The sequence below is a fragment of the Bacillus sp. EKM206B genome, assembly GCF_011066015.1.
GTDB classification, from domain to species: domain Bacteria; phylum Bacillota; class Bacilli; order Bacillales; family Bacillaceae; genus Bacillus; species Bacillus velezensis.
The window spans coordinates 173015-230685 of sequence record NZ_JAAMNL010000002.1 but is presented as its reverse complement, the minus strand read 5'-3'; the positions used below and the strand labels follow the sequence as shown (position 1 = coordinate 230685).

Annotated in this window: 57 protein-coding genes, 1 riboswitch and 1 other annotated feature (2 of these 59 running past the window's edge); of the genes, 5 read left to right on the top strand and 52 right to left on the bottom strand. The window is 46.7% G+C overall.

The features are described from left to right. The 30 genes from ileS to G9F50_RS04140 all read right to left on the bottom strand — a co-directional run. Positions 1-32, bottom strand: the beginning of a protein-coding gene (gene ileS / locus G9F50_RS04285) for an isoleucine--tRNA ligase (RefSeq protein ID WP_060561715.1). The gene continues 2734 nt to the left of window position 1, outside the view; 32 of the gene's 2766 nt are visible here — the first part of the coding sequence; it begins with the start codon at positions 30-32; the stop codon falls past the left edge of the window. Between the two features lie 51 nt (positions 33-83). Then, positions 84-312 (bottom strand) — a binding site (T-box leader). 61 nt (positions 313-373) lie between these two features. Next, entirely contained in the window at positions 374-868 is a 495-nt protein-coding gene (divIVA, locus tag G9F50_RS04280) for a septum site-determining protein DivIVA (RefSeq protein WP_003154406.1), read from the bottom strand. 93 nt (positions 869-961) lie between these two features. Continuing rightward, complete coding sequence (locus tag G9F50_RS04275) at positions 962-1732, bottom strand: YlmH family RNA-binding protein (RefSeq protein ID WP_015388260.1); 771 nt, start codon at positions 1730-1732, stop codon at positions 962-964. A 61-nt stretch (positions 1733-1793) separates the two neighbouring features. Then, positions 1794-2072, bottom strand: coding sequence for a YggT family protein (locus G9F50_RS04270; protein ID WP_003154408.1), 279 nt, complete (start codon positions 2070-2072; stop codon positions 1794-1796). A gap of 6 nt (positions 2073-2078) precedes the next feature. Next, positions 2079-2537 carry a cell division protein SepF gene (sepF, locus tag G9F50_RS04265; protein ID WP_007409719.1) on the bottom strand — a complete coding sequence of 153 codons (459 nt, stop codon included), beginning with the start codon at positions 2535-2537 and terminating at the stop codon, positions 2079-2081. A gap of 4 nt (positions 2538-2541) precedes the next feature. Beyond that, positions 2542-3225, bottom strand: coding sequence for a YggS family pyridoxal phosphate-dependent enzyme (locus G9F50_RS04260; RefSeq protein WP_060561717.1), 684 nt, complete (start codon positions 3223-3225; stop codon positions 2542-2544). A gap of 4 nt (positions 3226-3229) precedes the next feature. After that, positions 3230-4066: a peptidoglycan editing factor PgeF gene (pgeF, locus tag G9F50_RS04255; RefSeq protein ID WP_020953996.1), complete on the bottom strand. Its 837-nt coding sequence runs from the start codon at positions 4064-4066 to the stop codon at positions 3230-3232. Positions 4067-4220: 154 nt separating this feature from the next. After that, positions 4221-4472, bottom strand: coding sequence for a YlmC/YmxH family sporulation protein (locus G9F50_RS04250; protein WP_003154415.1), 252 nt, complete (start codon positions 4470-4472; stop codon positions 4221-4223). A gap of 60 nt (positions 4473-4532) precedes the next feature. Beyond that, a complete protein-coding gene (locus G9F50_RS04245; protein ID WP_060561840.1) occupies positions 4533-5813 on the bottom strand; it encodes an acetylornithine deacetylase in 1281 nt (426 codons plus the stop codon). Between the two features lie 76 nt (positions 5814-5889). Next, a riboswitch (TPP riboswitch) is annotated at positions 5890-5995 on the bottom strand. A gap of 4 nt (positions 5996-5999) precedes the next feature. Beyond that, entirely contained in the window at positions 6000-6797 is a 798-nt protein-coding gene (locus G9F50_RS04240) for an ABC transporter ATP-binding protein (protein WP_007611292.1), read from the bottom strand. 127 nt (positions 6798-6924) lie between these two features. Then, a complete protein-coding gene (sigG, locus tag G9F50_RS04235) occupies positions 6925-7707 on the bottom strand; it encodes an RNA polymerase sporulation sigma factor SigG (RefSeq protein ID WP_003154420.1) in 783 nt (260 codons plus the stop codon). A 140-nt stretch (positions 7708-7847) separates the two neighbouring features. After that, positions 7848-8567: an RNA polymerase sporulation sigma factor SigE gene (gene sigE / locus G9F50_RS04230; protein ID WP_007409714.1), complete on the bottom strand. Its 720-nt coding sequence runs from the start codon at positions 8565-8567 to the stop codon at positions 7848-7850. A gap of 57 nt (positions 8568-8624) precedes the next feature. Continuing rightward, positions 8625-9554: a sigma-E processing peptidase SpoIIGA gene (gene spoIIGA, locus G9F50_RS04225; RefSeq protein ID WP_025284698.1), complete on the bottom strand. Its 930-nt coding sequence runs from the start codon at positions 9552-9554 to the stop codon at positions 8625-8627. 216 nt (positions 9555-9770) lie between these two features. After that, positions 9771-14066 carry a S8 family peptidase gene (locus G9F50_RS04220; protein ID WP_060561718.1) on the bottom strand — a complete coding sequence of 1432 codons (4296 nt, stop codon included), beginning with the start codon at positions 14064-14066 and terminating at the stop codon, positions 9771-9773. 274 nt (positions 14067-14340) lie between these two features. Further along, positions 14341-15489: a cell division protein FtsZ gene (gene ftsZ, locus G9F50_RS04215; RefSeq protein WP_003154424.1), complete on the bottom strand. Its 1149-nt coding sequence runs from the start codon at positions 15487-15489 to the stop codon at positions 14341-14343. A gap of 35 nt (positions 15490-15524) precedes the next feature. After that, positions 15525-16838, bottom strand: coding sequence for a cell division protein FtsA (ftsA, locus tag G9F50_RS04210; protein WP_003154425.1), 1314 nt, complete (start codon positions 16836-16838; stop codon positions 15525-15527). A 549-nt stretch (positions 16839-17387) separates the two neighbouring features. Then, the gene (locus tag G9F50_RS04205; protein ID WP_060561719.1) at positions 17388-18176 is read right to left on the bottom strand and encodes a cell division protein FtsQ/DivIB; all 789 of its coding nucleotides are present in this window, start codon (positions 18174-18176) and stop codon (positions 17388-17390) included. Positions 18177-18304: 128 nt separating this feature from the next. Further along, entirely contained in the window at positions 18305-19216 is a 912-nt protein-coding gene (gene murB / locus G9F50_RS04200; RefSeq protein WP_060561720.1) for a UDP-N-acetylmuramate dehydrogenase, read from the bottom strand. A gap of 25 nt (positions 19217-19241) precedes the next feature. Next, positions 19242-20333, bottom strand: a complete 1092-nt coding sequence (gene murG / locus G9F50_RS04195) for an undecaprenyldiphospho-muramoylpentapeptide beta-N-acetylglucosaminyltransferase (RefSeq protein ID WP_060561721.1) — start codon at positions 20331-20333, stop codon at positions 19242-19244. A gap of 116 nt (positions 20334-20449) precedes the next feature. Next, positions 20450-21550: a stage V sporulation protein E gene (spoVE, locus tag G9F50_RS04190; RefSeq protein WP_003154430.1), complete on the bottom strand. Its 1101-nt coding sequence runs from the start codon at positions 21548-21550 to the stop codon at positions 20450-20452. A gap of 58 nt (positions 21551-21608) precedes the next feature. Beyond that, positions 21609-22964, bottom strand: a complete 1356-nt coding sequence (gene murD / locus G9F50_RS04185) for a UDP-N-acetylmuramoyl-L-alanine--D-glutamate ligase (protein WP_015239817.1) — start codon at positions 22962-22964, stop codon at positions 21609-21611. Further along, a complete protein-coding gene (gene mraY, locus G9F50_RS04180) occupies positions 22965-23939 on the bottom strand; it encodes a phospho-N-acetylmuramoyl-pentapeptide-transferase (protein WP_007409707.1) in 975 nt (324 codons plus the stop codon). A gap of 107 nt (positions 23940-24046) precedes the next feature. Then, complete coding sequence (locus G9F50_RS04175; protein WP_003154436.1) at positions 24047-25519, bottom strand: UDP-N-acetylmuramoyl-L-alanyl-D-glutamate--2,6-diaminopimelate ligase; 1473 nt, start codon at positions 25517-25519, stop codon at positions 24047-24049. A gap of 195 nt (positions 25520-25714) precedes the next feature. Beyond that, positions 25715-27634, bottom strand: coding sequence for a stage V sporulation protein D (locus tag G9F50_RS04170; protein ID WP_003154438.1), 1920 nt, complete (start codon positions 27632-27634; stop codon positions 25715-25717). 113 nt (positions 27635-27747) lie between these two features. Further along, positions 27748-29892, bottom strand: a complete 2145-nt coding sequence (pbpB, locus tag G9F50_RS04165) for a penicillin-binding protein 2B (RefSeq protein ID WP_060561722.1) — start codon at positions 29890-29892, stop codon at positions 27748-27750. A gap of 6 nt (positions 29893-29898) precedes the next feature. Beyond that, positions 29899-30252, bottom strand: coding sequence for a cell division protein FtsL (gene ftsL / locus G9F50_RS04160; protein WP_015239815.1), 354 nt, complete (start codon positions 30250-30252; stop codon positions 29899-29901). Between the two features lie 39 nt (positions 30253-30291). Beyond that, positions 30292-31227, bottom strand: a complete 936-nt coding sequence (gene rsmH / locus G9F50_RS04155; RefSeq protein ID WP_060561723.1) for a 16S rRNA (cytosine(1402)-N(4))-methyltransferase RsmH — start codon at positions 31225-31227, stop codon at positions 30292-30294. A gap of 69 nt (positions 31228-31296) precedes the next feature. Next, positions 31297-31728, bottom strand: a complete 432-nt coding sequence (gene mraZ / locus G9F50_RS04150; RefSeq protein WP_007409703.1) for a division/cell wall cluster transcriptional repressor MraZ — start codon at positions 31726-31728, stop codon at positions 31297-31299. A 125-nt stretch (positions 31729-31853) separates the two neighbouring features. Beyond that, the gene (gene bshC, locus G9F50_RS04145; protein ID WP_015239813.1) at positions 31854-33473 is read right to left on the bottom strand and encodes a bacillithiol biosynthesis cysteine-adding enzyme BshC; all 1620 of its coding nucleotides are present in this window, start codon (positions 33471-33473) and stop codon (positions 31854-31856) included. 86 nt (positions 33474-33559) lie between these two features. Then, complete coding sequence (locus G9F50_RS04140; RefSeq protein WP_060561724.1) at positions 33560-34441, bottom strand: 2-dehydropantoate 2-reductase; 882 nt, start codon at positions 34439-34441, stop codon at positions 33560-33562. 162 nt (positions 34442-34603) lie between these two features. Between G9F50_RS04140 and G9F50_RS04135 the strand changes: the two genes are divergently transcribed. Continuing rightward, positions 34604-35086 (top strand): N-acetyltransferase, encoded by a 483-nt coding sequence (locus G9F50_RS04135; RefSeq protein WP_007409700.1) that lies wholly within the window; start codon positions 34604-34606, stop codon positions 35084-35086. A 39-nt stretch (positions 35087-35125) separates the two neighbouring features. Here the strand turns inward: G9F50_RS04135 and gerR are convergent, their stop codons facing one another. The 3 genes from gerR to G9F50_RS04120 form a co-directional block, all read right to left on the bottom strand. Then, positions 35126-35701, bottom strand: coding sequence for a sporulation-specific transcriptional regulator GerR (gerR, locus tag G9F50_RS04130; RefSeq protein WP_015239811.1), 576 nt, complete (start codon positions 35699-35701; stop codon positions 35126-35128). A 157-nt stretch (positions 35702-35858) separates the two neighbouring features. Beyond that, complete coding sequence (gene rpmF, locus G9F50_RS04125) at positions 35859-36038, bottom strand: 50S ribosomal protein L32 (protein ID WP_003154457.1); 180 nt, start codon at positions 36036-36038, stop codon at positions 35859-35861. A 21-nt stretch (positions 36039-36059) separates the two neighbouring features. Then, the gene (locus G9F50_RS04120; RefSeq protein WP_012117495.1) at positions 36060-36578 is read right to left on the bottom strand and encodes a YceD family protein; all 519 of its coding nucleotides are present in this window, start codon (positions 36576-36578) and stop codon (positions 36060-36062) included. Positions 36579-36786: 208 nt separating this feature from the next. Here G9F50_RS04120 and G9F50_RS04115 point away from each other — a divergent pair, with 208 nt between their 5' ends. Continuing rightward, positions 36787-38034 carry a nucleotidyltransferase gene (locus tag G9F50_RS04115; RefSeq protein WP_060561725.1) on the top strand — a complete coding sequence of 416 codons (1248 nt, stop codon included), beginning with the start codon at positions 36787-36789 and terminating at the stop codon, positions 38032-38034. 18 nt (positions 38035-38052) lie between these two features. Here G9F50_RS04115 and G9F50_RS04110 read toward each other — a convergent pair whose 3' ends face one another. Both G9F50_RS04110 and G9F50_RS04105 read right to left on the bottom strand, forming a co-directional pair. Next, positions 38053-39075 (bottom strand): SepM family pheromone-processing serine protease, encoded by a 1023-nt coding sequence (locus G9F50_RS04110; RefSeq protein WP_007409697.1) that lies wholly within the window; start codon positions 39073-39075, stop codon positions 38053-38055. A gap of 5 nt (positions 39076-39080) precedes the next feature. Further along, positions 39081-39860, bottom strand: coding sequence for a patatin family protein (locus tag G9F50_RS04105; protein ID WP_007409696.1), 780 nt, complete (start codon positions 39858-39860; stop codon positions 39081-39083). Between the two features lie 179 nt (positions 39861-40039). On the opposite strand from G9F50_RS04105, the gene ylbJ reads away from it, so the two are divergent. Beyond that, positions 40040-41266, top strand: coding sequence for a sporulation integral membrane protein YlbJ (gene ylbJ, locus G9F50_RS04100; protein WP_039063039.1), 1227 nt, complete (start codon positions 40040-40042; stop codon positions 41264-41266). A gap of 17 nt (positions 41267-41283) precedes the next feature. Here ylbJ and coaD read toward each other — a convergent pair whose 3' ends face one another. The 9 genes from coaD to G9F50_RS04055 all read right to left on the bottom strand — a co-directional run bounded on the left by coaD (position 41284) and on the right by G9F50_RS04055 (position 45885). After that, positions 41284-41766, bottom strand: a complete 483-nt coding sequence (gene coaD, locus G9F50_RS04095; protein WP_060561726.1) for a pantetheine-phosphate adenylyltransferase — start codon at positions 41764-41766, stop codon at positions 41284-41286. Between the two features lie 4 nt (positions 41767-41770). After that, complete coding sequence (gene rsmD, locus G9F50_RS04090) at positions 41771-42325, bottom strand: 16S rRNA (guanine(966)-N(2))-methyltransferase RsmD (protein WP_007409693.1); 555 nt, start codon at positions 42323-42325, stop codon at positions 41771-41773. Continuing rightward, entirely contained in the window at positions 42325-42534 is a 210-nt protein-coding gene (locus G9F50_RS04085; protein WP_007409692.1) for a hypothetical protein, read from the bottom strand. The genes rsmD and G9F50_RS04085 overlap by 1 nt, the downstream gene beginning before the upstream one ends. A 90-nt stretch (positions 42535-42624) precedes the next feature. Beyond that, complete coding sequence (locus G9F50_RS04080) at positions 42625-42897, bottom strand: YlbG family protein (RefSeq protein ID WP_003154470.1); 273 nt, start codon at positions 42895-42897, stop codon at positions 42625-42627. A 58-nt stretch (positions 42898-42955) separates the two neighbouring features. Beyond that, positions 42956-43405 (bottom strand): regulatory iron-sulfur-containing complex subunit RicF, encoded by a 450-nt coding sequence (ricF, locus tag G9F50_RS04075; RefSeq protein ID WP_003154472.1) that lies wholly within the window; start codon positions 43403-43405, stop codon positions 42956-42958. A 70-nt stretch (positions 43406-43475) separates the two neighbouring features. Continuing rightward, positions 43476-43715 carry a YlbE-like family protein gene (locus G9F50_RS04070; protein ID WP_003154475.1) on the bottom strand — a complete coding sequence of 80 codons (240 nt, stop codon included), beginning with the start codon at positions 43713-43715 and terminating at the stop codon, positions 43476-43478. Between the two features lie 15 nt (positions 43716-43730). Next, positions 43731-44141, bottom strand: coding sequence for a YlbD family protein (locus G9F50_RS04065; protein ID WP_025284691.1), 411 nt, complete (start codon positions 44139-44141; stop codon positions 43731-43733). Between the two features lie 175 nt (positions 44142-44316). Further along, entirely contained in the window at positions 44317-45357 is a 1041-nt protein-coding gene (locus tag G9F50_RS04060; RefSeq protein WP_007409690.1) for a CAP domain-containing protein, read from the bottom strand. 84 nt (positions 45358-45441) lie between these two features. Beyond that, entirely contained in the window at positions 45442-45885 is a 444-nt protein-coding gene (locus G9F50_RS04055) for a CBS domain-containing protein (protein WP_003154478.1), read from the bottom strand. Between the two features lie 140 nt (positions 45886-46025). Here G9F50_RS04055 and G9F50_RS04050 point away from each other — a divergent pair, with 140 nt between their 5' ends. After that, complete coding sequence (locus G9F50_RS04050) at positions 46026-46385, top strand: YugN family protein (RefSeq protein ID WP_003154479.1); 360 nt, start codon at positions 46026-46028, stop codon at positions 46383-46385. Positions 46386-46419: 34 nt separating this feature from the next. On the opposite strand, the gene ctaG is transcribed toward G9F50_RS04050, so the two are convergent. The 6 genes from ctaG to cyoE form a co-directional block, all read right to left on the bottom strand. Further along, on the bottom strand, positions 46420-47304 hold the full coding sequence (ctaG, locus tag G9F50_RS04045) for a cytochrome c oxidase assembly factor CtaG (RefSeq protein WP_101536278.1): 885 nt from the start codon (positions 47302-47304) through the stop codon (positions 46420-46422). A gap of 24 nt (positions 47305-47328) precedes the next feature. Then, entirely contained in the window at positions 47329-47661 is a 333-nt protein-coding gene (gene ctaF / locus G9F50_RS04040; RefSeq protein ID WP_015388278.1) for a cytochrome c oxidase subunit IVB, read from the bottom strand. A gap of 2 nt (positions 47662-47663) precedes the next feature. After that, complete coding sequence (gene ctaE, locus G9F50_RS04035) at positions 47664-48287, bottom strand: cytochrome c oxidase subunit III (RefSeq protein ID WP_003154482.1); 624 nt, start codon at positions 48285-48287, stop codon at positions 47664-47666. Next, on the bottom strand, positions 48287-50155 hold the full coding sequence (gene ctaD / locus G9F50_RS04030) for a cytochrome c oxidase subunit I (protein ID WP_060561727.1): 1869 nt from the start codon (positions 50153-50155) through the stop codon (positions 48287-48289). Before ctaD ends, ctaE begins: the two co-directional genes overlap by 1 nt. Positions 50156-50186: 31 nt before the next feature. Further along, positions 50187-51257 (bottom strand): cytochrome c oxidase subunit II, encoded by a 1071-nt coding sequence (coxB, locus tag G9F50_RS04025; RefSeq protein WP_003154484.1) that lies wholly within the window; start codon positions 51255-51257, stop codon positions 50187-50189. A 217-nt stretch (positions 51258-51474) separates the two neighbouring features. Then, on the bottom strand, positions 51475-52392 hold the full coding sequence (gene cyoE, locus G9F50_RS04020) for a heme o synthase (protein WP_003154486.1): 918 nt from the start codon (positions 52390-52392) through the stop codon (positions 51475-51477). Between the two features lie 343 nt (positions 52393-52735). On the opposite strand from cyoE, the gene ctaA reads away from it, so the two are divergent. Then, positions 52736-53662 carry a heme A synthase CtaA gene (gene ctaA, locus G9F50_RS04015; RefSeq protein ID WP_007611205.1) on the top strand — a complete coding sequence of 309 codons (927 nt, stop codon included), beginning with the start codon at positions 52736-52738 and terminating at the stop codon, positions 53660-53662. Between the two features lie 98 nt (positions 53663-53760). Here ctaA and pyc read toward each other — a convergent pair whose 3' ends face one another. Both pyc and G9F50_RS04005 read right to left on the bottom strand, forming a co-directional pair. Next, positions 53761-57207 (bottom strand): pyruvate carboxylase, encoded by a 3447-nt coding sequence (gene pyc, locus G9F50_RS04010; protein WP_060561728.1) that lies wholly within the window; start codon positions 57205-57207, stop codon positions 53761-53763. A 75-nt stretch (positions 57208-57282) separates the two neighbouring features. After that, positions 57283-57671 carry the 3' portion of an FtsW/RodA/SpoVE family cell cycle protein gene (locus G9F50_RS04005; protein ID WP_053104324.1) on the bottom strand. Its footprint extends 823 nt past the window's final position, so the window shows 389 of its 1212 coding nt (coding positions 824-1212); the start codon falls outside the window, past its right edge; it ends in the stop codon at positions 57283-57285.

Genomic DNA, 57671 nt, shown 5'->3' with positions numbered 1-57671 from the left:
TTCGGCATTAACAGCGTATCTTTGTAATCCATTTTCATTCCTCCACAACATTTTTCAGAAAATAAAAAAAGCCCTCTCATCCCATAAGGGACGAGAAAGCTTATCTCGCGGTACCACCCTTTTAGAAAAAACGGATCATCCGTCTTTTCCTCTCGAACATCGTAACGTGATGGAACGTCCTTTCCTACTCTCGGTTCAGAAAGGAAACTAAAGGGCTGATCTGCATGATTCCGGCCATCCCGGGCTTTCACCTTCCCCGGGTCGCTTTATAGCCTGTTTTGATTCATGCCGGTCCCTTTCAATCGTCTTTTCATCTGAATTTATGAACGTATTATATTCGAACGGGCCGGAGAATGTCAAGAAAATCAGAAAATTATTCTTTTTCCTCAAAAACCGCGTCGACTTCGTATTCCAGCAGATGATCCCAATCATCGTTCTTCAGCAGGTCGAGCTGCGCTTCAATCAGCATTTGGAAACGTGTTCTGAAGACTTTAGACTGTTTTTTCAGCTCTTCAATTTCCATTGCGATTTTTCTTGATTTGGAAAGCGACTCATTGATGATGCGATCAGCATTTTTTTCTGCTTCACGGACGATCAGCTTCGCTTCTTTCTGCGAGTTGCGCTTTACGTCTTCTGCGGCTTCCTGAGCTACGAGAATTGATTTATTCAGCGTTTCTTCGATATTGGCAAAGTGGCCGATTTTTTCGTCCAGCTCGTTCACTTTCGCCTCAAGCTCCGTTTTTTTACGGAGTGCGATTTCATAATCTTTTCTGACCTGCATTAAAAATTCATTTACTTCATCTTCATCATATCCGCGAAAACCTTTTGTAAACGTTTTGTTATGGATATCATTCGGCGTTAATGGCATATTGCCACCTCCATTTTACATTTCAGTACGGTTATCTAGTTCACATTATAAAACAAATACGGCACAGATGGAGAAAAAAACTGAAAAAACGACTCATTTTTGCCGTTCAAATGTAACTTTCCATTTGTCTTTTTTCGTTTTTCCGTCAACTTTTGCCAAACTGCATCGTCCGAAGCCGCGAATCGAGAGCATGTCCCCTTCAGCAACCTGATAAGACGGATCTTCAATGGCTTTCCAATTCACCTTAACGAGCCCGTTTTTCACAAGCGCCTGCGCTTTCTGCCTGGATTGCCTGCTCATTGAAGCGCAGACGGCGTCGAGACGCAATGAAGAAACCGTGTCATCCCTTATTTCGACATCTGAAGCGGGAATGTGAAGAGCGGAAAGCTCGATTTTCTCAAGCTTTACCGGCGCTTTGCCCGCCTTGGTCAGCTGAGTGCTGACAAAATCGGCGATTTCACCGGAGACGATCAGCTGCACGGCTTCCTCAGAGAAAATCAGATCGCCGTATTTCTGCCGCTTTAAGCCGATCCCCATTAATGATCCGAGAAGAGAGCGGTGGTCAATGCTGACGAATTTTTCAGCGTATTGAACGTCAAAAGCCCGAAGCTCAAAATCATCCTGTTCAGGTTCCATATATTCAGGGTATAAAATCGCGCGTTTGCGCTCAGCTCTGTCATATCCTCCGAAAAACGCAAGACCGCAGGCATCGCCGATAACGGCTTTTACAATGACCTGTTCTCTGGGATCTAAGAAATCAGTCAGCTTCATCCGATACTGGTCCAGGACAATCTGTTTCCATTCAAGCACCTGATCAATAAAAGGCCGCTCGTCTTGTCTGAAGTGCTGGTAAATATCGCTCATGTTCTTTCCTTTCTATGTAAAGAGGCTTGGCTGGTGCCAAGCCCGTATCAAACTGTCGCATTCAAGTATACATTGCGATCATGCGGTATAGGCCCCAAAGTCCCGTCGTGGCAAACCGAAGCACGATAATCGCTACAATCGGGGATATATCCAGCATGGCAATGGGCGGAATGATCCTTCTGAACGGCTCTAAATACGGTTCGCAAATCGCTGCGAGAAACCGTCCGACCGCCGTTTCTCTCGTACTCGGCACCCATGACATAAAGATATAGATGATCAGGGCAAACGAGTAGATGTAAATTAAATAACTCAGAACGGAAAAAATTTGATAAAGAATCATCCTGCTTTACCACCTCTGATGTTCGTCTTCATTTATAAGCTCCGAAATCGTGCCGGAAACGTCGACATTATCAGGCGTGCACAGAAAAATATCTGAACCGATTCTCTGAATGTCGCCGCCGATGGCGTAGACGGTACCGCTTAAAAAGTCGACGATTCTTTTCGCCTGATCATGCTGGATGCGCTGCAGATTGACGACAACCGCCCGCCTGTTCTTTAAATGATCGGCGATTTCCTGCGCTTCCGCATAAACACGCGGTTCACTCAACACCACTTTAGAGGATTTCTGAACACTTTGCAAGCTTACTACGTTCTGCTTGCCCTGCGGCTTCTGAGCGTAAGCAGGCTGTTTATCTTTCTGCTGTTCATGCTCTTCCGGATGATCCTGCTCCGTTTCAATGTATTCGTACTCGTACTCCTCCTCATCCATTGAGAAAAAGTTTTTCAGTTTATTTTTCATGCTCATTTGTTTACACCCCCGGTTCATTTCCGACTAATGAAGAGCCGATTCTGATAAAAGTTGCGCCCTCTTCAACAGCGATTTCATAATCATTTGACATGCCCATTGACAGTTCCCGGCACGGTGCGTTTGTCTGATTCAGTTTTTGCACCTGATCCCTCAGATCACGCAATTGCCGGAAGCAGGCTCTGATCGTTTCTGTATCGTCTGTCAGGGGAGCCATCGTCATCAGGCCCTCTACAGAAATGTTTCTAAACTCAGAAAGCTCTCTGATAAAGGGGATGACCTCCTCTGTTTTCAAACCGTGCTTAGACGGCTCAAGCGAAGTATTCACCTGCACAAAACAGCGAACTGCATGCTGCGCCCGTTTTTCAATCTCTTTTGCCAATGACAGTCTGTCTAAGGAATGAATATAAGATACACGGTCAACGACGGCCTTCACCTTTCTGGACTGAAGACTGCCGATAAAGTGCCACTCCGGGCTGCCTTTGATGACTTCCTGCTTATGGATAAGCTCGGCATCCCGGTTTTCTCCCAGACTTGTAATACCGGCATCAACGGCCTCTTGAGCCCTTTCAGCTGATACGTATTTTGTAACCGCGATGACGGTAACATCTTCGGGGCTTCGGCCCGATCTGTTACATGCTTCGTTTATTCTTTCGTTTATATGTCGTAATTGATCAGCAACACGCAAGATCTTACGCCTCCTTCATTCCGATAAAGGACATCATGCGTCCCGTTTTCCCTTTGTCGCGGCGGTGTGAAAAGAATAGTTCACGCTCTCGTTCGGTGCATAAACCGCTGACTGAAATGTTTTCTTCCGGAATGCCGCAATGTATCAGAAGAAGACGGTTGACCTCTTTTAAATCAAGCTGATACTGGCCTTTTTCCGTTTCGCATATGGCGGATTCAGCCGTAAAAGGCAGCGCCCGCACTTCATTGATGACGCGGTCGTCGACTGTATAGCTTCCCGCGCTGATGGACGGACCGATGACAGCCTGAATATCTGTTAAACGGGAGCCTTCTTCGTTTACCCAGCGTTCCGTCATGATGCGTCCGATTTGTTTGACCGTCCCCTTCCATCCGGCATGGGCAGCGCCGATAATGGATTTCACCGGGTCATAAAAATACAAGGGCACACAGTCCGCAAAACAAAGGGCCAAAAAAAGATTCGCATCTTTCGTGTAGAGCCCATCCGTCCCGCGGAATGCGGAAGAATAGTCTCTCGCCCCTTTTCCTTTATCCCCGGCTGTCACGCGGCGGACGCGGTTTTCATGTGTCTGGTCGGCGAATACCCAGGAATCCAGATCAGTACCGCATAAGGACGCTATGACTTCACGGTTTGTCACAACATCATGAGCTTTGTCCCGGACGTGCAATCCGGTATTTAATGACTCATACGGAGGATTGCTGACACCGCCGTTTTTCGTTGTGAATCCGGCGATGACCTTTGTGTTAAGCTGATTCACACAGTTCCAGTCTTCTATCATGAGTGCCGAGGGGGTGGTAAGACTAAACGGGTGATATGTATTCATGGAGATCCAACCTTTCGACAAACATTAAAAAAGCGTAATTTCCCACTCATTTTAACACAATTTTAAGCATACGTTTAGCGGCTGATTGAAAAATGAGATAAATAAATGTGCCGGAAACATTGAGATTTCCGGCTTTTTACAAGTAAAGGGAGGATTACGCTCCCCCCTTTGGTTCGTTTACACGCACTAAGATGACATCTTCCCCAATTTTAACTATATTTCGCCAAGGAATGATCATTTCCTCTTCTTTTCCGAAAAAACCGAGAACTTTTCCGCTGCCGCCTAAAATAATCGCCTGAATTTTTCCCGTTGTCACGTTAATATCAATATCACCGATGCTTCCGAGTTTTTTTCCGTTCGACACGTTTACCACATCTTTTATTTGAAATTCAGATATGCTGATCATCCGTATCACGCCCTTTGCCCGTTCTTTTTCCTATTATATGAACGGCCGGGCTGAACCTTGTCACATCGGGCAATCTTTTTTGCGGCTGCACCAGCCGAGGATAAATCTCAACATGATTTTCGTATAGTCCATAAGCTCATCAACGGACACTTCCTCGTTTACGGAGTGGGCGTTTTTTAAATCGCCGGGACCGTATATGACGCTCGGAATCCCGGCATGATAAAGCCACCCTCCGTCAGTTACGGTTTGTGAAACATCAATGACGGGCTCCTGTTTTTTGACGGCTGAGTGTGATGCAGCCAAGACAGAAACTGCCGGATGATCCGGGTCGATTTCCAGCGCCGGGAACACCTCTCCTCTGTCTTCAATCATCGAAGATCCGCCCCATTTGAACACCGGCCTGTTTTCTTTGAGCCACAGATCACTGTCAGCGACACGATTAATATAGTCTTCGATTTCTGCGGCTGCTTGTTCGTGCGTTTCGTTCGGATAAAAGTGGACGGTGATCCATAACCGGCATTCATCGGCGACAAACGCTGCATGTCTTCCGCCTTCAATGACGGCGGGGTTGATCGTATTGGTGCCGGGCGCAAAGCCGGGATAGCTTTTCGTTACCGCCCAGTGGCGCTCCAGCTCTCCCAAGGCAGCGATGATTTTCGCCATTTTTTCGATGGCGCTCGCTCCGAATGTGCCTCCGCCCGCATGAATCATATTGCGCCTCATGCCGTCATGAAATGTTTGTTTGCTTTTCAATTCTATCCAGCCGGTGATGACTCCGCCCTGCCCTTGAATATGCAGGCTGCTCGTATCCGCGACAACGGCAAAATCCGCGTGATAGCCGCGTTTACAGCATTCCAGCGTCCCCGCCTCACCGACTTCTTCTCCGATTACAGACTGTACAATGAGGTCGCCCGGAAGCTCAATGCCGGCATCATGGATCAGCTTCAGAGAGAAAAGTACACACGCCAACCCCCCTTTCATATCAGCGGCGCCCCTTCCGATCAGCATGCCGTCTTTTACGATCGGCTGAAACGGGTCAGAGTGCCAGTCTTCGCCCCCGGCTTCTGCCACATCAATGTGTCCGTTTAAAATCAGGCTTTGATGCCTGCTTGAATCTGTCCCTTTTAAAACACCGACTACATTCGGGTCTTCCGGATACACATCCCACATATCGACCGAGCAGCCCGTTTCTTTTAAAAAGCCGGCCACCCACTTTTGGGCTTCTGCCGTATTTCTTGCTGGCGGGGCCGGAGTCGGAAAGGCTATCAATCTTTCAGCAATATGTATGAAGTCGTGCCGCCGTTTCTCCGCCTGGTGTAACAGCATATCAATCTGATGCATTGGAAATCTCCCCTTTGGCTGTATCAAAAAACCCATTTCATTCATGAAATGAAACGGGTAAAAAACGGATCTTCCTCCGCTTTTTTCACCGCTTCCCTCCGCCGGCATGATCCGGATCAGGTCCGTTAAGGGTTGAGACAAACGTCTCTCTCAGCCGCATGGCAGCACCCCCAGGGTGAATTTATGTTATTTTACGGATGATGCCTCTTTTGCACGTGTTAAAAACGGGCGGCCATTGTTCCATAAGACATTGACAGGCATATCGAAAAACGCAGTAAGGCGCTCGTCAGAAAGCATGTCCCTGATTTTCCCGGAGGCGAACACCTCGCCTTGTTTTAAAAGAAGCGCCTGATCAAATACCGGCAGAATTTCTTCAGCGTGATGGGTGACATAAAGGATGGACGGCGCATTTTCTTTTTCGGCGATCGACGTAATCGTGTCCAGCAGCTGCTCCCTTGCCATAAAATCAAGACCCGTCACGGGTTCGTCCAAAATCAGCAGTTCCGGATCAGCCATAAGCGCCCGCGCAATCAGCGCTCTTTGTCTTTCCCCTTGTGATAATGTTTCATACCGTCTGTCGGCGTAACCGATGGCGCCCAAATCCTTCAGAAGACCGATCGCTTTTTCCCTTACCTGCTCACTCGGAGTTTCGTACAGCCCGATTGAGGCGTACGCGCCGCTGAGGGCGATTTCAAAAGCGGAGTCCGCGGCATATAATTTGTGCTGAAGACCGGCCGAAACAAGGCCGATTTTCCTTCTGAGCCTGTCACCGAGCTCTGTTTTGCCGAATTGATGGCCGAGCACCTGCATCTCTCCTGAAGTGGGGAAGTAATAAGAGCATAACATGTTCAGCAAAGCCGTTTTTCCGGCTCCGTTTAATCCGTACAGCACCCAATTTTCGTTTTTCTCGACGCGCCAGTTAATATCTTTCAAAATCCATTTCCCGTTTCTTTTTAATGACACACTGTCCAGCTGTAAAATCATTGCGTTTCCCCCGTTTACTTTGTTTAAATTTTCTAAAAACTTTTACACATTAGAATACATCACTTTTTTGCAAACGTAAACCATCGCATGAAAAAAGCCTTTAAACAAGGTTTAAAGGCTTTTTCCGTTATTGATGGATATTCTTATTCATTTGTTTAATGGCTGCTTTTTCAAGCCTTGAGACCTGAGCTTGGGATATGCCGATTTCTTCAGCGACCTCCATTTGGGTTTTCCCTTGGAAAAAGCGCTTTCGCAAAATCATTTTTTCCCGTTCGTTCAGTCTTCTCATGCCTTCTTTCAGAGCGAGCTCCTCAATCCATTGTGTATCCTTATTGCGCTCATCGCTGATCTGGTCCATCACGTAAATCGGATCGCCGCCGTCATTATAAATCGGCTCAAACAGTGAAACCGGATCCTGGATGGCGTCAAGGGCAAACACAATTTCTTCATGGGGCACTTCAAGAACTTTGGCGATTTCCTCTGCTGTCGGCTCCCTGCTTGTCTCACTGATTAACCGCTCTCTTACTTGAAGCGCTTTATATGCGATATCGCGAAGCGACCTCGAGACGCGGATCGGATTATTATCCCGCAAATATCTGCGGATTTCTCCGATGATCATCGGTACAGCGTATGTTGAAAACTTAACATTATGGCTTAGGTCAAAATTATCAATGGATTTCATTAGTCCGATGCAGCCGACCTGAAATAAGTCATCAACATACTCTCCTCTGTTGTTAAACCTCTGAATGACGCTTAAGACAAGGCGCAGATTGCCGTTTACAAGCTTTTCCCTCGCTGAATCATCGCCCTCATCCTGTAATTGCCTAAACAGCTTTCTCATCTCTTCATTCTTGAGCACCGGTAATTTGGAGGTATCCACCCCGCAAATTTCGACTTTATTTCTTGACACGTTTTTCCCTCCCACTAGGAGCTGCTGTACAACGTTAAGTATCTCCTCGGGTGGGAAAAATATGCACCGCCATTTTACAGAAATAAACATCCGGCTGCGGCAATCCTTGCAGCAGTAAGGGCTGTCAGATGGAAAAAAATTTACACCATTTTGTTAAACTCTTTTCTCAGTCTTTTGATAATCCGCTTTTCGAGCCGGGAGATATAAGATTGTGAAATCCCCATCATGTCGGCTACATCTTTTTGTGTTTTTTCTTCTTCTCCGACAAGCCCGAAACGCAGTTCCATAATCTGCTTTTCTCTTTCGTTTAATTGCTCAAGCGCTTTTTTCAAAAGTTTTTTATCCACATTGGCTTCAATGTCTTTTGTAATAATATCATCATCTGTGCCGAGCACATCCGAAAGCAGCAGTTCGTTTCCGTCCCAATCAATGTTCAGCGGTTCATCAAAGGACACCTCTGAACGGATTTTATTGTTTCGGCGCAAGTACATTAAAATTTCGTTTTCGATACATCGCGACGCGTAGGTGGCGAGTTTGATTTTCTTTTCCGGATTAAAAGTGTTTACCGCTTTGATCAAACCGATGGTGCCGATGCTGATTAAGTCCTCGATGTTGATGCCGGTATTTTCGAATTTGCGGGCAATGTAAACGACAAGACGTAAGTTTCTCTCAATCAGGATGGCCCGCGCCGCCTGATCCCCGCTCGGCAGCTTTAATAAGAGCACCTGCTCCTCTTCTTTAGACAAAGGCGGCGGCAGCGCCTCGCTTCCTCCTATGTAATACACTTCATCGCTTTTCAGTCCGAGTTTCATCAGCCATTTATACCACAAATATGTCAGACGCAGCTTAAGTTTTTTCATCTTCCTCCCCCTTCTAAATACAACGCGTTTTGAGTATGATGAATAACAGACTTTTCGTCAGGAAACATGTTTTACAGCCTTCCCTGTCAGCATCTTCGGATGAACGATTCCGTCAAATTCACCGTCCGCGGATAATGGTTTCGTGCTGATGCCGATCAGGCATTTTTCACAAGCGATCATTTCGTCTTTTGTTAAAATCGTGACGTAATCCGGCTTTAAACAGAGTAAAAATTGATTGTCCTGGCCGACGCCCCTGTACGGAATCAGCCTCAGCTTATCCGCATGGCGGAACGAATCATCAAGCTGCTCTATCACTTCAAGCGGACTGGCGGATTTGATGAGGGCCGTTTCCTTTTCGCTGAGAATCGGAGCGAATTTGTCAATGTGAAGGATCATGACCGGCGTTTTCGTCAGCGGATCATACAGCTGATTCCCGGAATCCACCAATCCTTTCGCGCGGATTGTCTGTCCGCTGAATTCCGCCTGCACCATGACAAGTTCATCGTACTGAATGGACTTCGTCTCGATGTCTTCAATTCTCTTTTTCGAAAAAAACCATATGGCCGGAAATCCGATAACTACAAACATCCAGCTGATCGGGTCGCCGAATCCGGTCTGGCTTGTGACCATTACGCCTTGCTGCACAATTGATTCTGTCTGCAGCAGGGAATGTACGCCGATCATTCCCCCGCCGACGAGAAAAGTCGCGAAATAAAAGGCGAACAAATTTTGAAAAAAGTATCGGAACCGTTTAAAGCCAAAAGCCGCAAGCACGATGACTACTGAAAACGCCATTTTTCCCGCCGGATGCTCCACAAAGGGAGAAACAGGCGTAAACATCAGAAGCACAATGGCTGACCCGATGAAACCGCCGGCGGCCACTCTTCTTTTTTTTACCTGGCGTTTTAAAATAAAGGCGGTCAATAAAAGCAAAAGAGAATCAAAACAAAAGTTCAACAGCCAAATGACATCCAGATAGATTTTCACATCTGACCCCTTTCCTCTTTTGTCTTACTTATCTGTTTCTCTCTCTTGTTTCATAAGTATAAAGCAAGCTCTGTGGGAAAGTCTGTCAATTAATGTTGAGGGTAAAGTACAATTTTTAAGGGATAACCGTTTTATTTGTCGAGGGCCGAAAGGGTTGATTTCCTATTGTCCGCTTCAACTAAAAAAGCGCTGCCGTGATCTGGCAGCGCTCTGTTTTTACTCATTGATATAAAGTTTTCCTTTAGCCGTCTGTCTCGTTTCATTTCCGTAGTCATCTCTTGCGATAACGTCAATTTTTGCTCCGCTTGCTTTGATGGAAGAGGTCGCCGTCCAGTAACCCTCATATCGTCCCGGAGAAATTTCTCTCAGCGGAAGCTCTGTTGCGTTTTGGCTCCCTGCCCGGGCGTTTGTCAGAGGCAGACGGATAACGAAGGAAGCGTCTAATTTCTTTCCGCTTGAAAAAGCGATTTTCACTGATTCTCCGGCTTTTAATTCCTTATCCGCTCCGGGAACCAATCCGGAAATGACGGGAGCATTGTAATTGACATCGATCACCGTCTTTTTCGTTGTTTTGTTACCCGCTTCATCTGAGGCCGTGACCTTGATCTCATTGCTGCCGTTTTCCAGAAGGGTTCTCGCTTGATAAGAACCGTTATTTACCTCAGCTTTTTTTCCGTTCACCTTTACCCATTTTAAATGGGCGTCGTGCACTTTTCCTTTTACGGTCACTGCTTCTTTATTTGTTTTATCACCGTTTGCCGGACTGTCAATCGTCACATCCGGCTTATCCTCATCCAGTATGACCGTGACAGGGCGTGACTCATCGGTTGACCCGCTGTCTGTCACAGATGCCGCCGTCAGCCGATTGGCATCTTCAGTGAGTGTGACGCCGGCCTGGAAATTGCCGTCTGCATCTGCTTTCGTTTCTGCGGCGGTTTTACCGTTATTGGTAAGACGGACAGCGGTTTTTGGTGAAGCTGTTCCTTTCACCGTGATTGACTTCTTGTTTGTAAATGACCGGTCTTCAGGCGACATTATGTCAGGCACAGAAGCTTCGTAGTCGACCAAAGCCCTGATCATAAAGTTTCCGTCTGATTTATCGGCTTTTGACCAGCGGCCGTCAAGGTATTGCCAGTTTCTGTTCGAGTACGGACTGCCGTCATCAGATGACAGGGCAGGTGTATAAGGATCGGGTTTCGTCTGGCGGAACACAAGATAAAAATCCTTTCCGACCGCGATTCCTTTTGAGCTGAGATCCACTTTGGTCCATTCGCCGTTTCGAAGCGCTTCAGCTTGGAACGGGCCGGCAATTTTGCTGCCCGGAGCTCCATCAGGGCCAGATGCATCATATACTTCTGCTTGAAATTCGGTACCGCCCGGATCAGGCCAGTCGGCGCCCCAAAATTTAAAAAGGCCTCCTGTCAGCATACCGTGTTCTTTTCCGTCTTTAAGCGTCATCTTAACGGCAGATTTGCTGCCGGCTTTAAAATATGACAGCGCGGCTTCTTCCGTTCCGTTATCATAGGCAATTTCCCCTTCATAACCAATATACGGCTTAAGCTTGACGTTTTTTTCAGCATCTCCTTTGATGTCAACGGAAAATTCGCTATTGTAAAAGCCTTTTGCCGCTACTTTGATTGTGTAGGAGCCTTCGTACGCCTTAAGCGAATATTCCCCTTTATCGTTTGTCACCGCCGGTTCAATTGCGGCATCCTCAGCCACATAAAGCGCAGCCCCTTTTACCGGTTCGCCTGTTGACTGATTGGTGATGGTTCCTTTTAGCGTGCCGGACGGCATTTGCTCCAGTGTAAAGTCTGCCTGTGCGGTTTTGTCTGATTGAATAGAAACTTGTTTCGAAGCGGACTTAAATCCGTAAGCCTCGGCTTTCAGCGTATAGCTTCCCGCCTTATGCGACAGGCTGTAGCTTCCGCTTGCAGGGTCGGAATATACGGATTTCCCCGTCTCGGCGACACTGATTTGCGCTCTGAGAGGGAGGAGGTTTGTTTCACGTTTTACTCTTTTTCCGGGTGATTTCACTGCCGGTTTAGCCTGTTTCGGACTGACGGCTTTTTTCTTCAGGTGGCCGGGAGGTGTTTGCCTATTGTGTTTACTTTTTTTAGCCGCCTTGCCGAGAGGGCTGCTTGAAAGCCGGACATCATCGATATACCATCCGTCTTCATTGAGTACTTCGTCTGACTGCATATTAAACATGAGCTTTATGTTTTGGCCTTTATACGCAGATAAATCTGCCTCTTCATCGTTCCATCCTGCGGAGTCACCATTGTAAACGGCCGCCTGCTCCCAATTTGATTTTCCTTCCGGAAGAACGAACACATACCCGTAATCAAAAAATTCTTCGAGCTTGTGCCAGCTTTTAAATTGCAAAAACAGCCGTCCTGTTTCCGGAACTTGAATCGGAGGCATCACCAAATTCATGTTGGCTGAATCGGCATAAGGGCCGGACAGATTCGTCGCATACACTTTATCTCCGGAAAATGCGGTGCCGGGCCCTGAACCCGGGATACCCCATTCCCATTGGTCATGTGTCCCGTAACTGGACCAGCCCGCCGGCTGTGATTCAAAATCCTCTTTGTATCCCGCCGTAATGCTCGGTTTCACGTCAGCCCGGTACGTATCAGATTCTACAGAATGACCTCCGAAATCTTTTATGGTCCATTTATAACTTACCTTGCTTCCCGTTACATCCGGAATTTCCGCCTGGTATGTTCCCTTTTTTTCATCACCGCTTTTTTGAACGGCGGCTGTCGTTTTCCACTCTCCTTCATCAAACTGATAGGAAAGGCTGACTTCAGTTACGCTTACATCGTCTTCTGCTGTAACCGTCAACGGAAGGTTTGCCCCTTTGTAAGCCGCTGAGACCGGTTCATGGTGAAAGCTGGGCGGATTGTGATCTTCGCCCGCAGAAGAGACCTTGCCTTCTACGCTTCCGATTCCGTCCGTTACGGCAGAAACGGCATCAAAAGCGTTAACGAGACCGTGGCCGTAACCGTTATTCGGTGATTCCGGAAAAACGGAATCTGTCAGCTTTTCGGCGGTGCGCGTCAAAACGTCTTCCATTTCATCGACCGTAATAGAGGCGTTCGCCTGCCTTAACAAAGCCGCTGTCGCCGCCACATGCGGCCCGGCCATTGAAGTTCCGTCCCAGCCGCCTTCGTATGTTCCTCCAGGAATCGAAGAACGGATATTCACTCCCGGAGCCGAAATGTCCGGTTTTGTTTCATGATACGGTGAGGGGCCTTGAAGTGAGAAATCAGCGAGTTTCTTGTCGATGTCAGTCGCACCTGTCGCAAATGCTTCAGGATAATTGGCCGGGTTTGCGATTGAACCCGGTCCTCCCGGTGTAAATAAGTCTTCATTTCCCGCAGAGAATTCCGGAAAAATCCCTGCCGCTCTCCACGCATTCACCATATCGCGGTACCACTCGTCCATTCCCGAACCGCCTGCCCAGGAATTATTGACAACATCCGGCGCCATCTCGGGATGGGGCGTGCCGTTTTTATCTTTAGGCGCGAGCACCCATTCACCGGCATCCAAAATATCGGCATCAGTTCCTCCGTCATCTGAAAATGCTTTTACTGCGATCCATTTCGCCCCCGGAGCCACACCGATTTGATTTGAGCCGTCAGGTTCTGAACCCGTCATGGTCCCTGTTACATGAGTGCCGTGTTCAAGGTCATCGTAGGGAGCGTCTTTATGGGACACGGCATCATACCAGTTCATTTCATGATTCGGCGCTGCGGGATTTTCAGGATCGTAACCCCGGTATTTTTCTTTAAGCGCCGGATGATCCCACTGAACTCCCGTATCAATGGAGGCGACAACCGTGCCGGTTCCGTCGTATCCTGAGGCCCAGGCCTGCGGCGCACCAATTTGGCTGATATTCCATTCGATGCCTTCCTTTGCTTTGATCTCTTTTTGTTTTTTCTTCATTTGAAAAGGAGCTTTTGATTGTCGTTGAGTAAGCTGACGTTTTTCATTCGGAAGAACTTTTTCTACTTCAGGAAATGAGGCGGCTTTTTCCATTACCTCTTTCGAAGCAGTGACTGCCATTCCGTTGACAATATAATAGGAATGGATGTGATCAGCCTTGCCTTTCTTTTTTTGTTTTTCCAAATATGTTTTCAGATTCTGCTGCGCATCATGAGCCGCCAGTTTTAAAGAAGAAACGACGGCTGACCGCTTTTGATATTCGGTTTTTGCTGCGGAAAGCGATTGAGACTTGGCGTTTTTTTCTGCTTCTTTGACCGCTTTTTTCGTATTGGCTTTCTCTTTAAATTTGATAAGAAACGTGACTTTATCATTTTTTTCAAAACGCTTCTTGACTGAATCGGAAATCTTATGCTGAATGCTCTTAGAGGAAGAAAGATCTTTGGTGAAAGAAACTGCCCCCGGTGTGCTGTTCGCTCCGGCTGCACCCGGAAACAACAGGGAACTGACGACAATCGCGCTTAAAACGGAGCCTGTCCATCTGTTTCTCGTTTTTTTCTTCAATCGTATCCCCCCTTATTTGGTAACGCCCTATAAAATGTGTATCCCTCCTTCATAATTGGAATCGTTTGTCATTTTCGATGCTGTACGTTAAATGTAGACAATCTTCCATCCAGATATTGTCACATTCTGTAGAAAGCCGTATGAAACTAAAAAACAATCAATTCGTCATAGGTATAAAGTTGCTTTTTTCGCTGTATAGATCATGGGGATAGGAAGGAAGACTGTACACAAAAAAGAAAAAGGACAAAACCATGTGGTCTTGTCCTTTTTTACATCAGCCGCGTTTGTTGCGGTTTCTTAAAAATGTAGGAATGTCGAGGGCATCATCCGCCGGCTGTGATGTATGGCGGTTCACCGTGTTTTGATGCTGTGTTTCTTCTCGTTTCGGCTCACGTTTCGCAGCGTTTTGGCTTTGAGACTTCAATCCTTGGTTTAAAGTCGGACGCTGCGGTTTTGAGTCATCTTTTTCCTGTTCGATAAAACCGGTCGCAATAACGGTGACGACGATTTCATCTTTCAGATTTTCATTGATAACTGAACCGAAAATCATGTTGACATCAGGGTCAGATGCAGAAGCGACGATGTCGGCTGCTTCCTGCACTTCGTAGAGGCTCAGGTTTGTACCTCCCGTAATGTTCATCAAAACACCTTGCGCTCCGTCGATTGCCGCTTCCAGTAACGGACTGGAGATCGCCTTTTTGGCGGCTTCAGCAGCACGGCTTTCGCCCGTAGCGATCCCGATACCCATCAATGCTGAACCTTTGTTGGACATGATGGTTTTGACATCGGCAAAGTCCAAGTTGATTAAACCAGGCGTCGCGATGAGGTCAGAGATACCTTGCACCCCTTGGCGAAGCACGTTATCAGCTTCACGGAATGCTTCAAGCATCGGTGTGTTTTTATCGACAATTTCAAGAATGCGGTCATTCGGAATAACGATCAGTGTGTCAACGGCTTCTTTCATTGCCGTGATACCGCCTGCAGCCTGCAGCTGGCGTTTTCTTCCTTCAAATGTAAACGGTCTTGTTACGACACCGACAGTCAAAGCGCCTAAGTCCTTTGCGATTTGCGCGATAACCGGTGCGGCTCCCGTTCCGGTACCGCCTCCCATTCCGGCTGTAACGAACACCATGTCAGCGCCTTTTAGCGCTTCTTCGATTTGTTCCTTACTTTCTTCAGCGGCTTTTTTGCCGACTTCCGGATTCGCTCCCGCTCCGAGACCGCGGGTCAGCTTTTCCCCGATCTGCATTTTCACTTCCGCTTTTGACAGGTTAAGAGCTTGCGCGTCCGTGTTTACCGCAATGTACTCTACACCCTGCACTTCATTTTCAATCATTCGGTTGACCGCGTTATTACCGCCGCCTCCTACTCCGATTACTTTAATTGATGCTAAGCCGTCTATGTTTGTTTCGAAATCCAACATGCTAAATCCTCCTAATCTGCCGAATGACTATCAATCTATTCCCAAAACATGCTTAATAGTTTTTTCATTTTGCTCGGTTTGTTGTGTTCGGCTTGTGTTTTTTGTTTTGCTTTTGGACGCTGCTGCGCCTCTGGCCGCTGATGATGTTCTTCTTCGTGAGAGACCGCGATTTCCTGCACGGCTTCTTCCGGCATATGAAAGCCTATTTTTCTTCCCTGAATTCTGGCATTTCGGCAGGCAAATTGTATCAAGCCGACACCCGTCATATACTGAGGGTCTCTTACACCGATATAATTCGGGCTTGCGACCCTTACATTGTGCCTCAGCACTTCCTGTGCCAATGAAAGCACTCCGGGCATTGCGGCCTGTCCGCCGGTCAGCACAAAGCCGCCGGGCAGATCTGTAATTCCCATATGCTCAATTTCGGCTGCGGCAATCTCAAGAATCTCTTCCACTCTTGCTTCAATAATATTGGCAATTTCCTGCTGTGTAAAAGATTGCTTTTGATTCGTTCCTATGACGGTGACTTCAAATACTTCATCTTCTGAAGCCTCATCGTAGAATGCATGTCCGAATTGTTTTTTTACTCTTTCAGCCTCTTCGGTGGAAGTGCGCAATCCGATCGATACATCTTTCGTGATGTTTTCGCCTCCGAGCGGAATGACGGCTGTCTCCTTCAGGTGCCCCTGTTCAAATACCGCCACCGTCGTCGAGCCGCCGCCGATATCAATCATGGCGACTCCGAGGTTTTTTTCGTCTTTTGACAAAGCCGCCGAACCGGCCGCAAGCGGCTGCAGGCAGATATCAGTAATTTCAACGCCCGCTCTCTCCACACAGCGAAGTAAATTATGTAAGATCGTTTTGGAGCCGGTAATCAGCGTGCCTTCTACTTCCAGGCGCACGCCGAGCATTTTTTTCGGATCGGTAATTTCGTCTCTTCCGTCAACAATAAACTGTTTCGGAACGACGTCTACGATCAGCTGCTCATGCGGAACTGACACGACCTGTGCCGCTTCCATTACCCTGCGGACGTCTTCAACGTGAATTTCTTTGTTTTCACTGGAAACAGCGACAACGCCGTTCGTATCTTGAATATGAATATAATTTCCATTAACGCCGACAATGGCTTTTTTCAGCGGAAAACCTACCATTCTTTCAGCTTGGTCAAACGCTTTTCTTATAGAATGAACGGTTTCATCTATATCAACGATTGAGCCTTTTTTCAACCCTTCAGACGGTACATTTCCCACTCCGATAATGTTAAGGGAATCATCTGTCATTTCTCCGACGATCACTTTTGTATTGGACGTACCGATGTCAAGACTGACGTAAAGTTCATTGTTGTTCATTCTATGGCACCTCCTCACATTTCGATCAAATTCTATTCTATTATTTGCGGAACAACAATACAATGAATGTGGCTTTACAAGTGTGTAACAAAAACAACAGCATCAACAAATTCTTATCTGATTTCTCACAATTTATGTTTAATGAAACTATTCGTTATATTCTATGTATATCCTCTTTTATATCGTATTTTTTTTATTTTTTTTAGAGACGGCCCACCTTACCGTAAGATTTCCTGTCACGGTGCCATACTGTGCAAACCAGATGCAAATATACCCGCTTTCCATTAGTCTACACTAAGATGAACCTCCAGAAAAGCTATAGATATTGCCAGAAACATCCGAAAAAAGAAGAAACAGGAGGAAAATTCCAAATGCAATGCTCATTGCAGAAGACACGCCCATTGCATTGAGAATTTTCCGCTTGTCCGGCAGCCATATCCCGGGCAAAAACAAACATAGTCATAATGATTCCGCTATCGGTTATATCGGCTGCCCCGCTGATTGTAATAGATTCTTTTGAACCACCTTGAAATTAGTTCTTTAGAACTATTAATCATTTTCTTTTTTCTTGCCGGATTTACCTTTGTTAAATTCTTCAAAATACGTAGCGACTTCTAAGTGGATAATCCCCTTTTTCCCGCCGTCCAGCTGGGAAACGATAGAAGGATAGGTCTTCATCCGGCCGGCAAACGTTTTAATAGAAGCGGTAACTACATACCCGTCGTTCATATACAGCTTGATCCGATCCTGATCCATTTTTACCGGTGTATAATAGATTTCAGAAATCGACTGCTTTAGCGAACCGGAAAGCTTATCAAGCTGCTCCGCCATTTTGACCCGCTTTTTCGCGTTTGTCCAGTCAACCAAAATCGGGCCCGCGTCATCCGGCGTGACTTCGTTCGGCAGCACAGAGCCGTTTTCGAGCACTTCATAATATACATCATGTCGCTGCAGATACGCGATCGTCTTGTATTCTTCAATGTGAATGCTGACTTTGTTAGGAAATACTTTTGAAAGTTCCGCCTTTTTCACCAGCTTATTCTGCTCAATCTTTTCTTCTGTTTTTTTCTTGTTCAGACTCCAGAACTCGGTTTGTCCGTTATGTATATCAGAAAGCGCGTTGATCTCTTTTACAGACACGTTTTCGTTTCCGGAAACGGTGACAGAAGACACTTTGCTGATCGGCATCTGCAAGTACACGATGATCAGCACCATCATAAAAAAGAGCACAATGAATGAAATCAGCCGGCGGTTTGCTTTTTGCTTCCGCTGCTCTTTGATTTTCGGAATCCGCTCTTCAATATTTACAATTTTTTCTCTTTCATGATTTGGGTTCACTGCCTGTCCACCTCACTAAGAATGAAACAGCTTGACATTCGTCTGATTGAAAAACAAACGGCATGCTGTGATGCCGTTTGACATTTGTTAAAAGTATATCACATGAGCTCATGTAATCAGAGAACCTTTTAACGATTCCCTCCGATGATTTCAACTTCTGTATGCATGTCAACATCATACTGCTCACGGATTGTCTTTTTCACATATTCAATCAGGTCGAGAACGTCCTTGGCAGTCGCTCCGCCGGCATTGACGATAAAATTCCCGTGCATTTCGGACACTTTTGCTCCGCCGATCTGATGTCCTTTTAATCCCGCTTTTTCAACGAGGTTTCCGGCATGATCCGGCAGCGGATTTCTGAATATGCTTCCGGCGCATGGGCTTGAATACGGCTGAGTGTTTTTTCTGTAATCTTTGTTCTGCTGCATTTGCGACGTAATGGCTTCCCGTTCCTTTTGCTCAAGCTGAAGAACTGCCTCGAGACAGACGCCGGGGCGTTTTTTCTGCAAAACAGACGTTCTGTAGCTGAAATCCATCTCTTCGTTTGTCAGCCATTCGATTGTGCCGTCTTCAAATAAGATACGGGCTTTCACAAGAATCTCACTCATATCAGATCCGTGCGCCCCGGCATTCATATAGACGGCTCCGCCGATTGATCCGGGAATGCCCGCTGCAAATTCAAGACCGGACATTCCTTTTTTACTCATGGAAGTCGCAAGCCGGACGACCGAATAGCCGCCTCCGACCGTCACCTGATCACCGTCAATCTCCAAATGATCCAGACCCGCTCCCAGCTTGATGACAACTCCTCTTATGCCTTCATCAAGCACGAGCAGATTTGAACCGCGGCCGATAACCGTCCATGGCAGATCATGTTTCTTCACAATATCCATAATATCTTTGACTGCTTCCACACGGTTGGGGATGATTAAAATGTCCGCCGGACCGCCGATTTTCATCGTTGTATGGTTCGCGAGCGGTTCTTGTTCCAGCACTTTGCCGACTTCGCGGTCTCTTAATTCCTGAATTACGTTCTCCATCATAAACCTCCGCATTCCATTTGCTCTATTTTTTTATGTCTTCCATGATACTGTACAGTCTGGCTGCCGCATCCGGAACACCGAGTGATTTTGTCCGCTCACTCATGTCTTTTAAGGTTTCTTCATTCAAGACGATTTTGTCCAGCGCAGCGATCAGTTTTTCTCCGCTGAGCTCGGTTTCCTTCAGTACAATTGCAGCGTCATGCTGGCTGAGCGCCTTCGCATTGACTTCCTGGTGATTGGCTGTCACATACGGGCTCGGAATAAGCACGCTCGGAATGCCGAGAGCGGTGATTTCCGCAATCGTCGTCGCTCCGGCTCTGGCCACAATGACATCAATTGATTGTAAGTACTCCGGCATTTGGTGCAAAAACGGTTTTGTCACCATATTATCAGCGGCTTTTCCGCCTTTCAGCTCAGCCGTTACCTTCTCGTAATGTACTTCCCCGGTAATATAAAGCACTTGGTAAGGTCTCGTTTTCAATTCTTCCTGCATATCTATAACGGCACGGTTAATGGGAGCCGCGCCTCTGCTTCCGCCGAAAATGAGCACCGTTTTTTGATTGTCTTTCAGCCCGAACTCAGTTAATGAGCGGCCTGTCTTAATTGAGACGACTTCAGAGGCTCTCGGGTTTCCCGTAAACACAACTTTTTCAGCAGGAAAATGCGATTTTGCCTCTTCAAAGCAAATTGCCACCTTATTAACATATTTCGAGAGAAACTTATTTGTGATGCCGGGCAGGCTGTTTTGCTCATGAATGATCGTCGGAATTCCCATTTTTGCCGCCGCGTATACGACCGGACCGCATACATAGCCGCCTGTACCGATAACGGCATCCGGTTTAAACTCTTTTAAATATGATTTGCTTTTCTTCACGCCTTTTAAGAAACGCATGACGGTTTTTACATTTTCAAAAGAAAGTTTTCGTTTGAAACCTGTAATTTCAATGGCGCGGAACGGGATATTTTCCCGTTCAACAATTTTTTTCTCAAGACCGTTCTCTGTTCCGATATACAAAAATTCCACATCCGGATGCCGGCGCTGAACTTCTTTAATAAAGGCCAGGGCCGGATAAATATGTCCTCCGGTTCCGCCTCCGCTTACTGCAATACGCATTCGTATGTCCCCCTTAATCACATAGCGATAACCCTGTTTTTTAGGACAGGGTTATTGATGTTGTCTGTTTTTTTATAGATAACGAATAAATCATGAGTGATGAGGCAAGATACAGATCAATACCTCGAGTACCGGCTGACATTTAAAAGTACGCCGACCGCTGCGAGCATCAGCGTCAGTGATGAGCCTCCGTAGCTTAAAAACGGCAGCGTAATTCCTGTTACCGGGATCAGCCCCGTCACAACGCCGATATTAATCATGACTTGAATAGCTATCATAGAAATAATACCGATGGCGACAAAGCTTCCGTATAAATCCGGCGCGCCGAGGGCAATTCTGACGCCCCGCCATAATAAAATACTGAACAGCAGCAATATGAGCGAACCGCCGATAAAGCCGAGTTCCTCAGATAAAATAGCAAAAATGAAATCGGTTTGCGGCTCCGGCAGGTAAAAAAACTTTTGCCGGCTTTGACCGAGCCCCATCCCGAACAGACCGCCCGGACCTACGGCATAGAGCGACTGAATGATCTGAAATCCGCTTCCAAGCGGATCCTCCCACGGGTTTAAGTAAGAGGTAATCCGTTTAATCCGATAAGGAGCGGACAGAACTAGTGCCGCAAATCCGCTTAAACCGATGAGTCCGAGGAACGCAAAATGAGCGATTCGCGCACCGGAAACAAAAATCATCACGATGCACGTGCCCACCATTACCGTCCCCGTTCCCAGGTCTGGCTGGCACATAATAATAATAAATGCAGAAAACACGATTCCGAGCGCGGGAACGAATCCGCGTCTGAATGACGTAATATTCTTCTGTTTTTCAGAAAGAAATTTAGCCAGAAACGCAATCATCGCGAGTTTCATAAACTCCGAAGGCTGAATGCTGAACGCTCCCACTCCGATCCAGCTTCTTGAACCGTTCCGCACCATTCCGACTCCCGGAATCAGCACAAGCACAAGCAGAAAAAAACAAATGATCAGAAGCAGCTTCGACCATGTGCGCCATGTCCAATAATCCACATTCATAATGAAAAACATGGCAATGACGCCGATCCCCGCAAACAGCAGCTGCCGTTTCGCGAAGAAAAACGAGTCGTCAAATTTATAATCCGCCCATACCGCACTTGCACTGTAGACCATAATTAATCCTATTGTTAAAAGCAATAACGTAATGATAACTAATAACAAATCAGGCGCTGTTTTTTTAGTAGTCAAAGCAATCGACACCCCAAGCATAAGTCATTTAGGGCTGCCGATGAACAGAGACAAGCCCTTACTTAAGCATATGCACGGCATCTATAAACATGTCACCGCGTTCTTCAAATGTTTTGAACTGATCCCAGCTTGCACACGCGGGTGACAAGAGGATGACGTCTCCTTCATTTGAGAGCGCAAACGCCGCAGATACTGCTTGTTCAACATTATCGACACGTTTGACATGTTGTATTCCCAGCTCATTGCCCAGTTTTTCTATCTTCGGCGCTGTCTGTCCGAACGTCAGGACCGCTTTGACATTGTCCATATACGGTTTCAGGTCGTCAAAACCGTTGCCGCGGTCCAGTCCGCCTGCAAGCAGAATAACCGGTGCTTTGAACGCCGAGAGCGCTTTGCTTGTGGCCAAAATATTCGTCGCTTTGCTGTCATTATAAAATCTACGATTCTGGATCGCAGTTACATACTGCAGACGGTGTTTGACACCGGTAAAGCTTGTCAGCACCTTCTGAATCGCTTTATTAGACGCGCCCGCCGTTTTTGCCGCGGCTACAGCGGCTAAAATATTTTCTAAATTGTGCGCGCCCGGCAGTACGATGTCATCAACAGGCAGAATCGCTTCATCGCCGAACATCAGCATTCCGTCTTTAATGAATGCGCCGCTTGACAGTTCCTGGTGAACTGAAAACGGAACGGTGCCGGCTTTTCCGCTTTCGGCAAGCCGCACGACTGTTTCATCGCTCTGATTCACGATGGCCGTATCACTCTCAAGCTGATGAAGATACACGTTCTGCTTGGCTTTTTCATAGTTTTCACGGCTGTGATGGTAATCCAAATGAGCGTCGAACACATTTAAAATCAGGCCGATTTCAGGTCTGAACGCATGAGTCCCCATCAGCTGGAACGAAGAAAGCTCTGTGACGATCCATTCATCACCGTCAGCATGATAAGCCACTTCACTGGCGACAGTGCCGATATTCCCTGCGATCAGCGTCTTTATCGAATCAGCTTTCAGCATTTCATAAATTAGGGTCGTCGTTGTTGTTTTCCCGTTTGAACCTGTAATGCCGATGAATTTTGCATTGGTGATATAATACGCAAGCTCGATTTCCGTCCAGACCGGGATGCCTCTTCTTTGCGCTTCCTCCACCATGATATTTTCATACGGGATTCCGGGATTTTTGATCAGAATGGTGATGTGATGCTGATCAAAAAGTGACGTCGGATGCTCACCGCAGATGACTTCAATTCCTCTTTCTGCAAGCCTTTGGGCAGGTTCGTTCTCTTCAAAGGCTTTTTGATCATTCACGACGACGTTAATGCCTTTTTCATGAAGAATCGACGCAGCCGCATATCCGCTTTTCGCCAGTCCGAGGACCAGAAAGTTTTGTTTTTGCAAAAAAAGTTCGTTTTCCACTTATAACCACACCTCGATGTAAATTCCTAAAACGGCAAGCAGCAGTCCCGCAGTCCAGAATGTGACGACAACTCTCCATTCAGACCATCCGACCAATTCGTAATGGTGGTGAAGCGGACTCATCTTAAAGATTCGTTTTCCTGTCGTTTTAAAGCTGATGACTTGTAAGATAACAGATAAGGTCTCAATAACAAATACTCCGCCGATAATGACGAGCAGAATTTCAAGCTTCGTCAGAATGGCAACGGTCACGATCGCTCCTCCGAGCGCAAGCGAACCGGTATCCCCCATAAATACCTTGGCGGGATGGGCGTTGAATACAAGAAAACCGAGAACGGCGCCGACAACGGCAACCGAGAAAATCGCAACGTCATATTGTGACTGGTTCCACGCAAGGATGGCGAAAGCGCCGAATGCGATAGCCGCGGTACCGGACAAGAGACCGTCCAGACCGTCTGTCAGGTTGACGGCATTTGAACCTCCGACAAGCATAAAGAGAACGAGGATAAAGTATCCCCAGCCGAGATCGATTGACAGATGTGTGCCTGGCACCCTGATGCCGGTTGAAAAATGGCAATAATGATATACTCCGTAAAATACAATGGCAATAATGATCTGGCCGATCAATTTCTGCTTCGACGTCAATCCGAGATTCCGTTTCATTACTACTTTAATATAGTCATCCAGAAAGCCGAGCAGGCCGTATCCGATCGTGACAAACAGCAGAAGAAACATTTCCGCGCTCAGATGCGAAAATTTCTGCGTCATGACAATCGCCGTAATGGCGATGGATACAATAATCATGACCCCGCCCATCGTCGGCGTCCCTGATTTTTTCATATGTGATTTCGGCCCCTCTTCCCTGATACTTTGGCCGAATTTTAAACGTCTTAAAAACGGGATAAGAATCGGAGATATCAGAACACTGATTAAAAATCCCATTATTATTGTAAATAAAATCACTTGCTCAAGCATTGCTCTTTTCTCCTCCCGTTTCGTTCAAACGACATACGTATTTATCATATTCACATTGTGTCCCCGTAATTCTTTTCATTTCCCTCATTCTAACACTCTTTCCTGTTTTACTTTTTATTCAGCTCAACAATAGCTCTTCCCGCTACTTCGGCGTCATCAAAGTCGAATGTTTCATTGCCGATCTGCTGATAGGTTTCATGCCCTTTCCCGGCAATCAGAACCACATCTCCCTTTTTCGCGTTGGCAATGGCAAAAAAGATAGCCTGCTCGCGGTTTGCGATACTGTGATAGTAAGTGCCTTCTACCCCTCTTTCCATATCTCTTAATATGGCCAGCGGGTCCTCGCTTCTCGGGTTATCTGAAGTGAAAATCGGTTCGTCGGCAATCCGCACCGCAATTTCCGCCATTTTCGGGCGTTTCGTTTTGTCCCGGTCTCCGCCGCAGCCGACGACGACGAAAAGCTTGCCCTCTGTCATGTCTTTACATGTATTCAGGACGTTTTCCAGACTGTCAGGCGTGTGCGCGTAATCGACGACCACAGGAAACGGCTGATTGTGATTCACCAGTTCAAACCGGCCTCTGACACCTTGCAGCTCTTCAAGAGCGCTTGTGATCGTATCAAACGGCAGACCCGCTGCGATCGCTGTCGCCGCTGCAGCCAGTACGTTATACACGTTGAAGCGGCCGACGAGTGAAACCGTGATCTGCTTTGTTCCTTTTGGCGTAACGAGTTCAAAGCTTGTGCCTTGCGCAGAGATCTCGATTTGTTTCGCCATGACATCGGCATCATTCTCGATTCCGTATGTAAGGATGTGCGCCGCCGTCACTTTTTCAAAATAAGCACTGGCTTTGTCATCTGCGTTTAAAACGGCCCGCTTCGGCTTTTCGTGATTAAAGGAGCCGCCCAGCTGGGAAAACAGGAGGCTTTTAGCCTGTCTGTAGTCTTCCATCGTCTTGTGATAATCTAAATGGTCCTGCGTCAGGTTCGTGAATACGGCGATATCATAATCGCAGCCGTGAACCCTGCCGAGTGACAGAGCGTGAGAAGACACTTCCATAATAGCTGTGTCAACATGCTCATCATTCATTTTCTTGAACGTTTTTTGCAGTGTGACGCTTTCGGGCGTTGTATTTTTGACCGGGAATGTCTCATCCCCGATTTTAATGTACATCGTTCCGATTAAACCGGTCTGTCTTCCCGCTTTTTTGAAAATCTCATCAACCATGTGCGTCGTTGATGTTTTGCCGTTTGTGCCGGTGATGCCGATAAGCTGAAGCTGCTTTGTCGGCTGCCCGTAAAACGCGTCAGAAAGAACGCTGAGCGCCCGCTGTGACCGGCGGACAATAATGACAGGAACATCGACGTCAAGCTCTTTCTCGGCAACGATGGCCGCTGCGCCGTTTTCTGCGGCTTTTTGGGCAAAATCATGTCCGTCTACCGTATACCCTTTTATACACACAAAAAGACTCCCTTTTCTCACTTCCCTGGAGTCCATCTCAATTGAAGTTATGTCAGGGTCATGAAAGTCATTTTGAACAGGTTCGGCCATTAAATATGTAAGCAGCTTTGTAAGTTTCATTGTATCAAACCTCTCAGAAATTCTATTCATTCTTTTATCATGATAACCGTTTATAAAAGTCAGAATGGCTTTTAAACATACAGTTCATATTTTAGCGTAAATAAAAGGATACATCCAGTTAATCTTAAAAGTTATCTTCTTTTTTTCTCTTTATGATAAGAGGCAGCCGAAAACAATCGGCTGCCTCAAAAAGACTCATTCTTCACTCAAGTAAACACGGATCTTTGAGCCTTCTTTTACTTTCGTTCCGGCTGCAGGTGATTGTTTCACAATTTTGCTTCCTTTTCCTGAGGAGTCAATATTCAAATTGACAAGCAGCGACTCAAGATCAGAGACAGACATCCCTACAACATTCGGAACCTCTATTGTTTTTGTGTCGTTCCATTGATATTTTTTCTCGATTTGATTTTTTCGCGGTTTCACGCCGAGCTCAGGCAGACTGTCTCTCATCATATTTCCGACAATCGGCGCGGCGACGGTTCCCCCGAATTGAATCGTGCCTTTCGGATTATCAACCGCGACATACACGACAAGGCTCGGGTCATCGGCCGGCGCAAAACCGATAAAAGAGACGATATGGTTGTTTTCGAGATATTTGCCGTCTTTGACCTTTTGTGCGGTACCTGTTTTTCCGCCGACGCGATATCCTTCCACGAAGGCATTCCGCCCCGTTCCCTGAGCGACGACGCTTTCTAAAGCATATCTGATCTGCTTTGACGTTTCCTGGGAAATAACTTGCCTTTTCGCAATCGGCGATTGTTTCTTAACGGTTTTTTTCGTAACGGGATCAACCCACTCTTTGGCGATAAATGGAGTATAAAGCGTTCCGCCGTTTATTGCTGCGGAAACGGCTGCCACCTGCTGAATCGGCGTGACGGAAACCCCTTGTCCGAAAGCGGTTGTCGCCTGTTCGACCGGGCCGACTCTGTCAAGCGGGAATAAGATCCCCGTTCCTTCCCCTTGCAGATCAATGCCTGTTTTCTTTCCAAAGCCGAAGTCCTTAATATATTGAAACAGCTTTTGTTTTCCGAGCCGTTCCCCCAGCTGTACAAACCCGGGGTTGCAGGAATTTTGAACGACTTCAAGATAAGATTGCGAACCGTGGCCGCCCTTTTTCCAGCATCGGAGGCGGGCGCCGTCGACCTCGGCAAAACCTTTGTCATAAAAGTGGTCTCTTTGCAAGTTTACTTTTTGCTCTTGAAGAGCCGCCGCAAGCGTAATAATCTTAAAGGTCGAACCCGGTTCATATGTGCTCCATACCGGCAGGTTCCGGTTGTAAACAGACGGATCCACCGATTGATAGTCAGCCGGATCAAAATCAGGACGGCTTGACATGCCGAGCACTTCCCCGTTTTTCGGATTCATTGCGACCGCAATCATTCCGTCCGGGTTATATTTCGCCGCTGCATTGTCGAGCTCTCTTTCTATAATCGTCTGAACCTTGGCGTCAATCGTCAGTTTCATATCAAGTCCGTCTTTCGGAGGGGTGTAATCATCCGCTTCATCAGGCATTTTCTTCCCCTTGGCATCCGTATAAAATTTCACGGATCCCTTTACACCTTTTAAGTCATCATCATAATAAGCCTCCAAACCGAGAAGACCCTGGTTATCAATACCGGCAAAACCGAGAACATGGGACAAAAAGCTTCCGTACGGATAATGGCGGATGCTGTCTTCAGCCACATAAACCCCTTTTAAGTCGAGCGCTTTGATTTCTTTCGCTTTTTTATTGGAAATTTTCCGCCCCTCGGGTGAGATTTTTTCTATGGAGGTTTTCTTAGTAATATGTTTGTAGACCTTCTCTTCCGACATATTTAAAACTGACGCGAGAAGCTTGCCCGTTTTGATGGGATTTTGGATCTGGCGCGGTACGACAAAGACGGTCGGCGCGCTTTTATTAGTAGCCAGCTTCACGCCGTTTCGGTCAAGAATCTCTCCCCGCTCAGGCTCAAACGGCAAATTCCGGCTCCAGGAATCCTTAGCCAGTGAAGTCAGCTTTTCTCCCATCACAAATTGAACATAGCCTAATCTGCTGTCAATGATCAAAAAAATGATTACGCCAAAAAGCAAAACCAGTAATAAACGTTTTCGAACCGTTACATTTGAAACGCGCAAGGGACCGTCCACTCCTTATTTAGGCTTGTTTCAATTTATGCCTCAGCTTGGACACATAGAACGGCGGCGCATAAAAAAGAAGCCCGCGGGCATCCGCGGACTTCTCTGTCCCGTTAATCAGGATTTTTAAATTTCACCTTGATCACGGTATTTTCTTTCAGTTCTTTGCCTTTTTTCACACTTTGGCTTGAAGCGTAACCTTCACCGCTCACATCAATGTGAATGCCTGATACTTTGCTGAATTGAAGCACTTCCCGCCTCGACCATCCGGACATATCCGGCATCGTCATCTTTCCGTCTGTTTTTAAGAAGATTTTCTGATTGGTGATCACATCTTCTCCGGCTGTCGGATACTGCTCTTTTACGGCAACATCGCTGCCGATGACAATCGGTGTGAGATGTTCATTTTTCGCTTCCTTCTCAGCGCTCTTGACCGTCTTATCTGTCAGGTCAGGCATCTTTTGGCTTTTCGTTTCTTCCTGACCGGAATCTGTTTTTTCCGTCGGTTCGATATTCATGTAGTGGAGGCTGTTTTTCATCGTCGGGTTAAAGATTTCCGCGACAGGATCAGAGCTGCTTTGCCCCGCTTTTAATTGCGGCTGCTGCACGGCTACATAGATGACAAGCTTAGGATCATTTTTCGGCGCCATGCCCATGAATGAAAACACATAGTTGCTCGTTCCTCTTAAATATCCGCCCGTCCCGGCAATTTGTGCGGTTCCCGTTTTACCCGCGACGTCAAATCCTTCAATTTTATAAGGTTTTCCGGTTCCGATGTCTGACGTCACGACTTCTCCGAGCAGATTCCGGACTTTTTTAGCCGTATCGGCTGAAATCGGCGTGCCTGCCTGCTCTGGTTTTGTCTGCTTGACGACTTTTTTCGTATCGGGGTCGACAATATGATCAATGACGTAAGGTTTCATCATTTTGCCGTTATTGGCAATCGCCGTGACGGCCTGAAGCTGCTGGATCGGCGTTATCGCCGATGCTTGGCCGTAAGCCGTAGACGCTTTGTCAAAATCATATTTGTAGTTAATTTTACTTGATACTTCACCGGGCAGATCAATCCCTGTTTTTTGATAGAGCCCGAATTTGTGCAGGTACTCATTAAACCGGTCAAACCCCAGTTTTTCGTTGGCCAGTTTGGCGAAAGCAACATTCGATGACCTCATGAGGCCGTCATGGAAGCTTGTCATACCCCAACCGGCGCCATCGTTCCAATCTTTAACAGGTCCGCCTCCCACTTTATATGTTCCTGATTTATATTTCTCGTTTGCAGAAAACACATTTTCCTGAATCGCCGCGGCAAGCGTAAAGATCTTCATCGTTGAACCCGGTTCATACGCGTACGACACTAAGTCGTTGTAATAATTGGTTACGTTTCTGATATTCGGGTCAAAACTCGGACGCTGCCCCATCGCAAGCACTTTGCCTGTTTTCGGTTCTACGACAGCCGCCATAATTTTTTTCGGTTTATATTTTTCCGCTACTTTCGTCATGCTGTCTTCTAAAAAGGTTTGAATTTTCTGATCAATGGTTAAATATACATTGTCACCGTTTTTAGGTGCGGTGATTTTTTCTTTGCTGTTCGGAAGTTTCCAGCCGGATTTATCACTTTCGTAAGTGACGGATCCGTCGCGTTCCGTCAGATAGTTGTTCAGTATTTTTTCAAGCCCTAAAGAGCCTTGTATCTCGTTTGTTTTTTCATTCACATCGGCATAGCCGAGAACATTTGACAAAAATACACCGTTCGGATAGTAGCGCTTCGTATCTCTTAAGAAAGAAATGCCCGGAAGATTCATTTTTTCGATCTTTTGTTTTTTCGCATAAGAGATATCGCGGCCGGCTGAACCGAATTCCACCTGCTTCGCGCCATCCCTGTTTAAGATGTCCAGAATCTCGCTTTTATCAAGATTGATAACGGTCGCCAGTTTTTCCGCCGTTTTCTCTTTGTCTTTGACATGCTGAGGATGCTTCGGATCACTTGTCATTTTTTTATCAAGCACGGCAATGAGCTTATATGTCGCCGTGTCCTCTGCAAGCACTTTGCCGTTCCGGTCAAGAATAGAGCCGCGGCTCGCTTCTATCGTCCGCTTTTTTTCGTGCTGCTCGGTCGCTTTTGTTGCAAGTTCTACACCGTTTGCTTTACCAGTTAATTGAATGTACGCCATTCTCCCGAGAATGACAAAGAAAAAGAGAGCGAAACAAATACTGAGTATCGCTGCTCCTCTGTTCATAAACTTATTTTTTTTCGGCATGGGTTATCATTCCTGTATGTTTTTCACTTTTTTATCTTTCAGATTCAAACCGTGCTTTTTAGCGATATCCATCAGGCGCTGCGGCTGGCTTAAGTCAGCAGCCGTCTTTTCGAGATCACCGATCTGCTTATTCTTCTCAGATACTTTCTCCTCCAGTTGTTGCACCTCAATATTGGATTGGTACGCCGCGTATGCCTTTGATACGATAAACATTGATGTGGAGAGAACGGCAATGGCAAACAGGACGAGCAGCACCTTTTCCCCGAGTGTAATGGAAGCCCTCTTTTTGACAATCACCTTTTTTTCGGGACTTATCACTGGCCGTTGTTGTTTTTCCTGCTGGTAAGCTAAGTTGCTCATAGGCTGATGACCTCCTTTAATGTTGTCATTTGCTGCCCTTTATATTCGTTTCTCCGCAATGCGGAGCTTCGCTGACCGGGCGCGGTTATTTTCTTCAAGCTCCTCTTTTGATGCCGTAATGGGCTTTCTTGTAATCAGTTTTAATTCCGGTTCAAATTCTTCCGGTATCACAGGAAGACCCGGAGGCAGTTCGGGAAGTGATGATTTTTCCTTGAATGTCGTCTTGCACATTCTGTCTTCCAGCGAGTGAAAAGTGATCACAGACACCCTTCCGCCCGGCTTCAGCACCTCTATCGCTTGCAAGAGGGCCTCTTCAAATACTTGAAGCTCGTCGTTTACGGCGATTCGAATGGCTTGGAATACACGTTTGGCCGGATGACCTCCGCTTCTTCTTGCCGGAGCCGGTATCGCGTCCTTTATTAGATCGACCAGTTGGCCGGTTGTTTGAATAGGCGATTTTTCTCTTGCCTCTTCAATTTTTCGGGCGATCTGCTTGCTGAATTTTTCTTCTCCGTATTTAAAGAAAATCCTCACAAGGTCCTCATACCGCCATTCATTTACGACTTCTTTCGCCGTAAGGGCGGCCGACTGGTCCATCCTCATGTCCAGCGGTGCGTCATGATGATAGCTGAATCCCCGTTCCGGTGTATCAAGCTGCGGAGAGGATACTCCTAAATCAAATAGAATTCCGTCGACACTCGTAATGCCGTGTTCATGTAAACACTCTTTTAAATAACGAAAGTTGCTTTTCACCAGAATAAGCTGTCCTTTGTATTCGGACAATGTTTTCTTTGCGTTTTCAAGTGCCGTGTCATCTTGATCAAAGGCGATCAAGCGTCCTTTTTCCGATAATTGCTGCAATAAATATGTACTGTGCCCGGCGCCGCCAAGGGTGCAGTCCACATAGGTTCCGTCCGGTTTGATATTTAAACCGTCGACGGTTTCACGAAGAAGTACTGTCTTATGCTGAAACATTTGTGTCGGTCCCACCTTTATCAGGAATGAATTGAATTGTCAGTTGTTGTTGTGATGCACGAAGATCCATTATATATCAAATCCAATCATGTTTTCAGCAATTTCAGCGAATGAATCTTCTTGCTCTTCTGTGTATTGTTCCCATATTACCTTACTCCACAATTCAATTCGATTGGAAACCCCGATGACAACACATTCTTTTTCCAGTTTTGCGTAATTCAGAAGAGATGACGCAATATTAACCCTTCCCTGCTTGTCCAGTTCGCATTCGGTCGCACCGGAAAAAAAGAATCGGGTAAATGCGCGGGCGTCTTTTTTGGTGAGCGGCAGAGCCTTCAGCTTTTCTTCAATCAGCTTCCATTCATTCATCGGATAGCCGAAAAGGCATTGGTCAAGTCCTCTTGTCAGCACAAACTGCTCACCGAGGCCTTCTCTGAATTTTGCGGGTACGATCATGCGGCCCTTTGCATCAACAGTATGCCGGTATTCACCCATAAACATGATAAGGACCCCCACTTTCTCCCCTAAACTCACCACTATCCGCCACTTCTCTCCACAACCTCATTTTACACTGTTTACACATAAAAAAAAACCCTGAACTATTCAGGGTTCTTTAAAACTTTATTTCAAAGTTTGACAATCTGATGTTGGTTTTGAAAAGAAAATGGCAGATGTTTGAAGGTTGTGAAGAATTTTGGACCGTAGCGGTTCAGATAATACATCACATTCCAAATCCGTTCCTGCGGAGCGCCGAGCGGTCTGATGCTGTTTTGGATTCTTTCATAGTCACGCAGCACAAAACCTTCTTTTTCTTCAATTCTTTTCGTTACCGTCCGTTCTAAAAACAAGAGCTGATCTTGAATGAAGGCGGCATTCTTCTGTAAGAGCGGCTCAAGGCTTGAATCGACCTTCAGCGCTTCGTCCCTTGCGCGTTTATGGACAGCTTCAATCTGCGACTTCGCCTGTTCCATTACAGAAGAAAACTCTTCCGGAATCTGCTCTTCAAAATAAGTGTCTTTCAGGTGTCCGGTGCCGTGTTCGATCGCTTCCTGAAGCGGGATATTCCGTTCTGAAAGCTTCTTTTCAATATGGCGCTCAAGAATCGTAATGTTCAGTCTCGGCATTACCGGGGTCATGCGAAAGCCCATTAATGAGAAAGCCCGCTTCAGCTCACCCCAATAATTGATCTCCCCCGGTCCCGCGATAAACGCCAGAGTCGGGATGAGAAACTCCTGCATAAGCGGCCTTGTCACAACGTTATTGCTGAAACATTCCGGTTTTTCTTCCATATGGGTATGAAGCTCGTCGTTCGTCCACTTCAGGTCAAGCTCCTTAATGACAAAAACGCCGTTTTCTTTTTCAATTAAGAAACGCTCTCCCTCATGTTCGTAAAACAGATTGGCCTGATCTTTGTCCGATTCAATAATCGGGTGATAACCGGCTTCCCGCATAAGACGCTGCTGGTCTGACACGGCTTTGGCAAGCTCATGATTGTGTTTTAAAATCTGCTGAAACATACCCGTTTCCAGCTTTTTAATCCCCGGATCTCCCGAATTCATCAGAATAAGGCCTTCTTCTTGAAACAAGTCGGCGATCAACAGCTCAAAAAAGTCCGTGAATGTCTCTGATGAGCGTAAACATCGCTTCACGTTTTGAAGGAGTGTGTTTGTGTGATCCGTCTCCTCAAAAGCAGCGAACACTTCATCAATCCAAGCCGCGCATTTTTCCTGATCAAGCTCGGTTTTAGCCGCCGATGTTTTTTTCCAGTACGACTGCGGCAGTTTCTGTTTCACCGGACCTTTATTCTCTGTTGACGTATGCACAAAATTGATTTCTTCCAGATCGTGATCTTCACCCGCCACCCAGAAAATCGGAACGACAGGAATCTGCAACGCCTCTTCCTGCTGTCTGGCAAGTACGATAATGGAGATAATTTTATGTATGGTGTAAAGAGGCCCCGTTAAAAGACCGGCCTGCTGGCCGCCTACTACCGCTGCGCTTTTTGGATCTCTCAGTTTTTCGATGGAGGCCTGCATGGCGGCGGAGTGAAATTTTTCGTGATAGGAGGATAAATAATCCGCTAATTCTTCTCTGGCAAACGGCCGCGAAGACAAGTCGTGAAGCCGCTTTTGCCATACGTCCTCTGAATGAATATCATAATCAAAAAATGAAGACATGTTTTCTCCATCTATATAGTGCTGCACAAACTTATTTTGACTTTTGATGGAAAGTTCAGTTAGCTGCATCTGTCTGGAACTTCCTTTCTCCAATAAATAGTTAGGTTTCCGAAATGAGTATAGCATGTTACCGGAAAACCTCAAAAGACTTTGTTTCAGTTTCTTTCTAACGCTTTTATGCTGCGGTGTAAAAACGGGAGATGAACGGCCGGCAATCCGCGGCTTTCCGCTTCTTTTACAAGGTAGCCGATAATCGTATCGGCCTCTGTCCGCCTGCCTGCCATGATATCGACGAGCATGGAAGAATGATTTTTTTCCGTCAGTCTGCAAACTTCGCAAACCTTGTTCCACGCTTTTTCTCTATCGGCGAGGCCAAGTATTGTCTCCGCTTCTTCAAACACGTTTCTCATATATTTTTTGTAAGCGTCATTTCTTAACAGCTCTCCGTTTTTCACGCGCAGCAATGCAGTTAACGGGTTGATGCATACATTTATGATCAGTTTTCCCGTTAACAGCCGATACCAGTCGTTCTCATCATATACGGGAAAATCCCGGTGCATGCCGGAAAAGATGCTTTGGAGCGTTTCCGGCCGGGATGCGCTGAATACACTCCATCTTACGGCTCCCGCTCCCGTATGTTCAACGGCATGATCTGATATCTTTTTTGCTCCGTGCTCAACTGTGCCGACATAAAGCGAATGATCCGTATGCCAATCTTTAATGTCGTGTATGTGTCCCATGCCGTTTTGCAAAAACAGCACATTCGTCCCTTTTATCGTCTCAAGATCCCGCAACACAGCACTTAGCTGGTGCTGTTTAACGGCTGCGATTAAGAGGTCGAATCCGGAAGTGAGGCCGGTTTGCGCTCTGCATGCCGCCGTACATTCTATTCCGTCTTTCAAAAGCCGTATACCGCCTGAGTTAATCGCATCAGCCTGCTCCGTCCGCCGCGTAATGACCGTTACCTGATGGCGGGACGATAAGTAGTAAGCACATAAAAGGCCTACCGCTCCGCCGCCGATAATTCCGATTTTCACACTGTCACACCCTATATCTGCATTTTTCCATATTATCATAGCAGAAGCCGCCGCAAATTACTTCAATTTCGCTTTGAGCAAAAAGACTGGCAAGCATATTATAGTTGGAATTTTCAATTAAAGCGTTTACAATAATGATAGAACACAACAAAGGGGGAGTTTGTGTTGAAAATAGAGCGACTGCTCATCAACTTTAAGACACTCGAAGAATTTAAAAGGTTTAAGGAATACGGGATGCAGGAGCTGTCGATGCTTGAAGATCTTCAGGATAATATCATTGAAAATGACAGCACCTCGCCTTTTTACGGGATTTACTTCGGGGATAAACTAGTGGCGAGAATGAGTTTATATCAGGTAAACGGAGGCGCGAATCCGTATTTTGACCACCGTCAGGACTTTTTGGAACTTTGGAAGCTTGAGGTTCTTCCGGGCTATCAAAACAACGGATACGGAAAAGCGCTTGTTGATTTTGCAAAATCCTTCAGAATGCCGATCAGGACAAATTCACGCATGAAATCAGCAGATTTCTGGGATAAGATGAATTTTGAGCCCGTTAAATATGATATGGCGCGTGATAAAGGAGAAAATCCTTATATCTGGCATCCCGATATGGACGGTGAAATGACATCCGGAGAAACGGCATAATAAAAAACCGGCGGGGCGCCGCCCCCAGGCCGGTTCATTTTACAGGCTCTGCGCCGATTTTCTGTCGTCTTCTTTTGAATTGACCATCCTTCTCGCTCTGTCCATAATGTCAATTAACGCTTTATAATCTTCTTCCGTCATCTCCAGCTTGTTTCTCAAGCTTTCATTTTCCTCACGCAGATCCTCGACTTCTTTTTGCAGCGCGGTCAGCTGTTCTGTGAGTTTTTCTTTTTCATGACGCATATCCGCTGCGGCTGGCGACTCTTTAAATTGCTGCAGAAACAAAATGACATCATCAATGGACAGCTCTTTTTCTCCTTCAGCCCTGCGGATCGGAGGCTGTTTGACGGTTCCCGGCAGATTGGCGGAATGCACCCCGATCTGCTTTCTTAATTCCTTCCGCTGTTTTTTCGCCAGTTCTATCCCTGACTGATATTGTTTTCTGACATAAGAATTCCATCTGAACCCGCAGGCGGCAGCCGTTCTCGTCAGCGCTCTGCCGACTTCTTCAAAAGCGGAAAGCTGGGTCCCGCCTTCCCGAATATGCCTGAGCACCACTTCGGCCAGCAGCAAATCTTCATCTTGCGTCCACGCGTCTTGTCTCGTTATCGTCAATCGTATCTCCCTCCATATTTGCTCATTTACCTCATACATATGCCGCTGATAGATTAGATAGACTACTGGGGCTCACAATTTTTTCGGCGGAAGCAGGCCGGAGGGGCAAAAAAAAGAAAAGCGCAGGAACCGAGATTCCCGCGCTTTTCTTCATACATTAATTGCTTTTAACATTTATGTCTTTGCCGTTGTATGATCCGCATGCTTTACATACACGGTGAGACAATTTCATCTCTCCGCATGACGGGCATTCTGTCATACCAGGTACATTTAGTTTGAAATGTGTACGGCGCAATCTTTTTTTCATTTTAGAAGTTCTTCTAAAAGGTACAGCCATTATTCCCACCTCCTTAAAGAGTTAAGATTCATCATCTTGTGTTAAGAGCTTTTTCAGATCCGCAAGTCTGGGGTCGATTTGATTTTTCTTGTCTTCCTCAGAAATCACTTGCCAATCCTTCCCCACTTGGGGAGCGGCTCCTTCTTTTTGTTCAGTTTCACAAAAGACTTGCATAGGAATTTCTAAAAGAATCTCTTCTTTTATGATCGGAGTTAAGTCGACGGTATCGTCTTCAGCAAAATGAACGTCCTCATCTTCTATATCATCCGACTTATGAAATCTAAACAGTTCTTTTGTCGCGATTGTAAATGGATACGGCACATCAACTAAAGTTCTTGAGCACGGCAAAACCATTTCGCCTGAAATCGTAAAGTCAAACGAAACTTGCTTGGATTCAATCTCCGCGCGGCCCTTCACCCGGACGGGAGAAATGCGGCGGATGTCAGAATTCAATTTTGTCAGCTCATTTAACTCAACTGTTTCATCAAATTCAAAGCTCTTTTTCGCGATTTGATGAAGCTGATAAATCGTCCATTTCATTTGTATCACCTCAGGAAAGCAACAAACATGATTATAGCTTTTCAGAATGTTTTTGTCAATATTTTTTCTTTACAGCATAATGCCGCCGTCATGCAATCGTTGACAGCCGGATAGGCTATGCATACACTAAACGAAACGGACTAAAATATGCACTTCATTTGCAAATGTACCACACGAAGCAAAACATAGCAAGAAAGGCGGGACAAATATGAAAGCAGTCGGCCTGGTTGTTGAATATAATCCCTTTCATAACGGACACCGCTATCATGCGGAACAAGCAAAAATCAAAACGGACAGCAGCGTCGCGGCGGCGGTGATGAGCGGCCCTTTTTTGCAGCGCGGGGAACCGGCCGCCGTCTCAAAGTGGGCCCGGACAAAAATGGCGCTGGAAAACGGCGTGGATATCGTCATTGAGCTCCCTTATATATATGCCGTACAAAAAGCGGAATTATTCGCGCGCGGCAGCGTTTCGCTTCTTCATCATTTAGGATGCAGCAGCTTGTTTTTCGGCAGCGAAAACGGGCGGATCGAATCCTTTCTTGAAGCGTCTGAAGCGTTCAGCCGAAAGGAAGATGACTGCAGCCTGATTCTGAAAGAGGAGCTGAAAAAGGGTCTCAGCTATCCGGCCGCCGCCTCAAAAGCTTTTTCACACATATTCAAAGGGCGGGACATGCTCGATTTGTCCAAGCCGAACAATATTCTCGGTTTTCACTACGTTAGAGCCATACACACCTCCGGTTCCGCTATGAAGCCTTATACGACAGCCAGAATCGCTTCCCAATATCATGACGCCGAGCTTCCCGGAGATAACAGCCGGATAGCCAGCGCAACAAGCATCCGGAAAGCGCTGATAGAAAAAGGAACGGCGGCCGTAAGGAGCTTTCTCCCGGAAGCGTCTGCGCGTGAGCTGGAGGCATACAGAAATTCATACGGCATATGGCACAGCACGGAAGACTATTTTTCATATGTAAAATACAGCCTCAGCACTCTTTCCGCTGAAGAATTGAGCCGAATCTATGAAGTGGAAGAAGGCCTTGAGCACAGAATTCTGCGCACCATCAGACAAACCCGATCCTATCGCGAAATGATGGAACGATTGAAAACAAAACGATACACGTGGACGAGGCTGCAGCGGATGAACACGCACATTCTGACACGGACGAAAAAAGAAGACATGCATCGGCTCTTGCAGCCTTCAAGCGCTCCTTATATCCGTCTTCTCGGAATGACGAAAAAAGGACAGGCGTACCTGTCGGCAAAGAAAAAAGAGCTTACCGCACCTCTCGTCAGCAAGCTCTCTTCTTTCTCTCATCCCGCTCTGGATCTGGACATACTGGCGGGACGGGTTTACAGCCTGCCGATAAACGAACCTGAACGCACATTGTTTGAGAAACAGGAATTTTCACAAGCGCCGATCCGCTATGATGAAGACGAAAAGCGTTTTTTGAATGCGTAAAAAAAGCACCTGTCTGTATCAGGTGCTTTTTACTTTCAGCTGATCCAAATAGTCAAGTGCGTCCTGCATGGTGTCGACAGGGACGATTTTCATATCGGACTTGATTGCTTTCGCCGTTTTTACCGCATTTTTGTAATCAGAATTTTCAGCTCCGTTTTGATTCGGAGCAAAGAAAATATCTTTTCCCGCTTTGTCTGCGGCGACGACTTTCTGATCGATTCCGCCGATCGGTCCGACTTTGCCGTCCACGTCGATTGTCCCCGTTCCGGCTATATTATAGCCTTTTGTTTCGTCAGGTTTTGTCAGCTGGTTGTAAATTTCTAAAGACATCATGAGACCCGCAGAAGGCCCGCCGATGTTTTCAATGCTGAAATGGAGATCCGGCTTCACTTTCACGTTCCGGTCCGTATATAATGCAACACCGATTCCCGCTCTTTTCGGGTCGTCCGGGAATGATTTCAGCACAATGTCAACGGTCTTTTCTTTCGTGTCCCGTTCAATGTGAAACGTTACTTTTTCCCCCGCTTTCTTGCTGCTGATATAATCAATCAGCTTTTCAGCGGATTCGTATGTTTTCCCGTCCGCGCTGATGATTTTATCACCGACCTCTATTTTTCCTTTTGCCGGCATGTCAGAGACGACTGAGCTGGCATAAATGCCGTTAAATGAGTATTTCACCTGTTTCCCGGCTTTTTGATAAGCGGCAATGACCGCGTTTTCTTGGGAGCTTTTCATCATTTGCAGCTGGCGCTTCATATAATCCGAGTCCGATTCGCCCTCTTCTTTTATGCTTTCATCAGGGACGATTTCTTCGTAAGGATGCACTTTCGCCCAAAGATATGTATACGGATTGGCGGGGCCTACTTTGACAGTCATCAAGGAAAGGCTTCCTTTTTCAGGATAGCCTCCGTCCACCTTAATCAGCGGTCTCAGCTCTGATGCTTCTCCCGGCTGTGTGATGTAATACGGAAGCTTAATAAATGTAACAGCGATTAATAAGATCAGGATGATAAACACCCAGCGAAAATGTTTTGCTTTCATATGAGTTAGCCCTCCCAGTTCTCTATTTCTTGTTTAATCCGGCCGATCATCCGGTCTGCGGCTTCTTCGCCCGCTGTGATCATATGATCAATGTTGGCAAAAGAACTTGAGCTGAATGATTCAAGAGAAGGGCGGATCATGACGTCTGCGGCAATGGTCTGGTGACGGACCAATTCATTTTGCAGTATATCCATACTTTGCATGATTACATCAAAAATATGTGCCGCCTTTTCCGTTTTTTTCACCCGGGAGACGTCAGAGGCGATGACGATATCAGCACCCATATCTTTTACGGCGGAAACCGGGATTCTGTCGACCACCGCGCCGTCGACTAACATACGTCCGTTCATTTTTTGCGGGACGAAAACGCCCGGTATGCTGATGCTCGCGCGGACGGCTTCGGACACTGAACCTTTCGTAAAAACGAGTTTTTCGCCGGTCTGAAGGTCGCAGGCCACGATGCCGAGCGGGATCCGCAGTTCTTCTATCGGCTTGCCGTACGTATAGGCATGAACGAGCTGCCTGATGCGGTCTCCTTTTAAAAATCCGAGCTTCGGCATCGTATAATCCGCGTACAGCCGCCGCTTAAATGCTTTAGCGACTTTTTTCATCGTGGCCACGTCATGCCCGGCCGCATAAAAGCTTCCGACTAATGCTCCCATGCTGCTGCCGGCAATCATATCAATTGGAATCTGATGCTTATGTAAACTGGATAACACTCCGAGATGAGCGATGCCTCTTGCCCCTCCCGAACCTAACGCTAACCCGATTGTAGGTTTGGCCAACGCGACGAACCCCCTAATAGACATCCTATACATGAATTCTATGGTCTAAATTGAACCCCTATGCTCGTATATTAGTACAGGATGACAAATAGGTACTTGCCCGGCCGCCTTTAAGGTCTGTTCTATATTTTATCATGATATAAATGTCAGTGTGCAATTTTAGCATCGGGGAGGTAAGAATGAATTTGTCTAAGTTTCATACATTTTTGATTTCATTGTTTTTCATTTTTTTGACGGCGACGGTTATTTCACACCCTCAGGCCTCATTCGAAGCCTCCAAAACCGGCCTTTCCATGTGGTGGGAGGTAGTTTTTCCTTCATTGCTTCCGTTTTTTATTCTATCTGAGCTTTTAATCGGATTTGGCATTGTCAAGTTTGTCGGCCTTTTACTCGAACCCTTTATGCGTCCCATTTTCAGAGTGCCGGGGGTCGGCGGATTTGTACTGGCTATGGGCATGGCTTCAGGCAATCCGGCCGGCGCGAAGCTGACTGCACGGCTGCGCCAGGATAAACAAATCTCCAGAGTAGAGGCTGAACGCCTCGTCTCTTTTACCAATTCATCCAATCCGTTATTTATATTCGCTGCGGTGGCAGTCGGCTTTTTTCATAACGCGTCTCTCGGCATTCTGCTGGCATCGGCTCACTATCTCGGAAACATCGCCGTCGGCCTGACGATGCGTTCATACGGACGGAAAGAAGAAGCGGCGTATACCGGTAAAAAGACGATCGCTCTCCCTTCTCTGAAGGAAGCATTTCTGGCCCTCCACAAGGCGCGGCTTTCGGAAAAGCGGCCGCTCGGAAAAATTTTGGGCGACGCCGTCACCTCTTCTGTACAAACCTTGCTGATGGTGGGCGGTTTTATTATATTGTTTTCGGTTTTCAGCCGGTTATTATCAATCGTACAAGTCATGGATGTGCTTTCTGTATTTACAAACGCGCTGCTTTCGCTTTTTCATCTTCCGGCAAATCTGGACATCCCTCTTATCAGCGGAATGTTTGAAATTACACTTGGGAGCAAGCTGGTCAGTGAAGCTGATGCCGCCTTGCTGCCGAAAGCCATGATTGTGAGTTTTATTCTCGGGTTCAGCGGCCTTTCCGTACAGGCCCAGGTAGCCGGCATTTTATCGGAAACAGATATCCGCTTTAAACCGTTTTTCGCGGCGCGTATCCTTCAGGGCATTTACGCCGCACTCTTTATTCTCTTACTGTGGAAGCCGCTTTACCTTGCATTGGACGAACCTTACCAGTCCGTATTCCTCCCTTTCCGCGATCAGGACGCGGTATCTGCTGCCGTCAGCGGATGGAATACACTTGTTGAAACCGGTCCCGCCATCACGCTGACAGCTCTCGCCGTGTACGCATTGATTTATTGTTACAGGCTGTCAGCACGGACAAAAAAAGGATGAGACGCCAGTCAGCGCTCTCATCCTTTATATTTCTGCATCAGCGCCTGTTCAACTTCCGGAGGAACAAACTCTGAAACAGGGCCGTTATATTTTGCGACTTCTTTTACGATGCTTGAACTTAAAAAAGAGTACTGATTGTTCGTCATCATAAAAAAAGTTTCTATTGATTCGTCGAGCACGCGGTTGACGGAAGTCCCCTGCATCTCATATTCGAAGTCAGAAACGGCTCTGAGCCCCCTGATAATCGCCTTCGCCCGCTTTTTTTTCGCATAGTCGATTAACAGTCCCTGTGACGTCTCGACCGTAACATTCGGTATGTCTTTTGTCACTTCTCTTAACAGCTCACATCGTTCCTCAACTGTAAACAGCGGCTGCTTAGAAGAATTATTGAGCACGCATACGTACACCTGCTCAAACACGTTTGCCCCCCGTCTGATAATGTCCAGATGTCCGTAGGTGACGGGATCAAAACTTCCGGGACATACAGCTATACTTGCCACATCATTACCCCCTATTTCGGTATATCGTCACTCCTGTAAGCCCGTAAATTTCCCTTCTTGTTACAGAAAGCGCGCCGACGGCTTCAGGAAGCGCAACGGCTTTATCATGCTCGGCTACGACAAAACCGTCTTCATTCAGCATGTTCTGCTCATCAATCATTTCGATAAGCGCTTTCAGCTTTTGTTCCTTATACGGAGGATCTAAGAAAATTCCGTCAAAACCTTTTTCCCGTTTCGCCGCGGCATAGAGGGCCCGCTCTGCATCATTGCGGTATACTTCCGCTGAAGACAGCAGATCAAGCGCTTTGATATTCGCTTTTACCGTTTGGATGGCTTTGAAATCACGATCCACAAAGATACAGCGGTCAAATCCGCGCGACAGCGCTTCAATCCCGAGACCGCCGCTCCCCGCAAACAAATCCAGCCCCGTTCCTCCGTCAAAATACGGGCCGATCATATTAAAAATAGACTCTTTTACTTTATCCGTCGTCGGCCTTGTTGATGTGCCCGGCACAGCCTTTAAGGCTCGTCCTTTTCTTGAACCGGAAATTACTCTCATTATTCACACCACTTTTTCTGAAAACTTTGATGTTTCTCATCGGCTGAGCCGTTATGTATCAAAACAATCCCTATCTTATCATAAAGCATTCTTTCAAACAATGAACGTGAAAAACGTGTATACATATTCACATTCCTGTCAAGACTACGTGTAACAGCATCAATGAATGATGTTGTTGCCAACCGCGGAGAAGACTTACGTTTCCCCATAAGTTCTTCCTCCGGTTTCTCCTCTCCCTTTTCCTTCTCCTTAACTTGTTAAGGAATAGAAGGACCCCGCAGGTATCTGCGGGGATTTTTTTATATACCGACTTTATAATCGTACTCTTTCGCCTTATCAAGCTTTGATTCAAATTCCAGCTTTAAAAAAGGTTTATAAGAAGGCTCTACCTTCTTCACATAAGAATAAGAAGAAATCTTTTCCATTGTTTTTTCGATTAGATCCATATCGCAATACAGCACAACGTATTTCAGCCGTTTGGAAACATAATGAACGTTGCCGAATTTTCTCAGCATTTTGCTGTGTTTTAAAGAATGCAGATATACGATTATGCCTTGGCGCTTATTTTCCATCATGATCACCCGCCTGACTTTCTGTTCATTTTATGTAAAAGACGAGACGGCCGTCTCGTCAGGAAACTTTGCATCCGCAGCCGCCGCCGGAACCGCAGCCGCCGCCGCAGGATGACAGGCCGTCAAAATAAGGATTCCCCGTCGGAACTTTTACATGCTCCGAGACGGCCGTTCCGAGTTCAATGCTGATCTCGTCAAGCAGCGACTGAAGCTCAGTCTCCGCTTTTTTAAATTCGGCCACCTTATCGTTTAAATCCAGTTCCCGCTTCATTTCTCTCATTTTGCGGGAAATCTCTCTATAATCAGGATGGTATTTGCCAAAGCGCTGCACATCCTCATACTGCTCTTTAACGCTCATAAAAGAACGAATGATCCGCCCTGCCTCTTCATCTTCACGGAGACGCTTGTAACAATCGCGGTAATTTTCAGCCGTCTCAGACTGCAGAATCATGCCGGCAAGCTGCTCCGCTTCACTTTGAAGCTTGACGGACTCAATTGTTGCATACATAAATACGCACCTCCAGTTGCTAGTTTACCATGAAACCACCCAATTGGAAAATGCGGCGTTTAAACGCTTTTTAATCCTGTGAACGCATGGCGTGAACCATCTGCATCATCATCTGCGCCATTTGAATCCCGTTTGAGAATTGGCTTACCCGATGAGGTATCGTCTTTTCATAAAAATTCATCATGTCAAGCTGAAAGGAATTGAGATCGTCCGGTTTTCTCGCAAGTCTGCGGTACCAGACGGGGCGCTGCCGTATAAACCGTTTCCGTTCCTCATCTGCGGATATGAATTCCTGAACCTCTTTTCGCATACACGATCCCCTTCTTTAATCCTTCCTGAACGAAAAAGGATGTTGTCCGGAGCCTTGCCGGGGCTGCTTCGTGCTGCTCCCCGAAAATTGGCTTAAAAGGCTTTGCAATGATGAAATGGATTGGCTCATTTTATTGATCTGCTCATTCATTTGGTTGATATCCATCTTTTTGACGGCAGTGACCATTTTTGAAACGAAATCGTTTTTTTCAGCTGGTTCCTGTTTGGTTTCCGCGTCGGAAGAAGGCTGAACGGCCTCGTCTTTAAAAGGGTTCCATATCGGATCATCCTCGCCCAGAAGAACCCAGTTTTCATAGACTTCCTGCCAGCTTCTTTGTTCCTTGCGAACATTTTGGATCAGTTTGGGATGCTTTTTTACGAATTGTTTAAAATCATCGATTGATTGCCGTGATTGCTGATTCGCCACAATTCTCACCCCCTCCGAAAAGTTTTGCCTGCTATAATGTATCGGTTCATGCGCCTTAATGTTCGCCTAAATTGCGAAAAAAAGCAGGTATATATAAAAATTGTTTTTTTCGCCAGAAGCACCGCTCGCGAAAAAACATAAAAAAACCGCGGGGGACGCGCCCCTCTGCGGTTTTTTACTGCCAAGGCTTAATGAAGTTTTGCGTATAATACTTCTGATCAACGCCGACACCGAGGTGCGTATAATCCGGGCTTAACAGCGCCTTTCTGTGGCCTTCGCTGTTCAGCCAGCCCTCCACGGCTGCAGGACCGTCCACATAGTTGTAGGCAATATTTTCACCGGCCTCCCGGTATTTCACATCGCCTTTTTCCAAGCGGTCCTTCAGAGTCCCGTATTTCTTTGAGACGTGAGAGAAATACTTGTTATCCTTCATGTCCTTGCTGTGGCCGAATGCCACTTTTGCGGCGCCTTCGTCCCATTTCAGCCTTGCAAGTCCGTGTTTCACGCGGATGACATTTGTAATATCGAGAATCTGCTGCTCACTCGCTCGTTCAATGTCGTTCCATTTTTTATCAGAAACAGGCTCGGGTTCTGTCAGCTTTCCTCTGTACATGACCTCATACGGCCTTTGTTTCACAAGTGTTTCCGCATCAAATGCCCTGATGCTTGACAGATTCCCGTCAAATTTGTCCATGTACAGCTGAACATACATTCCGCCTATCTTAACGGTGGGACGGGTATTGATATCTTCTTCAGAAAACTCGAACCGATACGTGTTTCCCTTGTCAGTCACATTGACAAAAGGAGAAACCTGCGTCGTTTTAAAAACTTCGCCCGTCGATTCGCCGATCTTAAACGGTTTTGCGTTGATGCCGCTTCCCGAAGCGTATAAAGTCACGGCTTTATCATTCAAAATACCGACTTGTACGTATTGGTCTTTCCCCTGGTTGTACACCCACCACTCGTAATCGTAGGCAGAAGGATCTTTCCGAGACGGTTCCCCAAGTTTCTTTTTCACATCGGCGGCAGATTTCCCCATGAGAGAAAGCAGTCCGGATGACGGCATTTTCAGCCGTTTTCCGCTCTCTTCTTCATTGGAAACCTGAGGCTCCTCCTGATCCGTCTTTTTCTGAGGAGCCGATCCATATTGTATAAACAGAACATACGCTCCGTAAATAAGCAAAAGGATAACGAGAGCCCTTGCGATATTTTTCAACCTCTCACCCCCATATCATCAAACCGTTCTGTTTTTGTGTACTCTTATACAGTACAGCCTATTTGCATCGTCCGTGATTTATGTTTAATGGATAAACCCCTCCGGACCTCCGTCTTCAGAAATGTCAGACAGCGCCCGGCCCGCTTGCTCATTTGATTGCTCGGCCAACGAAAGATCGCCGAGCGTAACAATGCCGACCAGTTTTTTATCCCTTGTGACGGGAATTCTTCTGAGCTGATGTTCAGCCATCAAATGGAGCACCTCCTCCACAGAGGCGTCTTCTTCTGCACTGATAACCCGCTCTGTCATTGCGTCGGTTATTTTTTGAGAGTTCGGCTTTTTTGAAGCAATTCCCCGTAATACGAGATCTCTGTCTGTCACGATCCCGACAAGTGTGGCGCCGTCTTCATCCACTATCGGAATGGCGCCGACATCCGCGTCTTTCATCTTCACCGCAGCTTCATATACATTATCTAATACTGTACAATATTGCAAGTCTGACGTCATGAGCTTATTGATCTTTGTCATTGCGGAACTCCTCCTTTTTTCTGCTACTATTGTCGTCAAATTTTTCTTTTTGCATACTTTCACCGTATGAATCATTGAAAGTGTAACGCTTTCATACTATGATTGTCAGGAAAGGGCATTTTTAAAAGGAGGGGGAAGGTTTGAAGTTTGAAAACAGCGGTCTTGAAGGGGTAACAGCGGAGCTCAGCCGCTTGAATGATCTGATGGAAGGTAAAGGGCTCATTCTGGCTGGACAATGGGATTATGAAAGAGTGACTTACGACAAAAAGTTTTCAGTACCTGAGGGGACATTTTATCTGCGGATTCAAGGAACGGCAAAAGAGGGCGATGTCGGCGGCAGACGGGCCGTGATTCAGCTGAAGGCCCCTCTTTTAGGAAAGCATTATTATCCGCACGGCGTAGAATACGGCAGCGCTGAAGAATTTCCGGAACATGTCGTCGCTGAAAGCAAAGCTTTACTGCTTGAATTGGAAGAGTCATTAAAAACAGTGCAAATGTAATAAAAAAGTACAGCATGTTCTGCTGTACTTTTTTTCATGAGACGGTATGCTCGATATACGGCGGCTCTGACAGCGTATCTTTTTCCCGTTCCGTTCTGACCCACTGAAAAAAGATGACAGCCAAATATATTCCGTAGACCGCCTCTTGAATGATTTTCATCAGCACTGCCCCAAGCTGCTGATCTTCCAGAGGAGGCAGCGTGTTAAACATCTCCGGTCCGGATAAAGGAATCTCCTCCAGCAAATCTAAAGGAACGCAAAGCTTCATTGCTTCGGCCCAAGCCGCCGGATCTGTATACGTGGCGTACATGGGTGCCCCGCTGAACATAATGAGCGCGCAGGCCGGCGTTAACAAAATCCCGTCTGCCATAATATACCCCAGCTTCATTAAACCGCTGAGACGGGGCAGACCGTCCACCTTATGCACAAGCGGCCACCACATAAAAAACGCCGTTACAAAGATGAGTCCGTTCATCAGCGTGTGATACAGCGAATCCGTTTTGACGAAATCAAATATAAACGGGATGTGATACAGCGAAAAAATACCGTTAAACAGCACTAAAGCGATAAGCGGCATTGAAAAAAACGAAAACAGCGGCTTTACGACAGGACGGAAGATCAGTTTTTTCCATGCCCAGCCGGGAATTCCGGAGATCAACAGCGGCGGTACGACTAAAAACAGAACCGCCATCTGCGCCATATGGGCGCTGAACATCACATGGCCCAATAAATCAACCGGACTTCCCGCAGCCGCGTAAAAAAATAGCGCGGAAAGCACAAACAGCACCTTCTCCTTAACGGCCACACGTCCTTCATGCCGGCTGCACCAGTAAAAGTAAACACCTGTTATCACGGCAGTTATACAAAACAGATACGGGCTCCACATTGCGCGAAACCCGAACATTTCCAAATTAATCAAATCTCTCACTCCCCGCCGCCCCGATTACCACCAAATAATCGTGACAAATGCAAGCACGGTGATAAACGCGACAAATATTCCCGAATACAGAAATAATGACGGCGCTTCATGCCCCTTCTGGCTCATATGCATAAAGTAAAACAGCTGAAAGATGACCTGAATGACCGCAAGCAGGATCAGAAACGGCATCGTAAACCATCCGGCAATGCCGTCTGCAGCCACCGTCAAAAACGCGACAAGCGTAAGGCCGATCATCAAACCGAAGGATATGACCTGATATTTCATCTCCTCGGCATTTTTCCTTCTCCGATATTCGAGATCCGTACTGACAGTCCCTCTGTTTTTGTTATCGTCCATCGTTATCCCACCATCCCCATCAAATATACAACGGTAAAGATAAAGACCCACACGACATCGATAAAATGCCAATATAAGCTGGCCACATAATATTTCGGCGCATTATAAAGGCTGAGCCCTCTTTTCGCATTCCGGATCATGAGCGCGCTGATCCACAACAGCCCGAACGCCACGTGTGCTCCGTGTGTGCCGACGAGCGTGTAAAACGCTGAGCCGAGCGCAGAGCTTGTAATGGTAAAGCCGAATTCGTGAGTGTAATGCATAAATTCATAGATTTCAACCCCTAAAAATCCCGCTCCCAATAATACGGTAACCAGAAGCCACACCTGCATTTTTTTAAAGGAGAAATTTTTCATATGATACATCGCATACACACTCGTTAAGCTGCTCGTCAAAAGAAGCATCGTCGCGATAAACACGATCGGCAGCTCAAACATCTCAGCCGTTGACGGCCCTCCGGCTTTTGATTCCCGTAAAGCAAGGAATGTCGCAAATAGCGAGGCGAACAGAACTGTTTCGCCGCCGAGAAACAGCCAAAATCCCAAAAACTTATTTTTCCCCTCCAGCGTTGCTTTTTCAGGAGAAGCCGGAAAGGTTTCAGCCGTCATTTTTTCCTGCAGCTGCATTACGCCTTCACCCCTTTATCATCATTCGGCAGATCTTCTTTGTGAATATGATAGCCGTAATCATCGACCACAGAGCGAAGCAGCATGGTAAAGAATGTGATGCCGAGCCCTATGAAGATAACCGGAAGCCCCCATGAATAATCGGAGTGGTATAAAAACCCGAACGCTGCGACAAACAGCCCGAAAGATATGATAAACGGCATGATGGAGCCGTTCGGCATATGAATGTCCTCTACAGGCTCTGCAGGCGCCATCCCTTCATTTCCGGCCTGCTTTTCAATCCACAGCGGGTCAAGTCCCCGGACAAACGGAAGCTGTTTAAAATTATATTCCGGCGGCGGCGAAGAGACCGCCCATTCAAGCGTACGACCGTCCAGCCACGGGTCGTTCCCGACGTATTTCCCCTTTATTGAGGTATAAATAATATTGACGACGAGTAAAGCAGCCGCGCCCGCCATGAAAAACGCGCCGATTGAACTGATCAGGTTGCCGGTATCAAGCCCCTGGCCGGGCAGATATGTGTAAACGCGCCGCGGCATTCCCATCAAGCCGAGAAAATGCTGAATGAAGAAGGTAAGATGAAACCCGAGAAAAAATAAGACGAACGAAATTTTCCCCATCGTTTCATGAAGCACCTTCCCGAACATTTTCGGCCACCAGAAATGCACGCCCGCCAGGATGCCGAACACAACGCCGCCGATAATGACGTAGTGGAAATGCGCTACGACAAAATACGTATCGTGGAACTGATAATCTGCCGCTGCGGCCGCCAGCATGACACCCGTGACTCCTCCGAGTACGAAAGAGGGAATAAAAGCGACGGCATACAGCATAGGCGTCGTGAATTTGACGTTTCCTCCCCAGATGGTCAAAAGCCAGTTGAAAATTTTAATGCCGGTAGGCACCGCGATCGCCATCGTCGCAACCGCAAATATCGCATTAGCGATCGGTCCGAGTCCCGTCGTAAACATGTGGTGAACCCATACCATGAACCCGAGAAAGCCGATCAGCACGATCGCAAAGACCATAGACGAATAACCGAACAGACGTTTCCTCGCAAATACGGGAATGATTTCTGAAAAAATCCCAAAGGCGGGAAGAATTAAAATGTATACTTCCGGATGCCCGAAAATCCAAAACAGATGCTCCCAGATAATCGTATTGCCGCCCAATTCAGGATTAAAGAAATTCGTTCCGAACAAACGATCCAGCATCATCAGCGCCAAACCGACGGTGAGCGGAGGAAATGCGAATAAAATGAGAGCCGACGCCACAAATGTCGTCCACGTAAACAGCGGCAGTCTCATATACGTCAAACCCGGCGCCCTCATATTAATAATTGTGGCGAGAAAATTGATCCCCGCAATGAGCGTCCCTAAGCCTGATATTTGCAGGCCGAGCACGAAAAAGTCTATGCCGTGCCCTTTCGAATTCAGCGCAAGCGACGCGTACGACGTCCAGCCTGCATCAGGAGCGCCCCCTAAAAACCAGCTCAGATTCAAAAAGATGCCTCCGAAGAAAAACAGCCAAAATCCGAGCGCATTCAGAAATGGGAATGATACGTCACGCGCCCCGATCTGCAGCGGCACAACCGCGTTCATCAGCCCGAATAACAGCGGCATCGCCGCCAGGAAGATCATTGTCGTGCCGTGCATCGTCATAATTTCATTAAACTGCTGAGCACCCATAAAATCGTTCCCCGGCCTCAAGAGCTGAATCCTGATAAGCATGGCCTCAAGTCCGCCGACGACGAAGAAAAATCCCCCGGCGATCATATATAAAATCGCGATTTTCTTATGGTCAACCGTCGTCAAATAATCCCAAAGTAAAGAGCTTTTTCTTTGCTGTCCTGTAAGCGTATTCATCATTTGCGACCTCCCCCCTGATATCTCCCTGTCCTCACTTGTTCTCCGCTTTCAGCCCTTTTAAATATTCATACAGCGCATCCGTTTCAGCGTCCGAGAGCTTCGGATAAGTGCCTGTCATTTTATTGCCCGGTTTAATGCTGTCCGGATTTTTCAGCCAGGCTTTTATATTCTCTTTATTCGCATCCTTAATACCGGCCACTTTGACCCGTTCACCGAAGGTAGCGAGGTTCGGAGCCGTTCTTGCCGCTTCAGCCCGTTTATCATTGGGCTCAACCGCATGACAGCTCAGGCAGTTTTTTTCCTTAAACAGCTCTTCTCCTTGCGCGGCTAAACCGGAATCTGTTGTATGCTTATAATTTTTCATCGCTTTCGTCCATTGTTTAAATTCTTTTGACGGCAGCGGTTTCACTTTGAAATCCATCAGCGCATGTGAAGGTCCGCACAGCTCTGCGCATTTTCCGAAGAAATATTCTCCCGCTTCTTTGCTGCGTTTAGAATCGAAGGTCAGAAAGAAAGTATTGTCATTATCCGTATTCGTATCGATTTTCCCCCCCGCTGACGGAATCCAGAAAGAGTGTTTCACATCTGAGGACTTCAGCTTGAAATAGACGCGTTCATCTGTGGGAACGATCAGCTCCTGACTTGTCACAAACCCGTAATCAGGATACTCGAATTCCCACCAGTATAAATTCGCCCTTACATTAATCACGAGCGCATCCTCTGCTTTACGGTTTTTCTTATCCATCGGCGACGTATCCGCTAGCGCCAATGTATCGATGACAACCGGGATGACAAGAATAATCAAAAGCAGGATCGGAATAACGGTCCAGGTGATTTCTAAAAAACGGTTCCCCTCCACCTGTTTCGGTATCGTGTCTTCCCCTATACGCGACCGTCTGAATCTCACAATGACGTAAAAGAAAATAACTGCTACGACCGCAACGACCACAACCATGATAAGTGTGCTGAGCACCGTCAGATCATATTGTTTATCAGCCACTTCGCCGGCAGGCTTGAGTGTGGACAGAAACGGTTTTCCACAGCCGCTCAATAAAAGCGGCACTAAGGCTAATAATGATAAAAGACGCCAACGCTTTAACATTTCACCCAACCCCTTTTTTGAATCAGTACGAGATGCACAAGCAGTAAATCTGCTTCCAGCCGAAATACTTCATTTCCTCATTTCTTAAAATATGAGATTTTTTACTTAAAATTCCATCTATGTATAAAAGCAAAGCCGCCTGATTAAACAAAAGGTCAAGGCGGCGTTTACTAGTTGTCATTGTTTGTTTTGGCGATCAAACAAGCTCATTATTCAATTAAAACAGCGTGAAGACCACCATCGCTACAAAATAAATGGTCATGTAGTTAAGCGAATAGACAAACATAAGAGTTGCCCACTTCATGATGTTTTTCATGCGGAATCCCATCAGTCCGAGAACAAGCCATCCGACATTAAGCAAAGTGCCGAGAATAACGATCGGAAGACCGAGACTGCCGAGGAAAAACGGAAGCGGCAGCAGGCATGCGACCCAGACGATAATCTGTCTTTTCGTCACTTCAAAGCCGTGCACTACCGGAAGCATCGGAATATTCGCTGCTCTGTAATCTTCCGTCTTTTTAATCGCAAGCGCTAAAAAGTGCGGAATCTGCCAGATGAATAAAATCATGAATAAAACCCACGCGACAACACCGATGTGCCCTTCAACCGCTGTCCAGCCGATTAACGGCGGCACGGCGCCTGATACACTTCCGACAACCGTATTAATCGTATAACGGCGTTTCGTCCACATTGTATAAAGAACAACGTACGTAAACACGCCGATAAAACCGATGACTGCTGCCATCACGGTGGTCATCAAAAGCATGATAAGTCCTAAAGCAATGAGTAAAATTCCTGACCACAGCGCTTGATTCGGCTGAATCTTTCCGGTTACCGTCGGTCTTACTTTCGTGCGTTCCATTAAATGATCAATATCACGGTCGTAATAGTTGTTAACCGCACAAGAACCGGCGATGATCAAAGAAGATCCTATTAATGTAAGAAGCACGGTGTTTAAATTGCCTAAAAAACTCAGACCGGATATATGTAACGCAAGCCACATGCCGGTAAAAGTCGTAATTAAATTCGAATTGACGATTCCTATTTTGATAAGCGAAAGGAAATCCTTCCATGCCGTCGTCTCTTCAATCTGTCCGTCTATAGCTGTATCGTTTAAAATTCTGGAATTAGCCATAACGTAAACCTCCCTTACAAACCTAAAGCAGGTTTTTTAAGACCTGCAACTCTATCATACAAGATAATGACCTGTAAAAAAACATCCTCTTAAATATTAAACGAGAAACAGGAATTTATTTGTGAACTTTTTATGAATTTTACCAAATCCGCCGGTTTCATAATAAAGCGGTTACTTTATTTCTATCAGACCCATCTGGAATAATCAACCCCATTATCTAAGAAGTCCTGATTCTATTATATTTTTGTGAACAAACAGAATTGAGAATTGCCACAAAACACATATTCGCTTACACTTGGTACGTATATCATTTTGTCCAGTTTGTTAAGAAGGTGAATGTAAAATGAATAAAGCTTTGAAAGCGCTCGGCGTGCTGACGACGTTCGTTATGCTCGTCGTGCTGATCGGCGGCGCTCTTGTCACAAAAACAGGATCGGGTCTCGGATGCGGAAGGCAGTGGCCGCTTTGCCACGGCCGGTTTTTCCCGGAGCTTAACGCCGCTTCTATCATTGAATGGAGCCACAGACTCGCAAGCGGTGTCTCAATCGTTCTCGTGCTGAGTCTCGCTTTTTGGGCATGGAGAAAAGTCACGCCTGTTTTCCGTGAAACAACCTTTCTCGCCATTATGTCCATTATCTTTTTATTTTTACAGGCGCTTCTCGGCGCATTAGCGGTTGTTTTCGGATCAAATGCGCTCGTTATGGCGCTTCATTTCGGCATATCGCTGATTTCTTTCGCTTCTGTTCTGATTTTGACGCTTCTCATATTTGAAGCTGATAAATCAGACAAAAAGCTCGTCAAGCCGCTCAGAATCGGCAGAAAAATGCAGTTTCATATGATCGGCCTTTCGATTTACACGTATATCGTCGTTTATACGGGGGCTTATGTGCGCCATACGAAATCAAGCCTTGCCTGCCCTGACGTTCCGCTTTGCAGCAGGCTGAATCACGGGCTTCCGTCCCATTTTCAGGAATGGGTGCAGATGGGCCACAGAACGGCAGCGCTGCTTCTGTTCGTATGGATTCTTGTCGCTTTTGCGCATGCGGTGCGCTCCTACAAAGACCAAAAACAGATTCTTGGGGGCTGGATAGCGGCTCTTGCCTTTGTTGTATTACAGGCGCTGTCCGGAATCATGGTTGTTTATTCAGAAATGGCCACCGGCTTTGCACTTGCCCATTCGCTCTTTATTGCCGGCCTGTTCGGCGTCTTATGCTATTTCTTATTATTAATCGCCCGCTTCCGCTATGAATCAAAACAGCGGAACATCTGAGGCACACGAAAAGGCCGAAGCATCAGAGCTTCGGCCTTTTCACATATAAAAAACCTGATCGCACACGGGGGCGGATCAGGTTTTTTTAGGTTCATTTTTTACGCTTTTTCAATTTCGATCAGTAAATCGCCTGTCTGAATCGGTTCACCGTTTTTCACATGAATCTGCTGTATCGTCCCGGAGAACGGCGCCTGTACCGTCGTCTCCATTTTCATCGCTTCATTAATCATCAGATGATCGCCTTTATTCACCTTTGCCCCGGTTTCCGTTAACAATTTAATGACGGTTCCCGGCATGGATGCCGCAATGTGGCTTGGGTTTGTCCGATCTGCTTTTAATTTTTCCTGTACGGACGATTTAATGCTTTCATCTTTAATGACCACCTCGCGCGGCTGGCCGTTCAATTCGAAATAAACGACACGTGTCGCATCTGGCTGCGGTTCACCGATAGATACAAGCTTCACGATCAGCGTTTTTCCGCGCTCGATTTCCACTTCGATTTCTTCACCGAGTGTCATGCCATAGAAGAAAGTCGGTGTGTCCAATACGGAAATATCACCGAAGCGTTCCGCCGTTTTAACATATTCAGTAAACACCTTCGGATAAAGAGCATACGCGATTGCGTCCTGATCACTCAATTCCATCTGATGCGTTTCTTTCCATTCTTCTTTAATACCTTCAAAAGATACCGGTTCAAGCAGCTCACCCGGTCTTACCGTGATCGGCGTCTGTCCTTTCAGAACGAGCTTTTGCAGTTTTTCCGGAAATCCGCCGTGCGGCTGGCCGATCTGCCCTTTAAAGAGCTCAACGACTGAATCCGGAAAATCAAGCGTTTCGCCTTTATCATAAACATCTTGTTCTGTTAAATTGTTTTGCACCATGTAAAGCGCCATATCTCCGACGACTTTGGAAGAAGGTGTTACTTTCACGACGTCGCCGAACATGCGGTTGACGACGCTGTACATATCTTTCACCTCATTCCAGCGATCACCGAGGCCGACTCCTTTTGCCTGCTGCTGCAGATTACTGTACTGGCCGCCCGGCATTTCATGATTATAAATCTCAGTATGCGGAGACTTCATCCCGCTTTCAAATTCACTGTAATACTGACGGACGGATTCCCAGTATTGCGACAGTCTTTCCACCTGCCGGACATCCATTTCAGGACGGCGGCTGTTTCCTTCAAGGGCATGATAAAATCCGCTTGCGCTCGGCTGTGAAGTCAGACCCGCCATTGAGCTGACGGCGACATCCACGATGTCCACACCCGCTTCAACAGCTTTGGCATAGAGAAAGACGCCATTGCCGCTCGTATCATGCGTGTGAAGATGAACGGGAATATCAATCGTTTCCTTCAGCGCTGAGACAAGTTCGTATGCGGCTTGAGGTTTCAAAAGACCGGCCATGTCTTTAATGCCGAGAATGTGGGCACCAGACGCCTCAAGCTCTTTCGCCATAGAAAGATAATATTGCAAATCATATTTCGTCCGGGTCTTATCAAGAATATCTCCCGTGTAACAAATCGCAGCCTCCGCCACTTTTCCGGTTTCACGGACGGCATCGATGGCCAGCGTCATCCCTTTTACCCAGTTCAGGCTGTCAAAGATCCGGAATACGTCAATACCTGACTCCGCTGACTGCCGGACAAATTTTTGGATGACATTGTCCGGATAGTTTGTATAACCGACGGCATTTGATGAACGAAGCAGCATCTGGAACAATGTGTTCGGCACTTCCTTGCGAAGATCTTCAAGGCGTTTCCAAGGGTCTTCTTTTAAGAAACGGTACGCTACATCAAATGTCGCGCCTCCCCACATTTCAAGGCTGAACAGTTCAGGCCACAGGGCAGCCGTAGGATTCGCGATTTTTTTCAAATCATTGGATCTGATCCGGGTTGCAAGCAGGGACTGATGGGCATCCCTGAACGTTGTATCGGTCAGGAGCACGGATTTTTGCTCTTTCACCCAGTCAGCAAGCCCCTCAGCGCCTCTTTCATCAAGGATCTGTTTCGTACCGCTTGCCGGCTTTTCCCCGATACCTAACGTAACGGTCTGAGGCTTATCAAATGCAGGTTTTTCTTTTTTCCCGATTCCCGGAAAACCGTTCACCGTGACATTGCCGATATAGGAAAGCATTTTTGTTCCGCGGTCCTTCTGTTTTGGGAAAACAAACAGCTCAGGCGTTGTGTCGATAAACGATGTGTCGTATTGGCCCGTCAGGAATTTTTCATGCTTTGCCACGTTTTCAAGAAACGGAATATTGGTCTTAATGCCCCTGATCCTGAATTCCTGCAGGTTGCGGACCATTTTCGCTGATGCCTGTTCAAACGTCAGCGCCCATGTCGACAGCTTGACAAGCAGTGAATCATAATAAGGCGTGATGACGGCGCCCTGGAAGCTGTTTCCCGTATCAAGGCGGACGCCGAAGCCGCCGCCTGAGCGGTAAGCCATAATTTTACCCGTGTCAGGCATAAAGTCATTCAGCGGATCTTCAGTGGTCACACGTGATTGTATCGCATACCCGTTTGTAAAAATGTCTTTCTGCTCAGGGATATTGACGGCACGGCTGTGCATTCCGTGGCCCTGCGCGACGAGGATTTGCGTCTGAACGATATCAACCCCCGTTATCATTTCCGTAATCGTATGCTCCACCTGCACGCGCGGGTTCACTTCAATAAAGTAAAATTCACCGCCCGCTACGAGAAATTCCACGGTCCCTGCGTTGATATAGCCGACATTTTTCGCAAGCGCCACAGCCGCTTCACAGATTTCGTCCCTTAATTCAGGCTGCAAAGATACACTCGGCGCCACCTCAATGACCTTTTGATGGCGTCTCTGAACGGAACAGTCCCGCTCATACAGATGGACGACATTGCCTTCATTATCTCCGATCACCTGAACTTCAATATGCTTAGGATTTTCGATCAGTTTTTCAACATACACTTCATCGTTTCCGAATGCGGCTTTCGCTTCTGATTTGGCCCGCTCAAACGATTCTTTCAATTCGCTTTCGCTTCGGACGATTCTCATTCCGCGCCCTCCGCCTCCGAGCGATGCTTTAATAATAAACGGAAATCCATGGACTTTTGCGAATTGTTCGACATCTTTTAATGTTTCAGCCGGTCCGTCACTCCCCGGAATAACGGGGATGCCGGCTTTTTCTGCCTGCTCCCTCGCCTTTACCTTATCTCCGAACATATCCAAATGCGCTGACGTCGGTCCGATAAATACGATGCCCTCTTCTTCACAGCGTCTCGCAAATTGGATATTTTCAGAGAGAAATCCGTAGCCCGGATGAATGGCATCTACGCCGTTTCTTTTTGCGATCTCAATAATCCCTTCAATATCAAGATACGCGTCAATCGGTTTTTTGCCTTCTCCCACTAGATAAGCTTCATCCGCTTTATAGCGATGATAGGAGCCCGAATCTTCTTTTGAATAAACGGCTACCGTTCTGATGTTCAATTCTGTGCACGCCCGGAAAATCCGGATCGCAATTTCTCCCCTGTTTGCTACTAACACTTTTTGGATGGATTGTTGTGACAAACTTTTCTCCCCCTTGGCCTAATAAATATGTAGTTTATAATAAAGGAATATCCGTCCTGTGTATACACTTGTTTTTTAGAGATACACAGATTTTTCCGTCTGCCGTCTTTTTACCCCCTTAGACGGAACGGGCTCCCTCTTTTTCTTCTTTTCTGAGTACTTGACATGCATGCTGACATTCACCAATATACCGGCGCTCGTTAATAACAAAAACATTGATGAGCCCCCGTAGCTGATAAACGGCAGCGGAACACCTGTGATCGGAATTAAACCGCTGACACCGCCGAGATTGATAAAGGTCTGTATCGCAATCATGCTGGATATCCCGATTGCCAAAAGGCTCCCGAACGGATCTTCACATTTTCTCGCAATATAAAAACCTTTTAACACGACAAAAGCCAGCAGCACAATGACAAACAGGACGCCGAAAATGCCGAGCTCCTCTGAAATAACCGCCATAATAA

Bases quoted from the DNA above. Each gene is read 5' to 3' on its own strand.
- ylbJ (WP_039063039.1), top strand. From the start codon at position 40,040: ATGAATTTGTCTAAGTTTCATACATTTTTGATTTCATTGTTTTTCATT.
- G9F50_RS04250 (WP_003154415.1), bottom strand. From the start codon at position 4,472: ATGATCAGCATATCTGAATTTCAAATAAAAGATGTGGTAAACGTGTCG.
- ctaF (WP_015388278.1), bottom strand. From the start codon at position 47,661: ATGGACGATAACAAAAACAGAGGGACTGTCAGTACGGATCTCGAATAT.
- divIVA (WP_003154406.1), bottom strand. From the start codon at position 868: ATGCCATTAACGCCGAATGATATCCATAACAAAACGTTTACAAAAGGT.
- ctaE (WP_003154482.1), bottom strand. From the start codon at position 48,287: ATGCAGCTGCAGGAAAAAATGACGGCTGAAACCTTTCCGGCTTCTCCT.
- G9F50_RS04055 (WP_003154478.1), bottom strand. From the start codon at position 45,885: ATGACAAAGATCAATAAGCTCATGACGTCAGACTTGCAATATTGTACA.
- G9F50_RS04120 (WP_012117495.1), bottom strand. From the start codon at position 36,578: ATGAAATGGACGATTTATCAGCTTCATCAAATCGCGAAAAAGAGCTTT.
- ftsA (WP_003154425.1), bottom strand. From the start codon at position 16,838: ATGAACAACAATGAACTTTACGTCAGTCTTGACATCGGTACGTCCAAT.
- sigE (WP_007409714.1), bottom strand. From the start codon at position 8,567: ATGAAAAAACTTAAGCTGCGTCTGACATATTTGTGGTATAAATGGCTG.
- G9F50_RS04275 (WP_015388260.1), bottom strand. From the start codon at position 1,732: ATGAGCGATATTTACCAGCACTTCAGACAAGACGAGCGGCCTTTTATT.
- mraY (WP_007409707.1), bottom strand. From the start codon at position 23,939: ATGCTTGAGCAAGTGATTTTATTTACAATAATAATGGGATTTTTAATC.
- ftsZ (WP_003154424.1), bottom strand. From the start codon at position 15,489: ATGTTGGATTTCGAAACAAACATAGACGGCTTAGCATCAATTAAAGTA.
- G9F50_RS04080 (WP_003154470.1), bottom strand. From the start codon at position 42,897: ATGGAAAATAAGCGCCAAGGCATAATCGTATATCTGCATTCTTTAAAA.
- G9F50_RS04115 (WP_060561725.1), top strand. From the start codon at position 36,787: ATGAAAGCAGTCGGCCTGGTTGTTGAATATAATCCCTTTCATAACGGA.
- G9F50_RS04175 (WP_003154436.1), bottom strand. From the start codon at position 25,519: ATGAAACTTACAAAGCTGCTTACATATTTAATGGCCGAACCTGTTCAA.
- ctaA (WP_007611205.1), top strand. From the start codon at position 52,736: ATGAATAAAGCTTTGAAAGCGCTCGGCGTGCTGACGACGTTCGTTATG.
- pbpB (WP_060561722.1), bottom strand. From the start codon at position 29,892: ATGCCGAAAAAAAATAAGTTTATGAACAGAGGAGCAGCGATACTCAGT.
- ftsL (WP_015239815.1), bottom strand. From the start codon at position 30,252: ATGAGCAACTTAGCTTACCAGCAGGAAAAACAACAACGGCCAGTGATA.
- G9F50_RS04270 (WP_003154408.1), bottom strand. From the start codon at position 2,072: ATGATTCTTTATCAAATTTTTTCCGTTCTGAGTTATTTAATTTACATC.
- rpmF (WP_003154457.1), bottom strand. From the start codon at position 36,038: ATGGCTGTACCTTTTAGAAGAACTTCTAAAATGAAAAAAAGATTGCGC.
- ctaD (WP_060561727.1), bottom strand. From the start codon at position 50,155: ATGATGAATACGCTTACAGGACAGCAAAGAAAAAGCTCTTTACTTTGG.
- murB (WP_060561720.1), bottom strand. From the start codon at position 19,216: ATGGAGAACGTAATTCAGGAATTAAGAGACCGCGAAGTCGGCAAAGTG.
- bshC (WP_015239813.1), bottom strand. From the start codon at position 33,473: ATGCAGCTAACTGAACTTTCCATCAAAAGTCAAAATAAGTTTGTGCAG.
- G9F50_RS04070 (WP_003154475.1), bottom strand. From the start codon at position 43,715: ATGCGAAAAGAGGTTCAGGAATTCATATCCGCAGATGAGGAACGGAAA.
- G9F50_RS04245 (WP_060561840.1), bottom strand. From the start codon at position 5,813: ATGCATCAGATTGATATGCTGTTACACCAGGCGGAGAAACGGCGGCAC.
- mraZ (WP_007409703.1), bottom strand. From the start codon at position 31,728: ATGTTTATGGGTGAATACCGGCATACTGTTGATGCAAAGGGCCGCATG.
- rsmH (WP_060561723.1), bottom strand. From the start codon at position 31,227: ATGTTTCAGCATAAGACAGTACTTCTTCGTGAAACCGTCGACGGTTTA.
- sepF (WP_007409719.1), bottom strand. From the start codon at position 2,537: ATGAGCATGAAAAATAAACTGAAAAACTTTTTCTCAATGGATGAGGAG.
- G9F50_RS04110 (WP_007409697.1), bottom strand. From the start codon at position 39,075: ATGAAAGCAAAACATTTTCGCTGGGTGTTTATCATCCTGATCTTATTA.
- G9F50_RS04240 (WP_007611292.1), bottom strand. From the start codon at position 6,797: ATGATTTTACAGCTGGACAGTGTGTCATTAAAAAGAAACGGGAAATGG.
- pgeF (WP_020953996.1), bottom strand. From the start codon at position 4,066: ATGAATACATATCACCCGTTTAGTCTTACCACCCCCTCGGCACTCATG.
- G9F50_RS04085 (WP_007409692.1), bottom strand. From the start codon at position 42,534: ATGGGGAAACGTAAGTCTTCTCCGCGGTTGGCAACAACATCATTCATT.
- rsmD (WP_007409693.1), bottom strand. From the start codon at position 42,325: ATGAGAGTAATTTCCGGTTCAAGAAAAGGACGAGCCTTAAAGGCTGTG.
- ricF (WP_003154472.1), bottom strand. From the start codon at position 43,405: ATGTATGCAACAATTGAGTCCGTCAAGCTTCAAAGTGAAGCGGAGCAG.
- murG (WP_060561721.1), bottom strand. From the start codon at position 20,333: ATGCGTATTGCAGTAAGCGGAGGCGGAACCGGAGGACATATTTATCCG.
- cyoE (WP_003154486.1), bottom strand. From the start codon at position 52,392: ATGGCTAATTCCAGAATTTTAAACGATACAGCTATAGACGGACAGATT.
- coxB (WP_003154484.1), bottom strand. From the start codon at position 51,257: ATGTTAAAGCGTTGGCGTCTTTTATCATTATTAGCCTTAGTGCCGCTT.